Below are 57,671 nucleotides of genomic sequence, written 5' to 3'. Positions count from 1 at the left end.
ATGACCGGGGCGAACGCCGTGCTCCCGGACGCCGTCCCGCGCGGCAGCTTCGGGTCACGGGAGGGAACCCACTGTGCCGCAGCGCCTTTCGGCGCCGGCTGCACCGGAGTCGCAGTGACGTCCCAAGTGCCGGGGGACAGCCCGGGGATCCGCGTGGTGACCGAGACGCGGCCGCTGCCGGGGACCACCCGCTCGACCGTGGCGACCCGGGTGAAGGTCGTGACGCCGTCCGGACGGGGCTCTCCACGGAGCCGGCCCTGCAGGAGCACCCTCACGGCGTACGGCTCACCGTCCGGGGCGGCGTCGAACCAGTAGGTGACGCCGAGGGACTGCGGGTCGACGTCCGCCAGGCTCCGGCACGTGAACGACGTGACCTCCACCGACCCGGGGGTGTCGACCGTCACGGCCGGCCGAGAGGGGCGGACGGGCCGGGGGGCCGGCCGGTGCACCTGGGCGCCGCTCGCCGGGGCGCCGGGGCGATGGAAGGCGCTGCCGCCTGACGGCCGCTGCTGCGGCTTCTTCTTCGGCATCCCGCGTCCCTCAGGCGACGTACGAGAGCACGGTCATCATGCCTAGCTCCGCGTGGTAGATGTTGTGGCAGTGGACCGCCCACTGGCCGGGGTTGTCCGCCTGGAGGTCGACCGCCAGCGTCTCCATTGGCAGAACGTTCACGGTGTCCTTGCGGATCCCCGGCCCCTGCCTGCCGACCAGGGCGAACGTGTGGCCGTGCAGGTGCATCGGGTGGAACATCATCGTGGAGTTCCGCAGCACCAGGCGGACTCGTTCGTCCGAGGCCAGCTCCAGCGCCTCGTGGTCGCCGAACGCCGCGCCGTTGATCAGCCAGCGCCGGCCTCCGTCGTCCATCTGCAGGTCGAGCCGCAGCTCGCGGTCGGGCTCGCGGGGCTCGAGCGCCGCCGCGTCGGTGGGCCTCAGGTCCCCGTAGCCCAGCAGCTGCCCGTCCAGCTCGGCCGGCCGCACCGTGGGGTCCGGCGCCGTCCCGGAGGCGGTGCGCAGCACCGCCATCCCGTGCGGGTCCTCCTTGCCCTCGGGCACGGCCACGATCGGGAACGCGCCGTCGCCCGCGGTGACGACGACGTCGTACCGCTCCCCCATGCCGAGGATCAGGGTGTCGACCTCGACGGGCTGGACGGCGAACCCGTCGGTGTGCGTGACCGTGAGCCGGTGGCCGCCGACGGCGAACCGGTAGGCGGTGTCGCTGCCGGCGTTGACGATCCGGAAGCGGATGCGCCGGCCGGGCGCCGACTCGACGGTGAACGGCGCCTGCGGCAGCCGGCCGGCCACGAGGTGAGCCGGGTAGGCCACGTCACCGGTGTCCGTGCCGAGGGGCTGCCTCGTCGAGGGCATGGCGTCGCCCATGCTCATCCCCCCGTGGTCCATGCCCCCCATCTCCATGTCGCCCATCGGCATGCCCTCGCGGCGCATCCGGTCCAGGATCTGCTCGGGGTCGTCGCCCCAGCCGTGGGTCCAGTCGTCCAGGACCAGGACGACGTCCTGGTCGTACTCGCCCGGCTCGTCCGGGTCCTCGACGACCAGCGGCGCGTACAGCCCGGTGTCCAGCTGGACGCCGACGTGCGGGTGGAAGAAGAACGTGCCGGGGTGCGGGACGACGAACGCGTAGTCGAAGGTGCCGGCAGCCGCCACCGGGTCCTGGGTCAGCCCGGGCACGCCGTCCATGTCGTTGCGCAGCGCGAGCCCGTGCCAGTGCACCGTGGTCGGGTCCGGCAGCTCGTTGACCAGCCGGACGCGCAGCTCGTCCCCGGCGGTCACCCGGATCTCCGGCCCGGGCAGCGTGCCGTCGTAGGCCCAGGTCTGCACGACGCGCCCTCCCAGGTCCACCGCGGCTGGGCCGCAGCGCAGCGTCCTGGTCACCACGGTGCCCGTGGTCCGGCGCGCGGCCTCGGTCAGCTCGACCGCGGAGGCGCCGGGACCCACCGCCGCCGGGTCGGCGAGCAGCCGCGAGCCGGCCACGCCGCCACCGAGGCCGACGGCACCGAGGGCGCCGAGCTGCAGCACCCGGCGACGGCTGAGGCTGCGGGTGGCGAGACCGGACGAGGGCGTGGAGGGCACGACAAAACTCCCGAGGTGCGACGACGACGGCTTGCCGACCGATCGTGGGCGACGCCTACGAAGATCCTCGTACTCTTCCGTCAAGGTTCCGTGAAGGCGGCGCGCACCGGACCGACGAGTGCCGATAGTAGTGGCTCGACGCGACGGAAGGCGGAATCAGACCCTGATTTTGCAGCCGGCGATGACTTGACGCCCGTGTCGTGACGCGAAAGTGCCCTTGCTGCAAGGGAAGATCGTGGTTGTCGAAGCCGCGATCACCGAGCAGGAAGGGCACCTTCGAGGTGAACGATACCGGGCTGTTGTTCGAGGTCGAGGATGTCGTGCTGGCGCGTCCGGCGCGGCCGGTGCCGGTGCCCGTGGTGAGCGCCTCGGAGGCGGATCTGACGCCGGTGGCGGGGGTGGCGTTGTGGGGTCCGGTGCTGGACCGGCTGAATCTCGTGGCCGAGGCCGACCGGCGCGAGCTGCGCCCGATCGGCCCCGGCGGCTACACCGGGGGTGAATGTTACCGGGCGCTGGTGGAGATGCTGCTGGCCGGCGGGGACTTCCTGTCCGACCGGTACCTGCTGGCCGACCCCGCGACCGCCGCGCTGCGCGGCGCGAACGCGCTGCCGAGCGTCGCCACCTCGTGGCGGTTCCTGGCCGGGGCGGACCTGGGCCGGGTCGTCAAGGCCGCGGCGGTCAACCGGGCGATGCTGCGCCGGGCGTGGGCCTGCGGCGCCGCCCCCGACGGGAACCGGCTGACGATCGACCCGGACGCCACGAGGGTGGCGGTCTACGGGCCGGGCAAGGAAGGCAGCGCGTTCTCCCGGACCGGGCAGACGGCGCTGTCCCCGCGTCGGGGTGTGCGGGGAGACCGGGGACGTGCTGGCGCTGCGGGCCCGCGGCGGCGCCGCCAACGACGGCCGCGCGATGGGCAGCTTCATCGACGAGTGCGTCGGCGCCATCCCAACGGGCTGCCGGGGCTCCTATCGACTGTGGATCCGGGTGGACTCCGCCGGCTACCAGGACCAGGTGATCGCGGCCGCCGAACGCCACGACGCGGACTACTCGGTCACCGCCCGCGACTACCCGAACGTCGCCGCCGCGGTGCACGCGCTGGCCAGCGACGACGCCACGGTCTGGGCGCCGGCACTCGGCAACGAGACCGGCAAGGGCAGCCAGGTCGCCGAGACCAGCACGACGTTGCTCGGGCGCACCGTGCGGTTGATCGTGCGCCGCCAACCCAAGGCCGACGGCGAGCAGCTGGCGATCGACGACCTGGACGGCTGGCGGCTGCACGCCATCATCACCAACGTGCCGGGCGAGCGGATGACCGCAGCCGAGGTGGAGGCCCACCACCGGCTGCGCGGCGGGATCCCCGAGGACACCATCCGGGCGCTCAAGAACGACTTCGGGATGATCCACGCACCCGTCCAGTCGTTCTTCGGGAACTGGCTGTACTGGCAGGCCGCCGCGCTGGCCCACAACGTCGCCCTGTGGCTGCGGACCTTGGCCCTGCCCCGGGCGTACCGCCGCGCCCGCGGCAAACGACTGCGGCTGGCGTTCCTGAACGTCGCCGCCCGCCTCGTGCGCTCCGGGCGGCGCCTGCACCTGCGGTTCGCCGCCGCCTACCCCCACGTCGAAGCGTTCACCGACGCGCTCAAACGGATACGGGCCCTGCCCGCCTTCGGCTGACCACCACCGAACCACAAGATCACCGAGCACCCAATGCGATGACACGCGCCCTGATCACCCCCGGACGCCCTCATCAGCAGCAGACAGCAACCCAACGGAGTCAGCGACCGAGCCGACGCCTCAACCGCTGACCCCAACGGGCCCGGAATCGTCGAATCCGATCAAGACAAACCGGGCAGGGCGAACCCGGCTGAAAAATCAGGGTCTGACACTGCTGATCGCAGGCCTGCTCATCTTCAGCCTGCGCCGTCGCCTGGGCCGGCTCTAGACAGTCTGGTCTGGCAGGCGCCCTGGCCCACGAGCAGACCGTCGAGCCGCTGGACGGCGATCCCGCCCACTCCGGGAACAGCCTGCTGCGGGGCTCACTGGGCACGTAGGGCACCCTGGTCCGGTGAAGCTCTCCCAGTTCGTGCTCGGCGCGAACGTCGTCGCCCAGTCCGGCATCGTCGTGACCGGCGGGCTCGTCCGGCTCACCGGCTCCGGGCTGGGCTGCCCGACCTGGCCGCAGTGCGTCCCGGGCAGCTACACCCCGGTGGTCGAGCAGGCGGACGGCTGGCACCCCTACATCGAGTTCGGCAACCGGCTGCTGACCTTCGTCGTCGGTCTCACCGCACTGGCCGCGCTCGTCCTCGTCTGGCGGACCGGCCGCCGGCACCTGCGTCCCCTGGCCGCAGCCCCGTTGCTCGGGGTCGTCGCCCAGGCGGTCCTCGGCGGTGTCACCGTGCTGACCTCGCTGCACCCGGTGACCGTGGCGGCGCACTTCCTGGTGTCCATGGTCATCGTCGCGCTGTCGGTCTGGCTCTACGTCCGGGTGCACTCCCCCGACGGCCCCGCCCGGCTCGTCGTGGCACCGGTCGTCCACCGGCTCGCCATGCTGCTCGCGGCGGTCGGCGCCGCCGTCCTGGTCGTGGGCACGGTCGTCACCGGCAGCGGGCCGCACTCCGGGGACGCCGAGGCGCCGGCGCGCTTCGACCTCGACCCGCGCACGGTGAGCTGGGTGCACGCCGACCTCGTCCTGCTGTTCGTCGGCCTGCTCGTCGGCCTACTCGTCGCGCTGAGCGCGACCGGGGCGCCTCAACGGGTGCGAGAGCGCGCCCGCTGGGTGCTCCTGGTCACGCTCGCGCAGGCACTCGTCGGCTACGTGCAGTACGCCACCGGGCTGCCGGAGGTGCTGGTCGCCCTGCACATGCTCGGCGCCGTCCTGCTCGTCGTCACCCTCACCGCGCTGCTGGCCGCACTGCGGGAGCGGACCCCGCGGCCCGAGACGGACCCGGGGCTCACCAGGGGGACGGCACGAACGGATCCACCGCGATCGCGACGAACAGAAGCGTCAAGTACGTGATCGACGCGTGGAACAGCCGCATCGCGCGGACCTCGTCGGCCCGCTCGGCGCGGCGCGCCCGCGCCTGCAGGGCGTAGGCCTCGACCAGGAACCACGCACCGAGGACGACGGCGGCCACGGCGTACACCGCGCCGGTCGGGCCCAGCGGCACCAGCAGCAGGGTCACGGCGACCATCGCCCAGCTGTAGCGGACCACCTGGCGCGCCACGACGGTGGGCTCCTCGACCGCCCCGAGCATCGGCACGCCCGCGGCCTCGTAGTCCCGCCGGTACTTCATCGACAGCGGCCAGTAGTGCGGCGGCGTCCACAGGAAGATGACGAGGAACAGCAGCCACGGCGCCCAGGTCAGGCTCTCGGTCACCGCGGCCCACCCGATGAGCACGGGCATCGCCCCTGCGGCCCCGCCCCAGACGATGTTCTGCCGGGTCCGCCGCTTGAGCCCGATCGTGTAGAAGACGACGTAGAGCAGCACGGCAGCCGCGGTGAGCAGGGCGGCAAAGGTGTTGACGAGCACCGCGAACCACAGCACCGACACGACCGACAGGCCGACACCGAACCACAGCGCCTCCCGCGGCCGCACGACGCCGGTGACCAGCGGGCGGGAGCTGGTCCGGTGCATGAGCCGGTCGATGTCCCGGTCGAGGTAGGAGTTCAGGGTGTGCGCGCCGCCCGCGGCGAGCGTGCCGCCGACCAGGGTGGCGAGCACGAGCCCGACGGACGGGAACCCGCCGGCGGCCAGGATCATCGTCGGCACCGTCGTCACGAGCAGCAGCTCGATGATCCGCGGCTTGAGCAGACCGACGAACCCCAGGACTCGCTCTCTGGAGCTGAATCGCCCGGTGCCTGCCGCGCGGCGCCGCGGCGCCTGAGGGCCGGCGGCCGGGTCGGCGGTCACGACGTTGATCAGTCCCTCGGGTCGCAGGTGCACGAGAGCAGGAGTCTACGCCCGCCCCCAGCGGCCACCGCGGCGGCGTCGGGTCGCGCGACCGGCACGCATCGGTAGGCTCGAACGGACCGGTGATGACGCAGACGAAGGCCGTGCAGGGCACCGGTGCCGCGGCCGGAGATGGGGTCTGGTGAGCGCAGTCGGCAGCACGGGAACGGGCAACCTGGAGGCGAGCGCGCTGGAAACGAGCACGCTGGAGTGGACGGACCTGGACCGCCGGGCGGTCGACACCGTCCGGGTCCTGGCCGCGGACGCCGTCCAGAAGGCCGGCAACGGCCATCCCGGGACGGCGATGAGTCTGGCGCCTGCCGCCTACCTGCTCTTCCAGCGGGTGATGCGCCACGACCCCGCTGACCCCCACTGGCTCGGGCGCGACCGGTTCGTGCTCTCGGCGGGGCACACCAGCCTGACTCTCTACCTGCAGCTGTTCCTGTCCGGCTACGGCCTCACCGTCGAGGACATCGCCGCCCTGCGGACCTGGGGCTCCAAGACTCCGGGGCACCCGGAGTACCAGCACACCGACGGCGTCGAGATCACCACCGGTCCGCTGGGCCAGGGCCTGGCCTCGGCGGTCGGCATGGCGATGGCGGCCCGCCGGGAGCGGGGGCTGCTCGACCCGGACGCCGCCCCCGGGCAGAGCCCCTTCGACCACCGGGTCTTCGTCATCGCCTCCGACGGCGACATGCAGGAGGGAGTGTCCGCCGAGGCCTCCTCGCTCGCCGGCCACCAGCGGCTCGGCAACCTCGTCGTCCTCTACGACGACAACGAGATCTCGATCGAGGACGACACCGACATTGCCTTCACCGAGGACGTCCTGGCCCGGTACGCCGCCTACGGCTGGCACACCCAGCGGGTCGACTGGCGGACCGGCCACGAGTACGTCGAGGACGTCGAGGCGCTGCACGCCGCCCTGCAGGCGGCGGTCGCCGAGACCGACCGGCCCTCGATCATCTCGCTGCGCACGGTCATCGGCTGGCCGGCCCCGAACCTCAAGGACACCGGCAAGGCGCACGGCTCGGCCCTCGGCGAGGAGGAGGTACGGGCGGTCAAGGAGATCCTGGGCTTCGACCCGGACGCCACGTTCGTCGTCGAGGACGAGGTCCTCGACCACACCCGGCGGGTCGCCGACCGTGCCCGAGCCGCCCGGGACGCCTGGGACCAGCAGTACGCCGACTGGCGGGCGGCCAACCCCGAGCGCGCCGACCTGCTCGACCGGATGCGGGAGCGGAGGCTACCGGCCGGCTGGACCGATGCGCTGCCGACGTTCCCCGCGGGGAAGGACATGGCCACCCGCAAGGCCTCGGGCGCGGTCCTGTCCGCCCTGGCGCCGGTGCTGCCGGAGCTGTGGGGCGGCTCCGCCGACCTCGCCGACAGCAACAACACGACGATGGAGGGTGAGCCGTCCTTCGTCCCGGAGGAGCACGCGACGCAGATGTTCCCGGGCAACCGGTACGGCCGGGTCCTGCACTTCGGCGTCCGCGAGCACGCGATGGGTGCCATCCTCAACGGCATCACGCTGCACGGCGGGACGCGTGCCTACGGCGGCACCTTCCTGGTGTTCAGCGACTACATGCGCCCCGCCGTCCGGCTCGCGGCACTCATGCAGATCCCGACCATCTACGTGTGGACCCACGACTCGATCGGTCTCGGGGAGGACGGGCCCACCCACCAGCCGATCGAGCACCTGGCCGCCCTGCGGGCCGTCCCGGGCCTGGCCGTGGTGCGGCCCGCCGACGCGAACGAGACGGTGTGGGCCTGGCGCACGGTGCTCGAGCGCACCGACGGACCCGCCGGGCTGTGCCTGACCCGCCAGAACGTCCCCACGTTCGAGCGCGGCGACGGGCCCGCCCGGGGTGACACGCTGGCCGCCGCCGACGGCACTGCCCGCGGTGGCTACGTCCTGGCCGAGGCCACCGGCGGCACCCCCGAGGTGATCGTCGTGGCCACCGGGTCGGAGGTGCAGCTCGCGCTGCAGGCCCGTGACCGCCTGCAGGCCGACGGGGTGCCCACCAGGGTCGTCTCGATGCCCTGCCGCGAGTGGTTCGCCGAGCAGGACGGCGAGTACCGCGAGTCCGTGCTGCCGACGGCCGTGCGGGCCCGGGTCTCGGTCGAGGCAGCCGTGGCCCAGGGCTGGCGGGACGTCGTCGGTGACGCGGGCCGCAGCGTGTCCGTCGAGCACTTCGGCGCCTCGGCCGACTACCAGACCCTGTTCCGTGAGCTCGGCGTCACCGCGGACGCCGTGGTCGAGGCGGCCCGGCAGTCCCTCGCCGCCGCCCGCGGCGAGGACTCCCCCGGCGGGACGGCGTCCGCCCCGGCGGACGGCGGCGCCGCCGACCGACCCTGAAGACCCCCACCTGGAGGCAGCACCCATGAGCACCGCACTGGCCGACCTGAGCCGGGCCGGCGTCGCCGTCTGGCTCGACGACCTGTCCCGCGAGCTGATCGCCGGCGGCGACCTGCAGCGTCTCGTCGACGAGCGGCACGTCGTCGGCGTCACCTCGAACCCGACGATCTTCGCCTCGGCGCTCGCCGAGGGCGAGCAGTACAGCGACCAGGTCCGTGAGCTCGTCGCCCGCGGTGCGGGCGTCGAGGAGGTGGTCCACGAGATCACCACCACCGACGTCCGGGACGCGTGCGACCTGCTGCGGCCGGTGCACGAGCGCACCGGCGGTGTCGACGGCCGGGTCAGCCTGGAGGTGGACCCGCGACTGGCCCGGGACACCGACGCCACCGTCGAGGCGGCACGCACCCTGTGGAAGGCGGTGGACCGGCCGAACCTCTTCATCAAGATCCCGGCCACCGTGGAGGGACTTCCGGCGATCACGACCGCACTCAGCGAGGGGATCAGCGTCAACGTCACGCTGATCTTCAGTCTGGACCGCTACCGCGCCGTGATGCAGGCCTTCCTCACCGGGCTCGAGCAGGCCCGTGAGGCCGGGCGGGACCTGTCCACCATCCACTCGGTCGCCAGCTTCTTCGTCAGCCGGGTGGACTCCGAGGTCGACGGCCGGCTCGACGCGATGACCGTCCCCGAGGCCGCTGAGCTGCGCGGCCGCGCGGGACTCGCCAACGCCCGGCTCGCCTACCACGCCCACCGGGAGGTGTTCTCCACCCCGCGCTGGCAGGTGCTGGCCGAGGACGGCGCGCACCCGCAGCGGCCGCTGTGGGCCTCGACCGGGGTCAAGGACCCGGCCTACCCCGACACCCTCTACGTCACCGAGCTCGTCGCCCCGGGCACCGTCAACACGATGCCGCTGAAGACCCTCGAGGCGGTCGCGGACCACGGCGAGGTCGTCGGCGACACCGTGACCGGCACCGAGACGGAGTCCGCCCGGGTGTTCGACGCCCTCGCCCGGCTCGGGGTCTCCTACACCGACGTCACCGACCAGCTCGAGCGCGAGGGCGTCGAGAAGTTCGAGAAGTCGTGGGAGGAGCTGCTGGCCACTGTTCGGGAGGAGATGGACAAGGCCCGTGCGGAGATGGACAAGGCCCGCGCGGCGATGGACGACGCACCGCGGGCGCGGTCGTGACCGACCTGCACGTCACCGTCGCCGGACCGGCCCGGGACGCCGCTGACCGGCACGTCCCCCGCCTCGTCGCGGACGGCGTGGCCTCCGGCGTCCGCCGTCAGGACCCCGACCTGTGGGGCCCTGGGGCGCGCCAGGAGGCAGCGGTCCGGCTCGGCTGGGTGGCCGCCCACGAGCGGTCGCGCGAGCTCGTCGAGCCGATCACCCGGCTGCGCGAGGAGCTGCGCGCCGAGGGCGTCGACCGGGTCGTGCTGTGCGGGATGGGCGGCTCGTCCCTCGCCCCCGAGGTCATCACCGCGACTGCCGGCGTGCCGCTCACCGTCCTGGACTCCACCGACCCGGACCAGGTCCGTCGCGCTCTGGCGGAGCGCCCCGAGGCGACCGTCGTCGTCGTGTCGAGCAAGTCCGGGACGACCGTGGAGACCGACAGCCAGCGCCGGGCCGCCGAGGCCGCGCTCCGCCAGGCCGGGGTGGACCCGGCCCGGCGGCTGGTCGTCGTCACCGACCCCGGCTCCCGGCTCGAGCAGACCGCCCGGGACGGCGGCTACCGGGCCGTCTTCCTCGCCGACCCGGACGTCGGCGGCCGGTACAGCGCGCTGACCGCGTTCGGGCTGGTGCCCGCCGGGCTGGCCGGGGCCGACGTGGCCGCCCTGCTCGACGAGGCCGCCGCGGCGGACCCGCTGCTGTCCGCCGACACCCCGGACAACCCGGCGCTGCGCCTGGGGGCCGCCCTGGGCGGCACCGACCCGCTGCGCGACAAGGTGGTGCTCGTCGACGCCGGGGCGGGCCTGCCCGGCTTCGGGGACTGGGCCGAGCAGCTGCTCGCCGAGTCCACCGGCAAGCAGGGCACCGGACTGCTCCCGGTCGTCGTCGGACCCGGGGCGCCCGAGCTCGACGACCCGGCCGACGACCTGCTCGTCGTCCACCTGGAGCCGGGCGGAGGCGGCGGCCTCGCCGGTACCGGCGCTGGTCCCGCCCACGTCGGCACCGGCGGCCCGCTGGGCGCGCAGCTGCTGCTGTGGGAGTACGCCACGGCGGTGGCCGGCCGGCTGCTCGGGGTCAACCCGTTCGACCAGCCCGACGTCGAGTCCGCCAAGCAGGCCGCCCGCGGCCTGCTCGACTCCCGGCCCGCGCCGGCGCCGCCGGCGCTGACCGAGGACGGTGTCGAGGTGCGCGGCAGCGGCGGCCTGCTCGACGGGGTGGAGGACCTCGACGGCGCGCTGGCCGCCCTGCTGTCCCGGCTCGACACCGAGCGCGGCTACCTGGCGGTGATGGCGTACGTGGACCGCGAGGGCGGCACCGGCCTGGACGCCGTCCGGGACGCCCTGGCGGCCCGCACCGGGCGGCCGGTGACGTTCGGGTACGGGCCGCGGTTCCTGCACTCCACGGGCCAGTACCACAAGGGCGGCCCGGCGACCGGGTGCTACCTGCAGGTCACCTCCGGCGTGCCGGAGGACCTGCCCGTCCCCGGGCTGCCGTTCACCTTCGGCGAGCTGATCGCCGCCCAGGCCGCCGGGGACGCCGACGTGCTCGCCGCCGCCGGCCGCCCGGTGCTGCGCCTGCACGCCACCACCCCCGCGGCCCTCGACCGGGTCCGGACGCTGCTGGGCGGCGGGTGAGCCCGGCCCGGGTCGCCCCGGGCCGCAACCCGCTTCGCGACCCCCGGGACAAGCGGCTCCCCCGCATCGCCGGCCCGTCGAGCCTGGTCCTGTTCGGCGTCACCGGTGACCTGGCCCGCTCGAAGCTGCTGCCTGCCGTCTACGACCTCGCCAACCGCGGCCTGCTGCCCCCCGGGTTCGGCCTCGTCGGCTTCGCCCGCCGGCAGTGGGCGGACCAGGACTTCGCCGAGGTGGTCCACGACGCCGTGCGGGACAACGCCCGGACGCCGTTCTCCGAGAGCGTCTGGCAGCAGCTCTGCGAGGGCCTGCGGTTCGTGCCGGGCGAGCTGGACGACGACGAGTCCTACGAACGGCTGGCGCGCACCGTCGCCGAGCTGGACGCCGAGCGCGGCACCGGCGGCAACCACGCGTTCTACCTCTCCGTGCCGCCCCGGTACTTCGCCGAGGTCACCCGCCGGCTCGCGGCGTCCGGGCTGTCGACACCGGTGCGGGGCCAGTGGCGCCGGGTCGTGGTGGAGAAGCCCTTCGGTCACGACCTGGCCAGCGCCCGAGAGCTCAACGAGGTGGTCGAGTCGGTGTTCCCGCCGGACGCCGTGTTCCGAATCGACCACTACCTCGGCAAGGAGACGGTGCAGAACCTGCTGGCGCTGCGGTTCGCCAACCAGCTGTTCGAGCCGGTCTGGAACGCCCACTACGTCGACCACGTGCAGATCACGATGGCGGAGGACATCGGGATCGGCGGGCGGGCCGGCTACTACGACGGCATCGGCGCAGCCCGGGACGTCATCCAGAACCACCTGCTCCAGCTGCTGGCGCTCACCGCGATGGAGGAGCCGGTGTCGTTCGACGCCCAGGACCTGCGGGCGGAGAAGGAGAAGGTGCTCTCCGCCGTCCGGCTGCCCCCGGACCTGTCCCGCGGCACCGCCCGAGGCCGCTACGCGGCCGGCTGGCAGGGCGGTGAGCAGGTCCGCGGGTACCTGGAGGAGGACGGCGTCCCGGACGGGTCGAGGACCGAGACCTACGCCGCGCTGACCCTCACCGTCGACACCCGGCGCTGGGCCGGGGTGCCGTTCTACCTGCGGACCGGCAAGCGGCTCGGCCGCCGGGTGACGGAGATCGCTGTGGTCTTCAAGCGGGCCCCCCACCTGCCGTTCGAGCACACCGCCACCGAGGAGCTCGGGGAGAACGCGCTGGTCATCCGGGTGCAGCCGGACGAGGGGGTGACGATCCGGTTCGGCTCCAAGGTGCCCGGGACGGCGATGGAGGTCCGGGACGTGACGATGGACTTCGGCTACGGGCACTCGTTCACCGAGTCCTCACCGGAGGCCTACGAGCGGCTGCTCCTGGACGTGCTGCTCGGCGAGCCCCCACTGTTCCCTCGGCACCGGGAGGTCGAGCTGTCCTGGCAGATCCTCGACCCGGTGATCCGGCACTGGGAACGCCGCGGGGAGCCGGAGGACTACCCCGCCGGCAGCTGGGGACCGGCCTCCGCCGACCGGATGATGGCCCGTGACGGGCGTGCCTGGCGGCGCCCGTGATCGTCGACCTGCCGCAGACGACCACCGGCGCCGTCGCCCGGGCGCTGGTCGAGCTGCGCGACCGCGGCGGGGCGGTGGCGCTGGGCCGGGTGCTGACCCTCGTCGTCCCGACCGACGAGCACGGTGTCGAGGGCGCCGTGCGGGCCGCGAACGACGCCTCGCGGGAGCACCCGTGCCGGGTCATCGTGCTGTCCCGGGGAACCCGGCGCGGCTCGGACCGTCTCGACGGCCAGCTGCGGGTCGGCGGGGACGCCGGCGCCAGCGAGGTCGTCGTGCTGCGCACCTACGGCCAGGTGGGCGACCACCTCGACGCCCTCGTCGTCCCGCTGCTGCTGCCCGACGCCCCGGTCGTGGCCTGGTGGCCGGGCCCGCCCCCGGACCGGCCCGCGGCGGACCAGGTCGGGGCGATGGCCCAGCGGCGGATCACCGACGCCGCCACCGCCGCCCGACCCGGGGCCGCGCTGCGTCGCCTGGCCGCGGGCTACACCCCCGGTGACACCGACCTGGCCTGGACCCGGGTGACGCTGTGGCGGGCGCTGCTCGTCGCCGCGCTCGACCAGCCGCCGTTCGAGCCGGTGGAGCGGGTCACCGTCACCGGGGCCAGCGACAGCCCGAGCGCGGACCTGCTCGCCGCCTGGCTCGGCTCCCGGCTGCGCTGCCCGGTGCGCCGGGTCCGCACCGGGCGCGGCAACGGGCTGGAGGCGGTTCGCCTCGACCGCCCGACCGGCCCGGTCGCGATCGAGCGGGGCCAGGGGGACGTCGCCGTGCTGACCCACCCCGGCCGACCCGACCAGCGGGTCTCCCTGCCCCGCCGCAGTGACAGCGACTGCCTCGCCGAGGAGCTGCGCCGGCTGCACCCTGACGACGTCTACGGCCAGGTGCTGACCCGTGGCCTGGAGGAGGTCCTGTGAACCCGAGCCCGCCGACGGTCGTCGTGCACCCCGGCGCCGACGTGCTGGCCGCGGCAGCGGCCGCCCGGCTGGTCACCCGCCTCGTCGACGCCGTCACCTCCCAGGGGGAGGCGCACCTCGTGCTGACCGGCGGGAGCATGGGTACCCGGGTGCTCGCCGAGGTCGCCGGCTCACCGGCCCGGGACGCCGTCGACTGGCGCCGGGTGCACCTGTGGTGGGGCGACGAGCGGTACCTGCCGGCCGGGCACGCCGACCGCAACGAGACCCAGGCCCGTCGCGCCCTGCTCGACCGGCTCGACCTCGACCCGGCGCGGGTCCACCCGGTCCCCGCCTCCGACGACGAGCCCCGCGAGGACGTCGAGGCCGCGGCCGCCCGCTACGCCGAGGAGCTGCGGGCGGTCAGCCGGCCGGAGGACCCCGCCGACGTACCGGCGTTCGACGTCGTGCTCCTCGGGGTCGGGCCGGACGGGCACTGCGCCTCGCTGTTCCCTGAGCACCCGGCCGTGCACGAGACGCAGCGGACGGTCGTCGGCGTGCACGGGGCGCCGAAGCCCCCGCCGACGCGGGTGTCCCTGACCTTCCCCGCGCTGGACGCCGCGCAGGAGGTCTGGTTCGTCGTGTCCGGTGCCGACAAGGCACCCGCGGTGACGATGGCGCTCAGCGGTGCGGGGCGGGTGCAGGTGCCCGCGGCCGGTCCGCGCGGGCGGCGCCGGACGCTGTGGCTGCTCGACCGCGCCGCGGCCGGTGGGCTGCCCGGTGACCTCGCCGGCTGACCGGGCTGGCTGCTAACGCCGGCTGCTAGCGGACGATCCGCTTGGCGCGCAGCGCCTCGAGGGCCTCGGCGAGGATGGCCTCGCCGTCGGCGTCGCTGCGACGCTCCTTCACGTACGCGAGGTGGGTCTTGTAGGGCTCGTTGCGCGGCGGCGCCGGTGGGTTGTCCCGGTCCTGGCCGGCGGGGAAGCCGCAGCGCGGGCAGTCCCAGGTCTCGGGGACCTGCAGCCCCTCCTCCTCGGCGAAGCTGGGTCGCGTCTCGTGCTGGTTCGCGCACCAGTACGAGACGAAGAACCGCGGGGCGGCCTCGCCCCGCTCGGCCTCACCCATCGGGCCTGCTCCGACCCGGCTCCCCCGGATCGCGTTGCCACCAGCCACCGTTCCTCGCTCCCTGTCGTGCTCGTCGTGCTCGTCGTCCTCGTCGTGCTCGTGGTACCTGCCGTGCCCGGCGTCCTGGCCCCGGTCAGCCCTGCGGGAAGAACCGCTCGATGACGCCGAGCAGCACGATCACCACGGACCAGACGACGGCCACCCCGATGGTGAACCGGTTGAGGTTGCGCTCCGCGACACCGGAGCTCGCCGCCCCGGAGGACATCCCGCCACCGAACATGTCCGACAGACCGCCGCCGCGTCCCTTGTGCATGAGGATCAGCAGCACGAGGAACAGGCTGGTCAGGGCGAGCAGCACCTGGAGGGTGATGCGCAGAGCGGTCACAGCGGGCCTTTCGAGCCGTCGGTCGGTCCGGACGCCGGACAGGATACGTGCTCCGGCGTCACAGGCCGACCTGGTGATGCCGGTAGCGGCAGATCGCAGCGAACTCCTCGGCGTCCAGGCTCGCCCCACCGACCAGCGCCCCGTCGACGTCCGGCTGGGCCATGATCGACGCGACGTTCCCGGACTTCACCGACCCGCCGTACAGCACCCGCACGCCCTGGGCCACGGCGTCGCCGTGGCGTTCGGCCAGCCGCCCGCGCAACGCTGCGCAGACCTCCTGGGCGTCCTGCGGGGAGGCGACCTCACCGGTGCCGATCGCCCAGACCGGCTCGTAGGCCACGACGAGACCGACGAGCTGCTCCTCGGTCGCGCCCGCCGCGACCAGCGCGTCCAGGACGCCGTCGAGGGAACCAGTGCAGTGCTCGACGTGCCGCTGCTCCTGGCGGACGGCGAGGTCCTCACCGAGGCAGACGATCGGGGTCAGGCCGTGCCGGAGCGCGGCGTGCGCCTTGGCGCCGACGAGGGCGTCGTCCTCGTGGTGGTGCTGGCGGCGCTCGCTGTGCCCGACCACGACGTAGGTGCAGCCCAGCCGGGCCAGCATCCGGGCGGAGACGTCACCGGTGTAGGCGCCCTCGTCGTACGGGGAGCAGTCCTGCGCCCCGTACCGGACGGCGAGCCGGTCGCCGTCGACGAGCGTCTGCACCGAGCGCAGGTCCGTGAACGGCGGCAGCACGGCCACCTCGACCTCGGCGACGTCGTGCTTGGCGTCCTGCAGGGTCCAGGCGAGCTTCTGCACCAGGTGGGTCGCCTGGAGGTGGTCGAGGTTCATCTTCCAGTTCCCCGCCATCAGCGGGGTCCGGGTGACGGCCATCAGGCGAGCACCTCCAGCCCGGGCAGCGTCTTGCCCTCGAGGTACTCCAGGCTCGCACCGCCGCCGGTGGAGATGTGCCCGAAGTCGTCGTCGGAGAACCCGAGCAGCCGCACGGCGGCGGCGGAGTCCCCGCCGCCGACCACGCTGAACGCCTCGGAGCGGGCCAGCGCCTCGGCCAGCGCCCGGGTGCCCTCGGCGTACGGCGCCATCTCGAACGCGCCCATCGGCCCGTTCCAGAACACGGTGCGGGCCTCGCCGACGTGCCGGGCGAACTCGGACGCCGACCGGGGGCCGATGTCCAGGCCGATCCGGTCGGCCGGGATCGCGTCGGCCGGGACCACCTCGTGCTCGGCGTCCGCGCTGAACGCGGTCGCCGCGACGACGTCGGTGGGCAGCACGAACTCCACGCCGCGCTCGCTCGCCGTCTCGAGGTAGCCGCGCACGACGTCCACCTGGTCGGCCTCCAGCAGGCTCGAGCCGACCTCGTGGCCCTGCGCGGCGAGGAAGGTGAAGGCCATGCCGCCACCGACGAGGATCCGGTCGGCGGTACCGAGCAGGTTCTCGATGACACCGAGCTTGTCGGAGACCTTCGCGCCACCGAGGACGACGACGTAGGGCCGCTGCGGGTCCTCGGTCAGCCGCCGCAGCACCTCCACCTCGGCGAGCACGAGTCCGCCCGCGGCGTGCGGCAGCCGCTGTGCGACGTCGTAGACGCTGGCCTGCTTGCGGTGCACGACACCGAACCCGTCGGAGACGTAGACGTCGGCCAGGGCGGCGAGCTGGTCGGCGAACGCGCCGCGCTCGTCGTCGTCCTTGCTCGTCTCCCCCGGGTTGAACCGCAGGTTCTCCAGCAGCAGCAGCTCACCGTCGCGCAGGGCGGCGACGGCCGTGCGGGCCTGCTCCCCGACGGTGTCGCCGGCGAACCGGACGGTCGTGCCGGGCAGCAGCTCGGTCACCCGCTCGTGCACGGGCCGCAGCGAGTACCGCTCGTCCGGTGCACCCTTCGGCCGGCCGAGGTGGGCGACGACGACCACCCGTGCGCCGGCCCCGAGCAGTCGCTGCCAGGTCGGCAGCGACGCCCGGATCCGGCCGTCGTCGGTGATGGTCGTCCCGTCGAGCGGCACGTTGAGGTCGCTGCGCACGAGGACGCGCCGCCCGCGCAGGTCGCCGAGGTCGTCGATGGTCTTCACGCCCTGGGCCCCTGGGTCACAGGTCGCGTCCGACGAGCTGGACGAGGTCGACGAGCCGGCTGGAGTAGCCCCACTCGTTGTCGTACCAGCCGACGACCTTGACCTGGTCGCCCAGCACCTTGGTGAGGCCTGCGTCGAAGATGCACGAGTGCGGGTCGGTGACGATGTCGGACGACACGATCGGGTCCTCGGTGTACTTGAGGATCCCCTTGAGCGGCCCCTCCGCGGCTGCCTTGACGGCGGCGTTGACCTCCTCGACGGAGGTCTCGCGGCTCGCGGTGAAGGTGAGGTCGGTGGCCGACCCGGTCGGCACCGGCACACGCAGCGCGTAGCCGTCGAGCTTGCCCTTGAGCTGCGGCATCACCAGCCCGATGGCCTTGGCGGCGCCCGTCGACGTCGGCACGATGTTGATGGCGGCGGCGCGGGAACGGCGCAGGTCCTTGTGCGGGCCGTCCTGGAGGTTCTGGTCCTGGGTGTACGCGTGCACGGTCGTCATCAGGCCGCGCTCGATGCCGACGGAGTCGTACATCACCTTGGCCATCGGGGCCAGGCAGTTCGTCGTGCACGAGGCGTTGGAGATGACCGTGTGCCGCGCCGGGTCGTAGTCGCCGTCGTTGACGCCGAGGACGACGGTGACGTCCTCGTTCTTCGCCGGCGCGGAGATGATGACCTTCTTGGCGCCGGCGTCGACGTGCGCCCTGGCCTGGGTCGCGTCGGTGAACCGGCCGGTGGACTCGATGACGACGTCCGCGCCGAGCTCGCCCCACGGCAGCCTGGTCGGGTCGGTCTCGGCCATGGCCCTGAACGTCCTGCCACCGACGGAGATGTCGTCGTCGGTGTAGCTGACGTCGTCGAGGCGCCCGAGGATCGAGTCGTACTTCAGCAGGTGCGCGAGCGTCTTGTTGTCGGTGAGGTCGTTGACGCCGACGATCTCGATGTCCGCGCCGTTGGCGATCGCGGCACGCAGGAAGTTCCGGCCGATGCGGCCGAAGCCGTTGATACCTACTCGGGTGGTCACTACGGGTGCCCTCCTCGGCACGCGCCGGACGCACCGGCGCTGGTTGGTGTCACGTGCTCGGTACTGGTTTCGACCCTAGGGGATACCCGCAGGTCGACGCTCACCAGAGGTCCTCGGTCCCCCCTGGTGGGCCGTTGGTCACCCCTCGAGCATGTCCGGGGTGATGCTCGCGTCCGTGCCGGGGACGCCGAGCTCGGCGGCCCGGCGGTCGGCCATGGCGAGCAGCCGGCGGATCCGGCCGGCGACGGCGTCCTTGGTCATCGGCGGGTCGGCCAGCTGGCCGAGCTCCTCCAGCGACGCCTGCCGGTGCTGGAGCCGGAGCCGTCCGGCGGCCTGGAGGTGCTCGGGCACCTCGTCCCCGAGGATCTCCAGGGCCCGCTCCACCCGGGCGCCGGCGGCCACCGCGGCCCGCGCCGAGCGGCGCAGGTTCGCGTCGTCGAAGTTCGCCAGCCGGTTCGCGGTCGCCCGGACCTCCCGGCGCATCCGTCGCTCCTCCCAGGTCAGCACCGCGTCGTGGGCGCCGAGCCGGGTCAGCATCGCGCCGATCGCGTCGCCGTCCCGGATGACGACCCGGTCGACGCCCCGGACGTCGCGGGCCTTGGCCGGGATGCCGAGCCGCCGGGCGGCACCGACGAGCGCGAGGGCCGCCTCCGGGCCGGGGCAGGTGATCTCCAGGGCGGAGGAGCGACCAGGCTCGGTCAGCGAGCCGTGCGCGAGAAAGGCGCCGCGCCAGGCCGCCTCGGCGTCGCAGGTGGCCCCGGACACGACCTGCGGCGGCAGTCCGCGCACGGGCCGGCCGCGCGGGTCGAGCAGCCCGGTCTGGTGGGCCAGGGCCTCGCCCTCGCGCACGACCCGGACGACGTACCGGGAGCCACGGCGCAGCCCGCCGCCGGAGACCACGAGCATCTCGCTGGTCTTGCCGAACACCTCGGCGACGTCCTTGCGCAGCCTGCGCGCCGCCACCCCGGTGTCGAGCTCGGCCTCGACGACCACCCGGCCGGAGACGATGTGCAACCCGCCGGCGAACCGCAGCAGCGACGACACCTCCGCCTTGCGGCAGCAGGTCCGGGTGACATCGAGGCGGCTGAGCTCGTCCTTCACCTGTGCGGTCAGCGCCATGGCGGACATCCTGCCACCGCGCTCACGTGCCGACGTCCCCGAGCACCCCGTCGAAGACGTCCCGGAACGCGGCGGCCAGCCGCAGCGGGTCGTGCCGGGCGGTCCCGTCGCCGAGGCTGACCTGACGCAGCACCAGGCGGCCGCCGGCCGCGGCGACAGCGGCGGCCAGCGCGTCCACGTCGTCCACCGCGGTGGGGTCGGCGAGCACGACGTCCAGCCGCATCGCCGGTGCGTGCGCACGCAGCGCCTCCACGTGCTCCTGTGCGGTGAGCCCGGCGGTCTCCCCGGCGTCCGCCTCGAGGTTGAGCACGACGCAGCGCCGGGCCCGGGTCGTGGTCAGCGCGGCGGCCAGGTCGGGGACGAGCAGGTGCGGGGTGACGCTGGTGAACCACGAGCCGGGACCGAGGACCACCCAGTCGGCGTCGCGGACGGCGTCGAGGGCCTCGGGGCAGGACGGCGGCTCGGCCGGGGTGAGCCGCAGCCCGACCACCCGGCCGCGCGTGGTGGCGACGGCGACCTGCCCGCGCACGACGTGGACGTCGTCCGGGTGGTCGGGGTCCAGGCCGGTCACGTCCGCCTCGATGTCGAGCGGGACGAGCGCCATCGGCAGCACCCGCCCGCGGGCCCCGAGCAGCCGGGCCACCCAGTCCAGGCCGGCGACGGGGTCCCCCAGCAGGTCCCACAGGGCGACGATGAGCAGGTTGCCGACGGCGTGGTCGTCCAGGCCGCCGTCGCTGCGGAACCGGTGCTGCAGCACGTCCCGCCAGGTGCGCCCCCACTCCCCGTCGTCGCACAGCGCGGACAGCGCCATCCGCAGGTCCCCTGGCGGCAGCACGTCGAGCTCGCGGCGCAGCCGCCCACTGGAGCCACCGTCGTCGGCGACGGTGACGACGGCGGTGAGCCGGTCGGTGAGGTGGCGCAGCGCCTGCAGCGAGGCGGCCAGCCCGTGCCCGCCGCCGAGCGCGACGACGCGCGGCGACGGCCTCACTCGCGCCCCAGGTCACGGTGCACGGCGCGGGCTCGGACGCCGGTGGCCGCGAGGCGCCGCGCGATCTCCTCGCTGAGCGCCACGGACCGGTGCTTGCCGCCGGTGCACCCGATGGCGATGGTGACGTAGTGCCGGTTCTCCCGGCGGTACCCCGCCATCACCGGTTCGAGCGCGGCGACGTACCGGTCGACGAACTCCGCGGCGCCGGGCCGGCTCAGCACGAAGTCGGCGACCTTCTCGTCCTGCCCGGTGAACGGCTCGAGCTCGGGGATCCAGTGCGGGTTCGGCAGGAACCGGACGTCGACGACGTGGTCGGAGTCGACCGGCAGGCCGTACTTGAACCCGAACGACATGACCGTGACCCGCAGCCCGGAGGCCTGCGGCTCGGCGAACAGCTCCGAGATCTTCGCCCCGAGCTCGTGGACGTTGAGGGCGCTGGTGTCCACGACGACGTCGGCGGTGGCGTGCAGGTCCCCGAGCAGCTCCCGCTCGCGGGCGATGCCGTCGAGGATCCGGCCGTCCGCCTGCAGCGGGTGCGGTCGCCGGACGGACTCGAACCGGCGGACGAGGGTCTCGTCGTTGGCGTCGAGGAACAGCACCCGCAGGTCGATCGCCCGCCGGCGCAGTTCGGCGAGGGACTCGGTGAGGTCGGTGAAGAAGGTGCGCCCCCGGACGTCGACGACGACGGCGACCCGGGGAACCTTGCCGCCGGCCCGGGCGGCCAGCAGGGCCAGCGGCGCGAGCATCTGCGGCGGCAGGTTGTCCACCACGTACCAGCCGAGGTCCTCGAGCACGTTCGCGGCGGTCGTCCGACCGGCCCCGGACATCCCGGTGATGATGAGGATCTCCGGGCCGGTGACGTCGGGCAGCTGCTCACCCTGCTGCTCGGCGTGCTGCACGGGCGGCGGGTCGGGCGTCGGGCTCGTCACGGCGCCCATGATGGCAGCCGGTGGGCCGCTCAGCCCTCGAGCACCTCGCCGGTGGCGAGGTTGACCGCGGGAGCGGCCCCCGCCGGCTCCCGCAGCGCGTCGACGACGGCCTGCGCGGTGGCCGGTCCGATGCCGGGCACCGTGGCGATCTCCTCCGCGGTGGCGGCGCGCAGCCGCTTGAGCGAGCCGAACCGCTTGAGCAGCGCGGCACGCCGCGCCGGGCCCAGGCCGGGGACGTCGTCCAGCACGCTGCGGGTCATCGCCGAGCTGCGCCGTTGCCGGTGGTAGGTGATGGCGAACCGGTGGGCCTCGTCGCGCACCCGCTGCAGCAGGTAGAGGCCCTGGCTGGTGCGCGGCAGCACGACCGGGTGGTCCTCACCGGGCAGCCACACCTCCTCGAGCCGCTTGGCCAGGCCGCACAGGGCGACGTCGGTGACGCCGAGCTCCTCCAGCGCCCGGGCGGCCGCGGCGACCTGCGGCTGCCCGCCGTCGACGACGACGAGGCTGGGCGGGTAGGCGAACCGACGGCCCTGCTCGCCCTCCGCGACGAGCTCCCCGGACTCCACCCGCTCGTCGAGGTAGCGACGGAACCGGCGGCCGATCACCTCGTGCACGGCGGCGACGTCGTCCTGGCCGCCGGTCCCGCGGACGGCGAACCGCCGGTACTCGGACTTGCGGGGCAGGCCGTCCTCGAACACGACCATCGAGGCGACCACCTCGGTGCCCTGCAGGTTGGACACGTCGAAGCACTCGATCCGCAGCGGGGCGTCGGCGAGCCCGAGAGCGTCCTGGATCTCCTGCAGCGCCTGGCTGCGGGTGGTGAGGTCCCCGGCGCGCCGGGTCTTGTGCAGGGCGAGGGCCTGGGTGGCGTTGCGCTGCACGGTCTGGGCGAGGGCGCGCTTGTCGCCCCGCTGCGGCACCCGGACGTCGACGCGCCCGCCACGCAGGCCGGTCAGCCAGGCGGTCACCTCCGCCAGGTCCGGCGGCAGCTCGGGGACGAGGACCTCCCGCGGGACGGCGTCCGCGGCGTCCCCGTAGACCTGCTGGAGCAGGTGCTCGACGAGCTCGCCGGTGCTGAGGTCCTCCACCTTCTCCACCACCCAGCCGCGCTGGCCGCGGACCCGGCCGCCGCGCACGTGGAAGACCTGGACGGCGGCCTCGAGCTCGTCCTCGGCGAGGGCGAAGACGTCGGCGTCGGTGGCGTCCGGCAGGACGACGGCGTTCTTCTCGATCGCCCGGCGCAGGGCCTCGACGTCGTCGCGCAGCCGGGCGGCCCGCTCGAAGTCGAGGTCGGCGGCGGCCTGGCGCATCTCCCGCTCGAGCCGGTGGACGAAGCGGCCGGTCGACCCGGCCATGAAGTCGCAGAAGTCCTCGGCGAGGGCCCGGTGGTCCTCGGGGCTGATCGACCCGACACAGGGCGCGGAGCACTTGTCGATGTACCCGAGCAGGCACGGCCGGCCCACCTGGCCGGCGCGCTTGAACACCCCCGCCGAGCAGGTGCGGACCGGGAACACCCGCAGCAGCAGGTCGACGGTCTCCCGGATCGCCCACGCGTGCGCGTACGGGCCGAAGTAGCGGGTGCCGGGCCTCTTGCGTCCGCGCATCACCTGGACCCGGGGGAACTCCTCCCCCATCGTGACGGCCAGGTACGGGTAGGACTTGTCGTCCCGGTACCTGACGTTGAAGCGCGGGTCGAACTCCTTGATCCAGGAGTACTCGAGCTGGAGGGCCTCCACCTCGGTGGCCACGACGGTCCACTGGACGGCGGTCGCCGTGGTGACCATCTGCTGGGTGCGCGGGTGCAGCGAGGCCACGTCGGCGAAGTAGCTGTTGAGCCGTTGGCGCAGGCTCTTCGCCTTGCCGACGTAGATCACCCGCCCGGCGGCGTCGGTGAACCGGTACACGCCGGGCTCGTCGGGGATCTCGCCCGGCTTCGGGCGGTACGTCGACGGGTCGGCCACGGACCCAGCCTAAGGAGCGGGACGCGCCGGCTGCCGCCGGCCGGCGTCCCGCAGCCCGTCCGTGGGGGTTCTCAGGCCAGCTCGGGCTTGCCGAACAGCTCCGCGTAGGTGCTCGGCAGCTGCGAGAGCACCTGGTTGAGCTCACCGCCGCTGATGGCGTCGGCGACCGTGGTGAGCACCGCGCTGGCGTCCCACCGCGCCGTCTCCTCGGTCGCGTCGAGGCGTTGCGCCAGTCGGCGGAGGAACTCCTCGACGCCGTACCCCTCTGCGCTGTCGGCAGCGCTCAGCAGGGAGTCCTGGAGTTCCGCCGGGAGCTGGGACGCCAGGTCCTTGGCCTCACCGCCGGCGAGCCGCTCCCCGAGCAGGTCGAGCACCGTGCGGGTGACCCGCTCCGCCTCCGCCTGGTCGGCGTAGCTGCCTCGGTCGCGCACCTGGGCCAGGAACTCGTCGTACCGCATGACTTGCTCCCTGATCTCGTCGGTGTCCGGTTGACCCACTACCTGCCGGCAGCGCCGGTGCGAACGACGCGACGCGCCTCCGCGTTCCTGGGTAGCACGCCCGTGCAGGGCGTGCAAACGCCCGCCAGGGGCTCTGCACGGCTCAGCTCGCCGTGCGACCGGAGCGCCGTACCGGGGACCCGCCGGCCGTCACGGCACACGCAAGGCCGCTACGGGGTCGCGCCACGCGGCGGTCACCGCGGGAAGTGCCGCAGCCAGCACCATCGCGGCGACGGTCAGCAGCGCCACGGCAACGGGATACTGCCACCCGGGCCCCGACCCGGACAGCGCCACGACGGCCACCGAGCCTCCGACCGCGCCCAGCAGTGCGCCCGGGACGGCCGCGAGGAGGACGTGCAGGACGACCACGCCGGTGAGCTGGACCCTGGTGGCTCCGAGAGCGCGTCGACGACCGAAGTCCCGCCGACGGCCCTGGAGGCCGGCGAAGATGGTCAAGGTCGCCAGGAGCAGGCCGGCCGCGAGCGTCTGGAGCACTGTGGCGCGTCCGGTTCCCCCGAGCTCGCCCTGGACAGCAGCGCGAACCAGGGCGAGGTCCTGCGCCACCTCGACTCGTGCCGCAGCGTTGTCACCGTCACCAAGGACTGCCTGCACCGCTTCCGCAGTGACGAGCACGTCCTCCGGGTTCCGGACCTGCACGTGGATTCGCCGCAGCGGACCGGTCCATGACGGCTCGACGATGAGCACGAGCTCTCGCAGCGACGACAACGGCGGGGAGGCTGTGAACGTGCCGACGACGGGCAGCTGGACCCCACTGGTCAGGTCGACGGCACCTGAGGAGTCGACCAGGCCCAGCCGGTCGCGGCTCGCGTCGCCGACGACCGCCTGGGGGCGGAAGCCGGAGTCCGGGGGCAGCCGCAGGGCCGGCGAGGAGCCGACCACGTACCGAGCTGGAACCGGTTCGGCACCTGGTAGGCCGGACGGGCGAACGTCTTCTACCGGACCCAGCCCCACCACCCACGCCACAGTGCTCATCGACTCGAGGCGTCGCACCGTTACGGCGTCGAGTCCGGCGCCACCCTCGTCGTCCACCACCTGGATCACGGTCACGTCGGCGTCGTCGATCCTCTCGAGGACGGCGCGCTCGGCGCTCACCACGCGTCCCGCGGTCGCCAGGGTCGTCACCACCACGCCGGCGCTGATGAGCCCGATGGCGAGGCTGAGAACACGCTGGCTCGTGGCGATCCGCGCCGCGGCGCCGAGCAGCCGGACCAGCCCGGCACCGGACGGCTCAGGAGAGATCGAAGCGCGAGTCACACGCACGGATCACCCTGTCGTCATGCGTGGCGACAGCAACGGCGACACCACGATCGGCTTCGGCTCTCAGCTGGTGCATCACGGCCCGCGCCGACTCCTCGTCGAGATTGCCCGTCGGCTCGTCGGCGAGGATGACCGCAGGCTCGGGCAGCAGTGCCCGGCAGACTGCAACCCGCTGTGCCTGGCCACCCGAGATCTGCACAGGTCGGCGCCGGGTGTCCACCTGGACACCGAGGTCAGCCAACAGCGCCCGGGCACGGTCTGACGCCTGACGCCGTGACGCTCCGCTGTAGTCCGTGCTCTCGATCACGTTGTCGAGGACCGAGCGGCTGGCGTCCAGCGCGGCGTCTTGGAACACGAAGCCGATCAGCCGTCCGCGGATCCGCGACCGAGCTCGGTCCGGGAGCCTGGCGACGTCCGTACCGCCCACGACCACCTGCCCTCCGGTCGGCCGCAGCAACAGGCCGGCGATGAACAGGAGCGTCGACTTGCCCCGGCCGGACGGTCCGGTGATGGCCGTGATCCGACCCTCGGGAATGTCCAGGTCGATGTCCCGGAGAACCGGCGGACTGGAACCGTACGTGAAGTCCACCCCGCGCAGCGCGATCACTCCGGCCTCCCTGGTAGGACGACCTCTGTGCCCGCATCCACGCCGTCCACCACGGCCAGTCCGTTCGCCGTGGCGACGACCTCGACATCGATCTCGGTCCCGTCGATGGTGCGCACGAACCGTCGGCCGTCCGCACCGGTACGGACGGCGGCGACCGGCACCGCAGGCCCCGTGGACTCCGGCACGAGAAGGATCTCTGCGCGCCAGGTGCTCGCGGTGTCCCGCGGCACCTGGTCGCACGATCCGGCGCAGACGCCGGACCCGTCCGCTCCGACCAGACGCAGGCCCTGTCCGCCGTCCTCGGTCTCAACCACGTCAGCGGTCCGCGCCTGCCAAGTCTGCCCGTCCCCGGCTGTGACGGCAACCGCCGTCGACGGCGGGATGAGAGCGCTCTGCTCGTCGGTGACCGGGACGACGAAGTCGGGCGTGGGTGCCAGGACCTCGGCCAACAGGTCACCGGGTGCCACCGGTTGGGCGACGCTGGCCGCAATCCGCACCCGAGCCGGCAGCTCCGGAACAAAGACCAGCGCCCCGTACGGCACGACACCGGTAGCTTCCTGGCCCAGTGCCCGCTGCCACGCCCGGACCGCCTGCTCGGTCCCATCGGAGAACTCCCCCTCCTCGTCGTCGACATCGAAACCAGCCCCGTCCAGGAACTCCTGGAGCTGCTGGACGTCCGGCCCGCGCACCCCTCGCTGCAGGTCTCGGAAGGCGGGGACCTCTCCGGCCACCACCACGACGGGGAGGAGATCGAGCTGGAGCAGGACGTCCCCCGAGTCGGCGACGTCGTCGACCGTCCCCGCGCCGGTGACGACACCGGGTCGGACCGCCAGCACGGTCCTCACCGGTCGCCACCGCGCCGTCGCGGAGAGAGTCAGTGACCGACCGACCGTCTCCACTTCCACCGGGACCGTCACGGGTTGCGCGGCGACCAGCGGATCCCTGGGCGGCTGCAGAGCCGTGCGACCTGCCCACCACCCCAGGCCGAGCAACGCGACAGCCGCCGTCACCACCACGACGCCGTGCAGGACTCGGCGGTTCCTCGGGGTCACAGGTCCTCGAGCTGGGGCTGAGGACATGCCCCCTCAACGGCCGCCAGGTTCTCCACGTTCGCGTACGGGGACCACGGCGCGGGCCCGCCCTGAAGGCTTTGCCGATACTGCTGGGCGTACAGCTCCAAGGACGGCGGAGGTTCTACGGTGATTCCCTGCTCCTTCAGGCACTGCACCGCCTTCAGGTTCAAGGCATAGAGGCCTTCGATCTCCTGCTCCGTGGGCGGGGCTGGAGTCGGGAAGTCACCCACTCGCTCCTTGCACACCGCTTCGCTCGCCTGAAACGCCTTCTCCTTGCCTTGAGACACATCCACCTCGAAGCCGTCCTCGGTTGAGGTTACCGTCCAGCCCTGCTCCTGCAGACAGGACATGAAGCGGTCGAGATGCTCCATGGCACTCTGGTGCTCCGCGGCTCGGTCAGGCTGCTGCGAAGCGGTGGTCGTCGCACGAGGCTCAGCGGAGGCACTGTTCGTAGACAACCCCCTACCTGGCGGGGTGGTGCCACACGCAGTCAGTGCGACCAGCAACGCGAGCGGCAGGGCTATGGCGCCGTAACCACGTCCGAACTGGCACATCAGTTGCGGCAGTATGCGTACGTACCGCCGTTGTCCATCCCGCCCGGGCCGTTGTTGTAGGCTCGCCAGTACCCGCCAGGCCCGGTGTTCTCGCGGACGTACCAACCATCACCGTAGTAGTACGTATAGGAGGAATCGCCTGGGCCGCGGAGGCCCAGGTACCCGTAAGCCCTCGCCCGGGCAGTCTCCGTCTGGAAGATCTCTGGACAGTACAGCGTTCCACTTTCCTCCACCGCCCATGCAGGGCTCGAGGTGGAGGTCACAGCTGCAGCTGTGACAAGCGCGATGAGCGGCTTTCGCATCGTAGACCCCCGACGCCAACCTCTTGGGGAGGTAACCCCCTCCTCGGACTCGAAGAGTGCTCAGAACGCTACTCGGGAAGGCTTCGCCCGACAAGAGACGGCCCTCACTTCCTCATTGTCCCATTGTCTCCACCGCACCGTCCCTTCCGAGAACCCGACACGCGCGTAGCCGCGAGACACCGGGGTAGTCCGGTGGAGCAGGCCCTTTGCGCGGCTCAACCCGCCGTGCGACCGGAGCGCCGCACCGGAGTTCCCCGTGCCCTCCGCTTCGTTGACGCCTCCCTCGCCGGCGGGTGGGCCGTCGCCGGACCGGCTGGTACCCGACCGCTCGGTACCCGATCACCCAGGACCGGGGCGAGGAACTGGCCCGTGTAGCTAGCCGGGTCGGCCGCGACGTCCTCGGGAGTTCCCTCGGCGACCACCGTGCCGCCGCCGGAGCCTCCCTCGGGGCCCATGTCGACGATCCAGTCCGCGTTCTTGATCACATCGAGGTTGTGCTCGATGACGATGACCGTGTTGCCCTTGTCGACCAGGCCCTGCAGCACCGCGAGCAGCTTGCGGATGTCCTCGAAGTGCAGTCCGGTCGTCGGCTCGTCGAGCACGTAGACGGTTCGGCCGGTGGAGCGCTTCTGCAGCTCGCTGGCGAGCTTGACCCGCTGCGCCTCGCCGCCGGACAGGGTCGGCGCGGGCTGGCCGAGCCGCACGTAACCGAGTCCGACGTCCACGAGGGTGCGCAGGTGCCGGGCGATCGCCGGCACCGCGGCGAAGAACTCCGCGGCCTCCTCGATCGGCATGTCGAGGACCTCGGCGATCGTCCTGCCCTTGAAGTGCACCTCCAGCGTCTCCCGGTTGTACCGGGCACCGTGGCACACCTCGCAGGGCACGTAGACGTCCGGCAGGAAGTTCATCTCGATCTTGATCGTGCCGTCGCCCTGGCAGGCCTCGCAGCGGCCCCCCTTGACGTTGAACGAGAACCGGCCGGGCATGTACCCGCGGACCTTCGCCTCGGTGGTCTCGGCGAACAACCGGCGGACATGGTCGAAGACGCCGGTGTACGTCGCCGGGTTGGACCGGGGGGTGCGCCCGATCGGGCTCTGGTCGACGTGCACGACCTTGTCGAGCTGGTCCAGGCCACGGACCGTCTTGTGCCGGCCGGGCACCTGCCGGGCGCCGTTGAGCTGGTTGGCCAGCACCTTGTAGAGGACGTCGTTGACGAGCGTGGACTTGCCCGACCCGGAGACCCCGGTCACGGCGACGAACGTGCCGAGCGGAAAGGTGACGTCGATCCCGCGCAGGTTGTTCTCCCGGGCCCCGACGACGGTCAGCTCACGCCCGGGTGAACGGGGACGCCGCTGGGCGGGCAGCGGGATCTCCCGGCGTCCGGAGAGGTACTGGCCGGTCATCGAGTCCGGGTGGTCGAGCAGCCCGTCGACCGGCCCGGAGTGCACGACCTGGCCGCCGTGCTCCCCGGCACCGGGGCCGATGTCGACGACCCAGTCCGCCGTGCGGATGGTGTCCTCGTCGTGCTCGACGACGATGAGGGTGTTGCCGAGGTCCCGCAACCGGGTCAGCGTCTCGATGAGCCGCCGGTTGTCCCGCTGGTGCAGGCCGATGCTCGGCTCGTCGAGCACGTACAGGACGCCGACCAGACCCGAGCCGATCTGGGTGGCCAGGCGGATGCGCTGGGCCTCCCCGCCGGACAGCGTGCCCGCGGCCCGGTCCAGGGAGAGGTAGTCGAGCCCGACGTCGAGGAGGAACCCGAGCCGGGCACTGATCTCCTTGAGCACCCGCTCGGCGATCTGCCTCTCCCGCGCCGACAGCTCCAGGTCGCCGAGGAAGCGGGCGGCCTCCGCGATCGGCAGCGCCGCGGCCTGCGCGATCGACCTGCCGCCGACCCGGACCGCGAGCACCTCGGGCTTGAGCCGGGCGCCGCCGCACGCCGGGCACGGCACCTCGCGCATGTAGCCCTCGTACCGTTCCCGGGACCAGTCGGACTCGGTCTCGGCGTGCCGGCGCTTGATGAACGGCACGACGCCCTCGAACCCGGTCGTGTACGAGCGCTCGCGGCCGAACCGGTTGCGGTACCGGACGTGCACCTTGTAGTCCTGGCCGTGCAGCAGGGCCTGGGTGGCGCGCTTGGGCAGCGCCCGCCACGGGGTGTCCATGGTGAACCCGAGCTGGTCGGCCAGCCCGGACATCAACCGCGTGTAGTAGTCCCCCGACCCCGACCCGCTGCCCCACGGGGCGATGGCGCCCTCGGCCAGGGACAGGTCGGGGTCCGGGACGACGAGGTCGGGGTCGACCTCGAGACGGGTGCCGATGCCGTGGCACTCGGGGCAGGCACCGTAGGGCGCGTTGAACGAGAACGACCGGGGCTCGATCTCGTCGAGCGCCAGCGGGTGGTCGTTGGGGCACGCCATCCGCTCGGAGAACCGGCGCTCCCGCCCCGGGTCGTCGGTGGCGGCGTCGACGAGCTCGGCGACGAGCAGGCCGCCGGACAGGCCGAGCGCGGTCTCCACCGAGTCGGTCAGCCGGCGCTTGGCCGACGGCTTGACGACGAGCCGGTCCACGACGACGTCGATGGTGTGCTTGAGGTTCTTCTCCAGCGCCGGCGGCTCGGCCAGCGAGACGACCTCGCCGTCCACCCGGGCCCGGGCAAAACCCTTGCCCTGCAGCTCGCGGAACAGGTCGGCGTACTCGCCCTTGCGGCCGCGGACCACCGGGGCCAGCACCTGGAACCGGGTGCCCTCGGGCAGCTCGAGCAGCCGGTCGACGATCTGCTGCGGGGTCTGCCGGCCGATCGGCTCGTCGCAGACCGGGCAGTGCGGCCGTCCGACCCGGGCCCACAGCAGCCGCAGGTAGTCGTAGACCTCGGTGATCGTGCCGACGGTGGAGCGCGGGTTGCGGCTGGTGGACTTCTGGTCGATGGACACCGCCGGTGACAGGCCCTCGATGAAGTCGACGTCCGGCTTGTCCATCTGGCCGAGGAACTGGCGGGCGTAGGCGGACAGTGACTCCACGTAGCGCCGCTGCCCCTCGGCGAAGATCGTGTCGAAGGCCAGCGACGACTTGCCCGAGCCGGACAGCCCCGTGAACACGATGAGCGCGTCACGGGGCAGGTCGAGGGACACGTCCTTGAGGTTGTGCTCGCGCGCACCCCGGACGATCAGCCGGTCAGCCACTCGCCCCATGGTAGGTGGCGCGGGCTACCGTGCCCGCCATGGACCTGTCCCGGCTCGACGACCCCGCCACCTACGACGAGGCGGTCGGGCTGCTGGCCGCTCTCACCGACGACCTGCTCGACGACGTCCGCACCCTGGACGCCGCCGGCCTGGCCGCGCCGTCCCTGCTGCCCGGCTGGACCCGGGCGCACGTCCTCGCGCACGTGGCCCGCAACGCCGACGCCCTGGTCAACCTGCTCACCTGGGCCCGGACCGGGCAGGCCCGGCCGATGTACGCCGACCGCGAGCAGCGGGACGCCGAGATCGAGGCCGGCACCCGGCTCGCCCCGGCCGACCTCGAGGCGGACGTCGAGTCCAGCGCCGAGCGGTTCCTCGCCGCGGCGGCCGAGCTGCCGGTGGACCGCCGGGACGTCGAGGTCCGGCCCGGACCGGCGGCCCAGGGGCACCCGATACCGGCGGCGGACGTGCTGTGGAACCGGATCCGCGAGGTCGCCTACCACCACGTCGACCTCGGCACCGGGCGACGGTTCGCCGACCTCCCCGGGCCCGTGGTGGCCCGGGGGCTGGTGGAGGCGGTGCAGCGGACCGGGGTGGACCCCCGGGCGGTCGGGGTCCACGGCGACCCGGCCGCCCTGCTCGGCTGGCTGACCGGCCGTGAGGACGGCGCGGCCCTGACCTCCCCAGGCCCGCTGCCCCCCGTCCCGAGCTGGGGCTGACTCAGCACTCCGGGAAGTCGGTGGTCCACCCCGGCCCCTGGCTGCCGGCGGCGTACTCCTCCAGCGGCACCTCACCGGCCTCCCACGCCTCGAGCACCGGGGTGACGATCCGCCAGAGCTCCTCGGCGACGTCCCCGCGGACCGACAGCAACGGGTCGGCGTCCAGGACGCCGGCGAGCACCTCCCCGTAGGCGGGCAGCTCCGGGGCGCCGAACTCGGTGCTGAGCTCGACCCGCTCCAGCTCGCGCGGGTCCCCGGGGCCGTTGACGTCGAGCTCGAGGTGCAGGCAGTCCGGGCCGAACCCGATCCGCAGCCGGGCCGGGGTCGAGGTCCCGTGCAGGCCGGTCGGCAGGTGCGGCACCGGCTTGAACGTGATGACGGCCTCCTTGCGCGGGTTGCCGAGGGCCTTGCCGGAGCGCAGCCGGAAGGGCACGCCCTTCCACCGCCAGTTGTCGATGAAGCAGGTGACCTCGGCGAGGGTCTCGGTGCCGCGGGCGGGGTCGACGCCGGGCTCGTCGACGTAGGCGGGCAGGTCGCGGTCCCCGACCCGGCCGGCGGTGTAGCGGGCTCGCCGGCTGTGCCGGGTGACGTCCTCCCCGGCCCGGGTCGCCCGCAGCACCTCCGCCTTGCGGTCCCGGACGTCACGGGCCTGCATCGTGGCCGGCGGGTCCATGGCGAGCACGGCGAGGACCTGCAGCAGGTGGCTCTGCACCATGTCCCGCAGGGCCCCGGCGCCGTCGTAGTAGCGCGCCCGGTCCTCCAGGGCCAGGGACTCGTCGTAGACGATGTCCACCCGGTCGATGTGGGTGGCGTTCCACAGCGGCTCGAACAGCCGGTTGGCGAACCGGAACCCCAGGACGTTGAGCACCGTGTGCTTGCCGAGGAAGTGGTCGACCCGGTGCACCTGGTCCTCCGGCACGATGCGGGCGACGAGGTCGTTGAGGCGCCGGGCCGAGGCACTGTCGGTGCCGAACGGCTTCTCCAGCACCAGCCGGGTACCGGGTGGGACGCCGATCTCCAGCAGGGCCTCGCACGCCCGTTCGGTGACCGCCGGTGGCAGGGCGAAGTAGATCGCCACGGGCTGCTCGCACAGCGCGAGCAGCCCGCGCAGGTCCTCGGCGCGGGTGACGTCGGCCTGCCGGTACACCGACTCCCGCTCGAGCCGGCGCAGCGTCGCCGCGCCGGGGGCGTCCGGCGGGGCGGCCGTCCGCTCCTGCGGCGCGACCTCGATGCTCGGGGCGGCCGCGAAGGACTCCCGCAGCCGGGCCCGCCAGCGGTCGTCGTCCCAGTCGTCGACCCCGGAGCCGACGAGCTGGACGTCGTGCGCCCGTCCGCTGGCCAGCAGCCGGGCCAGGCCCGGCAGCAGGAGCCGGCCGGCGAGGTCCCCGCTGGCGCCCAGGACCAGCAGGCTGCGGACGGGTTCGGCGTGCGGGGCCCTCGCCCCGGGTCGGTGGTCGCGGACGTCGGCGTCGGTCTCGGAGATCGCGGTCACCCGCTCAGCCTGCCGCGGCGGCGCTCTGGACGCACGGGCAGGATGGGGGGATGGCTCTGCGGATCGAGGACTACGCGTTCATCGGCGACGGCCACACCGGCGCCCTGGTGGGGATCGACGGCAGCATCGACTGGCTGTGCCTGCCGCGGTTCGACAGCCCGTCGGTGTTCGCGGCGCTGCTCGGTGACAGCGGGCACGGCCGCTGGCTGCTGTCCCCCGTCGGCGACGACGTCTCGGCGTCCCGGCGCTACGTCGGGGCCTCCTTCGTGCTGGAGACCACCTGGCGGACGCCGGACGGCGTCGTCCGGGTGGTGGACGCCATGCCGGTCGCTGACGGACGCGCCGACGTCGTCCGCAGCGTCGAGGGCCTCGAGGGCGAGGTGACGCTGCGCAACGAGCTCGTCCTGCGGTTCGGCTACGGCCGGTACCTGCCCTGGGTGCGCCGGGTGGAGGACGACGGGCACGGCGAGGGGCTGCTCGCCACCGCCGGCCCGGACGCCGTGCTGCTGCGGGGCGGGCCGCTGCCCTCGCGCGCCGACCACCGGCACGTCGGCGAGGTCACCGTTCGCGCCGGCGAGCGGGTCGACTACGTGCTGACGTGGTTCCCGTCCCACCGGCCGGCGCCGGAGCGCTTGGACCCGGTGTCCCGGGTCGAGGAGACGGTGCGGCGCTGGGAGGAGTGGGCCGCCCAGAGCAGCTGCGAGGGGCCGTACGAGGAGGCGGTAACCCGGTCCCTGCTGGTGCTGCGGGGCCTCACCCACGCGGACACCGGCGGCATCGTCGCGGCCGCGACGACCTCGCTGCCGGAGGAGCTCGGCGGGCAGCGGAACTGGGACTACCGGTACTCGTGGCTGCGGGACGCCGCGCTGACGATCGAGGCGTTGCTGTCGCACGGCTACCACGACGAGGTGTGCCAGTGGCGGGACTGGCTGCTGCGGGCGATCGCCGGCTCCCCGGAGCAGGTGCAGATCATGTACGGCATCGCCGGGGAGCGGGAGCTCGCCGAGGCCGAGCTCGACTGGCTGCCGGGCTACGAGTCCTCCCGCCCGGTGCGGGTCGGCAACGGCGCCTACGACCAGTACCAGGCCGACGTCCTCGGGGAGGTCATGGTGGCCCTCGACCGGGCCCGCCGGGAGGGGCTCACCGAGAGCGAGTTCTCCTGGCCGCTGCAGCGCGAGCTGCTGCGGTACGTCGGTGAGCGCTGGGAGGACCCGGACCACGGGATCTGGGAGATCCGCGGCCCGCTGCGGCACTTCACCCACTCCCAGGTGATGGTCTGGGCCGCCCTCGACCGGGGGGTTCGCGCCGTCCGGGAGCACGGGCTGGACGGCGACGCCGAGCGCTGGGAGGATCTGCGCGAGCGGGTCCGGGACCGGATCGAGACGGAGGGCTTCGACCGGCAGCGCGGCACCTACACCCAGTACTACGGGGGGAAGACCGTCGACGCGTCGCTGCTGCAGCTGCCCCAGGTCGGGTTCTGCCGCCCGGACGACGACCGGATGCTCGGCACGGTCGCGGCCATCGAGGAGGACCTCATGGTCGACGGGCTGCTGCTGCGGTACCGGACCGAGACCGGCGTGGACGGGCTGCCACCAGGGGAGAACCCGTTCCTGGCCTGCTCGTTCTGGCTGGTCGAGCAGTACGCGCTCAGCGGCCGGATCGAGGACGCCCGGGCGCTGATGGATCGGCTGCTGGGGCTGCGCAACGACCTGGGCCTGCTGTCCGAGGAGTACGCCCCCGCGCTCGGCCGCCAGCTCGGCAACGTGCCGCAGGCGCTGTCGCACCTGGCCCTGGTGCGGGCCGCGGACGCCCTCGACCAGGCGGGCCGGCACACGATGCAGCGGTGAGCGCGCTGGTCTAGCGTCGGGGCCATGCCCGCGGACGAGGTCATCGAGACGGGTTCGCTGACGATCCGGCGGACCAGCGTGTCGGAGATGGACAACAACTGCTACCTGCTGACGTGCCGCAGCACCGGCGAGCAGCTGCTCGTCGACGCCGCGGACGATGCCGAGGCGCTGCTGGCGCTGGTCCGGGAGGGCTCCCCGACCGGACGGCTCGACACCGTGGTCACCACGCACGGGCACTGGGACCACCACCGGGCCCTCGCCGAGGTCGTCGCCGCGACGGGCGCACGCACCGCCGCCGGCGAGGACGACGCCCCGGACCTGCCGGTGCCGGTGGACGTCCTGCTCCGGCACGGGGACGTCGTCCGGGTCGGGGAGGTGGACCTGGACGTCATCCACCTGCGTGGGCACACCCCGGGATCGGTCGCTCTGGTGCACCGGGGCCGGGACGGGTCCACGCACCTGTTCAGCGGGGACAGCCTGTTCCCGGGCGGGGTCGGGAACACCGGCGGTGACGCCGTCCGGTTCACCTCGCTGATGGACGACGTCGAGCGGCGGGTGTTCGACGTCCTGCCTGACGACACCGTCGTCCACCCGGGGCACGGGGCGGCGACCACGCTCGGCACCGAGCGGCCGCACCTGAGCGAGTGGCGCGAGCGGGGCTGGTGAGACTGCCGCTCACCCCTCGTCGGGCGGCTCCCCGCCGACGTTCTCGGGGGCCAGCTCGTCCCGCTGCCGGGCCGGCGCCTCGGCATCGACCGCCCGGGTACGGGCCAGGCTGGCGACGGTGGCGACCGCCAGCGTGGCGAGGATGACGCCCAGGGACAGCCAGATCGGCACCTCGGGGACGGAGCGCACGGGCTGCCCGCCGTTGATGAACGGCAGCGTGTTCTCGTGCAGGGCCTGCAGCATGAGCTTCACGCCGATGAAGCCCAGGATCACCGCCAGCCCCTTGGACAGGTAGACCAGCCGGTCGAGCAGCCCGCCGAGCAGGAAGTACAGCTGCCGCAGACCCATGAGCGCGAACACGTTCGCCGTGAACACGATGAACGGATCCTGGGTGAGCCCGAAGATCGCCGGGATCGAGTCGAGCGCGAACAGCAGGTCGGTGGTGGCGATCGCGACGAGGACGACGACCATCGGCGTGAACAGGCGCCGCCCGTCGACGACGGTTCGGATCTTGGCGCCGTCGTACTCCGAGTGCATCGGCAGCACCGTGCGAAGCCGCCGGATCACGACGTTCTCCTGGAACTCGTCCTCCTCCGCCTCGGAGTGCCGGGCGAGGGTGACCGCGGTGTAGATGAGGAAGCCGCCGAAGATCCAGAACAGCCACGCGAACTGGTTGATGGCGGCGGCGCCGACGAGGATGAAGATCCCGCGCAGCACCAGCGCCATGATGATGCCGATCATCAGCACCTGCTGCTGGTTGCGCCGGGGCACGGCGAACCTCGCCATGATGATCACGAAGACGAAGAGGTTGTCGACCGACAGGCTGTACTCGGTGAGCCAGCCTGCGTAGAACTCGCCGGCGGCCTGGCCGCCGCCGAACGCCAGCATCACCAGGCCGAAGAGCAGGGCCAGGACGACGTACACGCTCACCCACACGGTGGACTCCCGCATGGACGGCTCGTGCGGCCGCCGGGCGACGATCAGCAGGTCGGCGAGCAGCAGCAGACTGATCCCGGCGAAGGTGGCGACCTCGAACCAGACGGGCAGGGTCACCGGCTCAGCGGTCCCGGGCCGGCGGCTTCGGGGCGTCTTCGTGCTCGCCGCCGAGCACCCGCCCGGCGTGGGCCCGCTCCTCGGGGTGGCTGCGGACCCGCAGCAGGCTCGCCACGGTGGTGACGGCCAGGACGCCGAGGATGACGACGAGGGAGACCTCCGTCGGCACGTGCGGAATCGCCTCGTTCACGTCCTCGTGCAGGAACGTGAGGATGAGCTTGACGCCGATGAAGCCGAGGATGACGGACAGGCCGGTCGACAGGTAGACGAGCCGGTCGAGCAGCCCGTGGATGAGGAAGTACAGGGCGCGCAGGCCGAGCAGGGCGAACGCGTTGGCGGCGAACACGATGAACGGGTCCTGGGTGATGCCGAACACCGCCGGGATGGAGTCCAGGGCGAACAGCACGTCGGTGCTGGCGATCGCCACGAACACGATGAACAGCGGCGTGATCACACGACGCCCGTTCTGCCGCACGACGAGCTTGGTGCCCTGGTAGTCGTCGGTCGCCGGAAGGTGGTTCTGCACCCACCGCAGCACGGGGTTGTCCCCCGCCTCGGGGTCCTCGTCGCGGTTCCGGTACAGCTGGACCGCGGTGTAGATGAGGAACAGACCGAAGATCACGAACACCCAGGAGAAGGCGCTGAGGGCCGCCGCGCCGAGGGCGATGAAGATGACGCGCAGCACGAGGGCTGCGGCGATGCCGAACAGCAGGACCCGCTGCTGCAGCACGTCCGGCACCGAGAACTTCGCCATGATGATCACGAAGACGAAGAGGTTGTCGACCGACAGGCTCTTCTCGACGACGTAGCCGGTGAAGTACTCGGTGCCCTGCTGCGACCCCGCGACGACCCAGAAGAAGATCCCGAAGAGAATGGCGACGGCGATGTAGAACGTCGACCAGATCGCCGCCTCCCGCATGCCGACGTGGTGCGGACGCCGTGCAGCGACGACGAAGTCGAGGACGAGCAGGGCGATGACGACGGCGACGGTGGACAGCCACCAGGTCATGGACATCAGGACATCGGTCTCCGGAGCTCGGTCGGGCACGCGGCGCCGCGCGCGGACAGCAACCGGAGGTCTCTCCCGCCCATGGGACGGACCGTGCCCCCGGGCGCCGTGGCAGACACCGGGATGACGAGGGCACTGCGATGGGGATACTCCCCTCCGAGTGCTGCCACTCTACCCGAGATGCCGGGATGCGCCCCTCGGGCCGCTCACCGTCAGGCGTGACCAGCCCGCTGCATGCCCCGCAGCTCCTTCTTGAGGTCGGCGATCTCGTCCCGCAGTCGCGCGGCCAGCTCGAACTGCAGCTCGCCTGCGGCGGTGTGCATCTGGTCGGTGAGCTGGCCGATGAGGTCCGCCAGGTCCGCGGCGGGCAGCTCGGCGAGCCGCGCCGGCCGGTCGCCGCCGCGCCGGGAGCTCATTCCCGGCACGGGAGTCTTGCCGCGGGACTGCTGACGCCCCGCGCCGCCGAGCAGGGCCGCGGTGTCCACGTCCTCCCGGGCGAGCAGGTCGGTGATGTCGGCGATCCGCTTGCGCAGGGGGGTGGGGTCGATCCCGTGCTCGCGGTTGTAGGCGATCTGCTTCTCCCGGCGCCGGTTCGTCTCGTCGATCGCGAACTGCATCGACGGCGTCACGGTGTCGGCGTACATGTGCACCTGCCCGGAGACGTTGCGGGCGGCCCGGCCGATGGTCTGGATCAGGGAACGCTCCGAGCGCAGGAAGCCCTCCTTGTCGGCGTCCAGGATGCTGACCAGCGACACCTCGGGCAGATCGAGTCCCTCGCGCAGCAGGTTGATCCCGACCAGGACGTCGTACTCCCCCGTCCGCAGCTCGCGCAGCAGCTCGACCCGGCGCAGCGTGTCGACCTCGGAGTGCAGGTACCGGACCCGGACGCCCTGGTCGAGCAGGTAGTCGGTGAGGTCCTCGGCCATCTTCTTCGTGAGCGTCGTGACGAGCACCCGCTCGTCCTTGTCGGCGCGGGTCCGGATCTCGTGCAGCAGGTCGTCGATCTGACCCTTCGTCGGCTTGAGGACGATCTGCGGGTCGATGAGGCCGGTCGGCCGGATGATCTGCTCCACCACGCCGTTCCCGCGGGACAGCTCGTACGGCCCGGGGGTCGCGGACAGGTACACGGTCTGCCCGGTCCGCTCGAGGAACTCCTCCCACTTCAACGGCCGGTTGTCCATCGCGCTCGGCAGCCGGAAGCCGTGCTCGACGAGGGTCCGCTTGCGCGACATGTCCCCCTCGTACATGGCACCGATCTGCGGCACGGTGACGTGCGACTCGTCGATGACGAGCAGGAAGTCGTCCGGGAAGTAGTCGAGCAGGGTGTTGGGCGCCGTCCCGGGGCCGCGGCCGTCGATGTGCCGGGAGTAGTTCTCGATCCCGGAGCAGGAGCCGACCTGCCGCATCATCTCGATGTCGTACGTGGTCCGCATCCGCAGCCGCTGGGCCTCGAGCAGCTTGCCCTGCCGCTCAAGCTCGGCGAGCCGCTGCTCGAGCTCGGCCTCGATGCCGGCGATGGCGCGTTCCATCCGCTCGGGGCCGGCGACGTAGTGCGAGGCGGGGAACACGTACATCTCCTGCTCCTCACGCACCACCTCCCCGGTCAGCGGGTTCAGGGTGTACAGCCGGTCCACCTCGTCGCCGAAGAACTCGATCCGGACGGCGAGCTCCTCGTACACCGGGATGATCTCCACGGTGTCACCGCGGACGCGGAACGTGCCACGGGTGAACGCGAGGTCGTTGCGGGTGTACTGCATCTGCACGAAGCGGCGGAGCAGCTCGTCGCGGTCCACCTCCTGCCCGACGTGCAGGCGCGCCATCCGGTCGACGTACTCCTGGGGGGTGCCCAGGCCGTAGATGCAGGAGACCGAGGCGACCACGACGACGTCCCGGCGGGTCAGCAGCGAGTTCGTCGCGGAGTGCCGCAGCCGCTCCACCTCGTCGTTGATCGAGGAGTCCTTCTCGATGTAGGTGTCCGTCTGCGGGACGTAGGCCTCCGGCTGGTAGTAGTCGTAGTAGGAGACGAAGTACTCGACCGCGTTGTGCGGCAGGAGCTCCCGGAACTCGTTCGCCAGCTGGGCCGCGAGCGTCTTGTTCGGCGCCATGACGAGGGTGGGCCGCTGGACCTTCTCGATCAGCCACGCCGTGGTCGCGGACTTGCCGGTGCCGGTCGCGCCCAGCAGCACGACGTCCTGCTCCCCGGCCTGGATCCGGCGGGTGAGCTCGGCGATCGCGGCGGGCTGGTCCCCGGACGGCTGGAACTCCGAGACGACGGTGAAGGGTGCCACCCGTCGCTGCAGGTCGGTGCTGGGGCGCATGGGTCAACGGTAAGCCGCCGCACCGGGGAGCCGCGCCAGCAGCACCCGCGCCGGCAGTCCGGGGTCCGCCGAGGCGTGCACCCCCTCGGCCACCGGGGGGAACCCTGCCGCGCGAAGGGCCGCGGCGAGCGCCGCGTCGTCCGGTGAGCCCGCGGCCACGCCGCCGCGGACCACGACGGTCAGCGGGGCGGCGGCGTCCACCCGGACCTCCGCGTCCGGCAGCACCGCTCGCACCGCGTGCGCGACCCGGGCCGCCACCCGGGCACCGGCTCCCGCGTCCGGCCGTTGGCCCGTCCCGCCGTCGGCCCACCCGGGCGCCGGGCGTCCGAGGCGGACGTTCTCCTCGTACGGCACCAGCCGTGCGCGCCACAGGTCGTCCACCGCCGCAGCGAGGTCGGCCGGCGTCCCGGAGTTGTCCAGCCACACGTCCGCGGCCGCCCGGCGCTCGTCGTCACTCGCCTGGGCCCGCACCCGTGACCACGCGTCCTCGGCGGTCATCCCCCGGTGCGCCACCAGCCGGCGCACCCGCTCGGCAGCGGGAGCGTGCACGACGACGACGAGGTGGTAGCCGGCGCCCATCCCCTTCTCGACGAGCAGCGGGACGTCGTGGACGACGACGGCGTCCGCGGGCGCCGCCGCCACCTGTTGTGCGGTGAGGGCGGCGATCCGGGGGTGGGTGATGCGCTCGAGGGCGGCCCGGCGGTCGGCGTCGGCGAAGACCACCCGCGCCAGGGCCGCTCGGTCGAGCCCGCCGTCGCCGTCCAGCACCTCGGGGCCGAACTCGGCGACCACCGCCGCCAGCCCCTCGGACCCGGGCGCGAGGACCTCCCGGGCCAGGGCGTCGGCGTCCACGACGACGGCACCCAGCTCGCTGAGCCGTCGGGCGACGGAGGACTTGCCGGCCCCGGTCCCCCCGGTCAGTCCCACTCGCAGCACGCCGGCCAGGGTAGGCCCGGCGGCTCAGCGGACGCCGCGGGGCCGGAGCTGGACGCTGATCCGCGGCCCGACCGGTGACGCCGTCTTGGGGACCGCGTGCTCCCAGGTCCGCTGGCACGACCCGCCCATGACGAGCAGGTCCCCGTGGCCGAGGGCGAAGCCGTGGGTGGCGCCACCGCCCCCGGTGGGGCGCAGCAGCAGCCGCCGCGGCGCCCCGAAGGAGATGATGGCCACCACCGTGTCGCTGGTGCGGCCGCGGCCGATCCGGTCCCCGTGCCAGGCCACGCTGTCCCGGCCGTCGCGGTAGTAGCACAGGCCGGCGGTGCGCAGCGGCTCCCCCAGCTCGGCGGCGTAGTGCGCCGACAGCCGGTCCCGCGCCTCGGCCAGCACCGGGGCCGGCAGCGCGGCGCCCTCGCCGTACCAGCACAGCAGCCGCGGCACCTCGACGACCCGGTCGTACATCCGGCGCTGCTCCTCCCGCCACGGCACACCAGTGACGAGGTCCACGAACACGTCGTCGGAGCCGGACACCCAGCCGGGCAGGACGTCGACCCAGGCACCACGCCCGAGCTCGGTGCGGCGCAGGGCGCGCAGGTCACCGAGCGCGGGCCCCTCCGAGCTGGCGAGGCCGTCGAGCAACGAGGTCTGCAGCAGGGCCGGCATGACGTGAGCGTACGCCACAGTCGAACATGCGTTCTAGAGCCGGGTGGCGGGATTGCATGATCACCAGCGTAAGAGGTTTCACGTCAAGGTCTTGGGTCGTGTTGATCTTGTTGGTGGTGTGTGGGGTCCCCGCCGGGGGGGTGGCCGGGGTCGGGTTCCTCGTCTCTACGTAGCTGGCAAGTGGGCTTGGGGTCCCAACAGCGTTCAAGCGAGCTTGTGAGGTTCCCTGGCGGCCTGGCGGGGCTGCTCATGGTGATCATCGAGGTGGAAGGGTTTCCCCTCTACGAAGGTGCGAGCTCGCCCCGCCGGGGTCGGCGGGTGTGCTGGTCAGGCGGCCATGGGGGCCTCGGTGGTGGGGCCGGCGGCGATCCGGGGGTCCCAGCGCTGCCCGGTGGTGGTGACGGCGTAGATCCAGCGCAGCAGGGTCGTGGCGCAGGCCACGTGGGCCTGTGCGCGGGTGAGCCGGTTGTGCTGGCGGCTGGTCAGGTGGGCGTGGCGGGCGGCCAGGACCGGGTTGTGCCGGATCACCGTCCAGGTGGCACGCCAGGCGGCCAGCCGCAGCCCGGGGCGGCCGCGTTTGGAGGTGCGGGTGCGGCCGCGGAAGGTGGCCGAGGTGTTCTCCACCGGGTTCAGCCCGGCGTGCTTGACCAGGGACCGTGCGCTGTCGAAGCGGGTCGGGTCACCGGCCTCGGCGAGGATCTGCGCGGCAGCCGGCAGGGACAGCCCGGGGATCGAGGCCAGCGGGTCACTCAGGCCCAGGGCGTCCACGGCGGTGAGCATCTCCTGCTCGACGGTCTGCTGCTGGGCGCGGGCGGCGCGCAGGTCATCCACCGCCCAGGCGGCGCGTTTGAGCGCCCCGGCGCGCTGGCGGGCCACCGCGCCGGTGGTGTCGTTGAGGGCGGCGAACACGCCCTCGACGATCCGGCGGCGGATCTTGCGCCCACCCCAACGAGGCAGCTCACGGCGCACCGCGTCGGTGAACCGGGCCAGGCCCATCCGCCGCAGCCGGGCCGGGTCACCGTTGCAGCGGTCCAGCACCACCGCCACCGACGCCTGCCAGGTCATCGACTCGAACGGCTTGCTCGCCGCCGTCAGGACCGTGGGCCAGCCCACCGCGAGCAGGTCACGCAGCTGCAGCACCGCCCGGGTCGACCGGGTGATCAGCTCACCACGACGGCGACCGAGGTGCCGCAGCACCGCCCACTGCTCCTCCACACGTTCGGGGACGTAGCAGCGCAGCTCACCGGCCAACCGGGCGATCAGCACCGCATCCTTGTAGTCGGACTTGTCCCGGGTGTAGTCCTCCTCCTCCCGGGCCCGGGCCGCGGCCAGCGGCTGCACACACACCACCAGCAGGTCCCGCTCGAAGGCGGCGTCCTGCACCGCCATCCACCGTGACCCGGTCGGCTCACACGCCAACGTCACCGCCGTGAACCCGGCCCGCGCAGCCTGCTGCACCGCCCAGTCCAGGACCGGCCCCAGCTCCCACGCCTTGCCCTTGAACACCCGCCGGGCCAGCACCCGGCAGTCCCGGTCAGTGACCACCACCATCTGGGTGTCCTCCCCCAGATCAACCCCCACCACCGCAGCCGACGCCGGCACCGCCGCACGCAGCCGGGCCCGCCGCTCGTTACGCCGCCGATCACCCCGAGTCAAACCCGTACCATTACCCATGGACGTCCTCCTGTTCATCGCGTTGGGACACCAAGCCCGAGACGTGTACACAGGAGGACGTTCTATGCGAACCCCCTCCCAGAACGCCATTACTACGAAGGGGTTGAGCGCGGGCAGCCCGGGGTGGCGGGATTGCATGATCACCAAGGGGGTTGGGCGCGGGGCCGTGGAGCGTGGCAGCATGCCGGCGTGGAGGTCGGCGCGGAGGTCGGCGTGGAGGTCGGCGACGTGGTGACCGCGGCGCAGGCGGATGCCGTGGCCGGCCATGTCGCCAGCGCCCTGCACGCCGCCGGAGTGCGCCGCGGGGACCGGGTCGCGCTCGTCGTCCCCGGGTCGCCCGCCCTGGTCGCCGTGGCCCTCGCGGCGCTACGGGCCGGGGTCGTGCCGGTGGTGCTCGACCCCGGGACGCCGGCGGACGAGCTGGCCGAGGTGCTGGCGGACGCCGACCCGGCCCTCGTCGTCCGGGACGGGGACGACCTGGCCGGGCTCGTCCGCGCCGGCGAGCACCCGGCCGTGCCGTCGACCGCGTCGCCCCTTCCGCTGTCCCCCGTCCCCCTCGCCCGCCCGATGCACTACACCTCCGGGACCACCGGCCGGCGCAAGGGCGTGTGGAGCGGGCTCCTGACGCAGGACGACGCCCGGCGGCTGTGGGGCGAGGAGATCGAGCAGTGGGGGCTCGGCCCGGCCGACGTGCACCTGGTCGTCTCCCCGCTGCACCACTCGGCGCCGCTGCGGTTCGCCCTCGCCACGCTGTACGCCGGAGGGTCGGTGGTGGTCCCCGGCCGGTTCACCGTGGACGGCTTCCTGCAGGCGTGCCGGCAGCACCGGCCCACCACCCTGTTCACCGCGCCCGCCCAGCTGCAACGGCTGCACGAGCGCGCCGTCACCGACCCCGGCCCGGTGCGCGAGGCGCTGCGCGGCTTCCGGCTCGTCGCGCACGCCGGGGCCCCGTGCCCGGACCCGGTGCGGCGCTGGCTGATCGACGTCGTCGGCACCGAGCCGGTGTGGGAGTTCTACGGTGCCACCGAGGGTCAGTTCACCGCCTGCCCGGCGGCGCAGTGGCTGGAGCGACCGGGCACCGTGGGGCGGGCCCGCGCCGGACGGACCCTGTCGGTCGACGCGGACGGCACCATCTGGTGCGCGGTGCCGCCCTGGGCCCGGTTCAGCTACTGGGGCGACCCCGAGCGGACGGCGCAGGCGTGGCGGCACACCCCGGCTGGTCCCGCGTTCACGGTCGGGGACCACGGCCGCCTGGACGCCGACGGGTTCCTCTACCTCACCGGACGACGGGAGGATCTCGTCATCACCGGCGGGGTCAACGTCTACCCGCTCGAGGTGGAGCGGGTGCTGTCCCGGTGTCCCGGCGTCCGGGAGGTGGTCGTCGTCGGCGTGCCGGACGAGCGGTGGGGTCAGCGGCTGGAGGCGGTCGTCGTCCCGACGGACCGGTCCCCCGCCACGGCCGGCGACGTGACGGCGTTCGCCCGTGAGCACCTGCCCCCCGCGCGACGTCCCAAGGACGTCCACGTCCTCGACGAGCGGGACCTGCCCCGGACCTCCAGCGGGAAGGTCCGCCGTCTGGAGCTCGCGGACCGGCTGACCGGTGCGGCGCCGCCGCCCCGGTGACCGAGCCGGGACGGTGACAGAGCCCGAGACGGCGACGGGGCCCGGCACCTCGCGGTACCGGGCCCCGTCGGGACAGCGGAGGGATCAGCCGTTGCCGGTCAGCTTCTCCCGCAGCGCAGCGAGCGCCTCGTCGGAGGCCAGCGTGCCCTCGTTGGCGGGGGCCGCCGGAGTCGGCCCGGCGCTCGGGGCCGGCGCGGGCGCCGAGCCCTCGGAGGAGTACGAGGTCTTCGTCTCGTTCTGCGCCTCGGCCTCGGCGTTGGCGGCGGCCTCGACCTGCTTCTTGTGGGCCTCCCAGCGGGCGTGGGCCTCGGCGTACTGCCGCTCCCACTCCTCGCGCTGGGTCTCGTACCCCTCGAGCCACTCGTTGGTCTCCGGGTCAAAGCCCTCGGGGTACTTGTAGTTGCCGGCCTCGTCGTACTCCTGCGCCATGCCGTACAGCGACGGGTCGAAGTCCTCGGAGGTCAGGTCGACGCCCTCGTTGGCCTGCTTGAGCGACAGCGAGATCCGGCGACGCTCGAGGTCGATGTCGATGACCTTGACGAAGATCTCGTCGTTCACCTGGACGACCTGCTCGGGGACCTCCACGTGCCGCACCGCCAGCTCGGAGATGTGCACGAGACCCTCGATGCCGTCCTCGACCCGGACGAACGCGCCGAACGGGACGAGCTTGGTGACCTTGCCCGGGACGACCTGGCCGATGGCGTGGGTCCGGGCGAACTGCTGCCACGGGTCCTCCATCGTCGCCTTGAGGGACAGGGAGACCCGCTCACGGTCCATGTCGACGTCGAGGACCTCGACGGTGACCTCCTGGCCCACCTCCACGACCTCGCTCGGGTGGTCGATGTGCTTCCAGGACAGCTCGGACACGTGCACGAGACCGTCGACGCCGCCGAGGTCGACGAACGCCCCGAAGTTGACGATCGACGACACGACGCCGGTGCGGACCTGGCCCTTCTGCAGGGTCTGCAGGAAGTTCTGCCGGACCGCGGACTGGGTCTGCTCGAGCCAGGCCCGGCGGGACAGCACGACGTTGTTGCGGTTCTTGTCCAGCTCGATGATCTTCGCCTCGAGCTCCTGGCCGACGTACGGCTGCAGGTCCCGGACCCGCCGCATCTCGACCAGCGACGCCGGCAGGAAGCCCCGCAGGCCGATGTCGAGGATGAGGCCGCCCTTGACGACCTCGATGACGGTGCCGGTGACGACGCCGTCCTCTTCCTTGATCTTCTCGATCGTGCCCCAGGCCCGCTCGTACTGCGCGCGCTTCTTGGACAGGATGAGACGCCCCTCCTTGTCCTCCTTCTGGAGGACGAGGGCCTCGACCTCGTCGCCGACCTGGACCACCTCGGAGGGGTCCACGTCGTGCTTGATCGACAGCTCGCGGGAGGGGATCACGCCCTCGGTCTTGTACCCGATGTCGAGCAGGACCTCGTCACGGTCGACCTTGACGATCTGGCCGGAGACGATGTCCCCGTCGTTGAAGTACTTGATGGTCGCGTCGATGGCGGCGAGGAAGTCTTCGCTCGAGCCGATGTCGTTGACGGCGACCTGCGGGGTGGTCGACTGCTCGGTGGTGGCGGTCATGTAGTAGGGGCTCCGATACGGACTGGTTGGAAGGGGCAGGGACGGTGCGGGAGGAGGTGCGCAGGAGTAACCCGCGCACACGACACGCGCTCAGCCAGCCTACTGCCGGACCAGGGGCCGGTCAAAAGCCCACACTGGTCCGGTGAGCACTCCCCCGACCGACCTGCCCGCCGCCGCCCGCCTCGCCCGGGCCGGGTACCTGCCGGTGGACCCGGACGCCGCGGGCCGGGGCACCCGCCGCTGGTGGGACGAGCAGTCCGGCGCCTACCTCGCCGAGCACGGCGCGTTCCTCGGGGACGCCCGCCTGCGCTGGGGCCCGGAGGGGCTGGACGAGGACGACGCAGGCCTGCTCGGCGACGTCACCGGCCGCCGGCTGCTCGAGGTCGGCTGCGGAGCGGCTCAGGGCGCCCGCTGGGCGGCGGCCCGTGGTGCGCTGGTGCTCGGTGTCGACGTGTCCGCGGGGATGCTGGCGCGCAGCCGGGAGCTGGACGCCCGGGCCGGCGTCGGGGTGCCGGTGGTGCAGGCGGACGCCGGGCGGCTGCCGCTGGCGGACGGGTCCGTCGACGTGGCGTTCTCCGCCTACGGCGCGCTGCCGTTCGTCGCGGACGCCGCCGGCGTGCTCGCCGAGGTGCACCGGGTGCTGCGCCCGGCCGGGCGCTGGGTGTTCTCGGTGACCCATCCCGTCCGGTGGGCGTTCCCCGACGACCCCGGGCCCGGGGGACTGACCGCCGTCCGCTCGTACTTCGACCGGACGCCGTACGCCGAGGTGGCCGCGGACGGCACCGTGCTGTACGCCGAGTACCACCGGACGCTCGGGGACTGGGTACGGCTCGTGGTCGGGGCCGGGTTCGACCTCGTCGACCTCGTCGAGCCGCCGTGGCCGCCCGGGCACGAGCACGTCTGGGGTGGCTGGAGCCCGACCCGCGGCCGGCTGCTGCCGGGCACGGCCGTCCTGGTCACCGACCGGCGCTGACCCCCCGGGGTCACTGGCCACCCCGGGAACCTGACGACCCGGGAGTCAGTGACCCGCCTCGTGCCAGGAGGTGCCGATGCCGACGGACACCTCGAGCGGCACGGACAGGTCGGCGGCGCCCGCCATCTGGCGGCGGACCAGGGCCTCGAGGCGATCCCGCTCGCCGGGTGCGACCTCCAGGACGAGCTCGTCGTGCACCTGCAGCAGCATCCGCGAACGCAGCCCCTCCTCGCGCAGCGCCCGGTCGACGCCGAGCATGGCGACCTTGATGACGTCGGCGGCCGAGCCCTGGATCGGCGCGTTGAGCGCCATCCGCTCGGCCATCTCCCGGCGCTGCCGGTTGTCGCTGACGAGGTCGGGCAGGTAGCGGCGACGGCCGAGGATCGTCTCGGTGTAACCGGTGCGCCGGGCCTCCTCGACGACCCCGCGCAGGTAGTCCCGCACTCCGCCGAAGCGGGCGAAGTAGTCCTCCATGAGCCCCCGGGCCTCCTCGACCGGGACGGTGAGCTGGCGGGACAGCCCGAAGGCGGACAGCCCGTAGGCCAGCCCGTAGGACATCGCCTTGATCTTCGCGCGCATCTGCGGGGTGACCTCCTCCGGCGCCACCCCGAAAACCCGGGACCCGACGAAGCGGTGCAGGTCCTCACCGGAGCGGAACGCCTCGATCAGCCCCTCGTCACCGGACAGGTGGGCCATGATCCGCATCTCGATCTGGCTGTAGTCGGCGGTGAGCAGGCACTCGAAGCCCTCGCCGACGACGAAGGCCTCCCGGATCCGGCGCCCCTCCTCGGTGCGGATCGGGATGTTCTGCAGGTTGGGGTCCGTGGAGCTGAGCCGTCCGGTCGCCGCGATCGTCTGCTGGTACGTGGTGTGGATCCGGCCGTCGTCCGCGACGGTCTTGAGCAGCCCCTCGACCGTCTGCCGGAGCCGGCTGGCGTCCCGGTGGCGCAGCAGGTGCAGGAGGAAGGGGTGCTCGGTGCGGACGTAGAGGTCCTGCAGGGCCTCCGCGTCCGTCGTCCAGCCGGTCTTGGTGCGCTTCGTGCGGGGCATCCCGAGCTGGTCGAACAGCACCTCCTGCAGCTGCTTGGGCGAGCCCAGGTTCACCTCGCGGCCGATGACCGCGTACGCCTCCTGAGCGGCACCGGCGACGACGACGGCGAACTCCTGCTCGAGGGCGCGCAGCCGCTCGACGTCCACGGCGATACCGGTGCGCTCCATCTCGGCGAGCACGGCGACGAGCGGCAGCTCGAGCTCGGTGAGCAGGCGCCGGCCCCCGCGCTCGTCGAGCTCGCGGCCCAGGACGGCGGACAGCTCGAGCACCGCGGCCGCCCGCACGCAGGCGGCGTCTCCCTCGTCCGGCCGGTCCCCGGTGTCGAGGGTGAGCTGGCCGGAATCCTCCTGCTCCTCGGCGCGCAGCTCGCGCTTGAGGTGCCGGACGGCGAGGTCGGCCAGGTCGTAGCTGCGCTGGTCCGGCCGGCACAGGTAGGCGGTCAGGGCGGTGTCGTCGACGAGCCCGGCGAGGGGCAGCCCGCGGCCGGCGAGGGCGTGCAGGGGTCCCTTGGCGTCGTGGAGCACCTTGGGCCGCTGCGGGTCGGCGAGCCACTCGGCCAGTGCCCGTTCGGCGTCCGGGTCGACGTCGGTGAGGTCGACGAAGGCGGCCGCGCCGTCGCCGGCGGCCAGGGCGAGCCCGGTCGCGTCGCCGTGCCCGGCTCCCCACGTCCCGAGCACGCAGAGACCGGTGCGGTCGGTGGCGTACCGGGCCAGCCACTCGCCGAGCTCGGCGCCGGCCGGCCGGGCGACGTCGACGGCGAACCCGGCCTCGGCCTCTGGCTCGGGAGCGGACAGCGTGGCGAACAGCCGGTCGCGGAGCACCCGGAACTCCAGGCCGTCGAACACCTGGTGCACCTCGTCGCGGTCCCAGGCCCGCACGGCGAGGTCGTCGACGGTCACCGGCAGGTCGAGGTCGCAGACCAGCGCGTTGAGCCGCCGGTTGCGCAGCACGAGGTCGAGGTGGTCGCGCAGGCTCTGCCCCGCCTTGCCCTTGATCTCGTCGACGTGGGCGATGACGCCGTCCAGGTCGCCGTAGGTGGTGAGCCACTTGGCGGCCGTCTTCGGGCCGACGCCGGGCACGCCCGCCAGGTTGTCACTGCTCTCGCCGACGAGGGCGGCGAGGTCGGGGTACAGCGCCGGCGGCACGCCGTAGCGCTCCTGGACCGCGGCGGGGGTCATCCGCCACAGCTCGGAGACACCGCGGACCGGGTACAGGACCGTCGTGCCCTCGTCGACGAGCTGAAAGGCGTCCCGGTCCCCGGTGGAGATGAGCACCTCCATGCCCTGGCGGCGCGCCTGGGTGGCCAGGGTGCCGATGACGTCGTCGGCCTCGTACCCCTCCTTGGTGACGACCGGGATCCGCAGTGCGGCGAGCACCTCCTGGATCAGGGCGACCTGGCCGGCGAACTCCTGCGGCGAGCTGGCCCGGGTCGCCTTGTAGTCGGTGAACTCGGTACTCCGGAAGGTGTCGCGGGAGACGTCGAAGGCGACGGCAACGTGGGTGGGCCGCTCGTCCCGCAGCACGTTGATGAGCATGGAGGTGAACCCGTAGACGGCGTTCGTCACCTGCCCGGTGGACGTGGAGAAGTTCTCCACCGGCAGGGCGTAGAAGGCCCGGTAGGCCATCGAGTGCCCGTCGACCAGCAGCAGCCGGGGGGGCGCCCCGGGGGTCCTCGCCTCGCTCACGGCTGTCACCCTAGGGCTCATGAGCGACACAGCCGGGTCCGCGGTCGGACCCCTGGCCCAGCGCCTCGGCATCGAGCTGGTCGAGGCCACCCCCGAGCGGGTGCGGGGCACGATGCCGGTCTCCGGCAACACCCAGCCCTACGGCCTGCTGCACGGCGGCGCCTCCGTCGTGCTCGCCGAGACGCTGGGGTCCGTCGGCGCGGCGCTGACCGCCGGGGAGGGCCGGGTCGCGGTGGGCGTCGACATCAACGCCACCCACCACCGGGCCGTGCGAGACGGCGTGGTGACCGGGACGGCGACGCGGCTGTCGGCCGGCCGGACGAGCGCCTGCTTCGAGGTGGTCGTCACCGACGAGCAGGACCGGCGGGTCTGCACCAGCCGGATCACCTGCGCCCTGCGGGACGCCCCGCCCGTCTGAGTCGCACCCGCCTGACCCGCGCCCGCCTGACCGGGACCACTCAGCCGGCGGCGGCCGTCACCGGGCGCTGCGCGGCCTCCCGTCGGCGACGGGCCAGGACGAGCTCAGCACCCGTGCGGCGGCGGCCGACGCCCTCCCCGGCGAGGCGCCGGCGCAGCGTCGCCAGCGGCACCACCCGCTGGACGGCGAGCGGGGTGAACCCGAGCCGGGCGAGAAAGCGCTGGGCGTCCCGGGCGCCGGGAGGGGTCGAGCAGACGATGTCGCCGGCGCCGAAGTGCTCGGCGGCGTTCGCGGCGACGGCGAGGAGCTGGCGGGCCACCCCGCGCCGGCGCCAGCGCGGGTCGACGTAGAGCTGGTCGACGTGCACGGCCTCCTGGCCGGTGAGGGGAACCGTCTCCCCCAGCCGCAGCACGACGACGCCCACCGGGTCGCCGCCGCAGCGGGCGAGGTACACCGAGACGTCGGGCCGGCTCAGCGCCGAGCGCATCCGGGACCGGTACGCCGCGGAGTCCTCCCGCGATGGCTGCTGGTCCGGGTCCCGGGCCTGCCGGACCAGGGTGAGCAGCAGGTCGACGTCCTCGGGGACGGCTCGACCGACCTCCACGGTGCTGCGGGGCATGTCCTCGCCTCCTCCTCCTCCTCCTCCAGCGCGCCCCTAGGATGCCCGGCGCCGACCCCGGAGGGTACGTCGGCCCCTGCCCCGGACGGAAGAGCCGCCCGGCGCGACGACGGAGGTGACCGTGATCGGGCTCGGCACCGTGATCAACGTGGCGGCCGTGCTCGTCGGGTCCACCCTCGGCCTGCTCCTCGGCCACCGGCTGCCGCAGCAGACCCGGGACGTCGTCACCGACGGCCTCGGCCTGGTCACGCTGCTCGTCGCCGCGCTGAACGCGGCCGCGGTCCTGGACGCCGGGCTCGCCGCCCAGGTCGGCGACTCCGCCCCTGTGCTCATCGTGCTCGGGGCTGTCCTCATCGGCGGCATCGTCGGCTCGCTGGTCCGCGTCGAGGACCGGTTGCGGGCACTTGGGGCCGTTCTGCAGCGCCGGTTCGGGGGTCGGCCCCGCGCGGCCGGCGGCCACCTCCCCGGCGACGCCGACACCGCCGAGCGCCGGGAGCGGTTCGTCCAGGGCTTCCTCACCGCGTCGCTGCTGTTCGTCGTCGGTCCGCTGACCATCCTCGGCTCGCTGTCCGACGGCCTCGGGCTCGGGATCGACCAGCTGGCGCTGAAGTCCGTCCTCGACGGCTTCGCCTCGGTGGCGTTCGCGGCGTCCCTCGGCGTCGGGGTGATGGCCTCGGCGCTCACCGTCGCCGTCGTCCAGGGCGGGCTGACCCTCGTCGGCTTCCTGCTCGGCGACGTCCTGCCGGACGCGCACGTCTCGGCCCTCACCGCGACGGGGGGCCTGCTGCTGGTCGGCGTCGCGATCCGGCTGCTGCGACTGCGTGACGTGCCGGTCGGCGACCTGCTGCCGGCGCTGCTCGTCGCCCCGCTGCTCGTCGAGGTCGTCGCCCGAGCGGGGTGACCCGGTCGACAGTCGACAGTCGCCGGTCGACAGTCGCCGGTCGGCGGTCGGCGGTCGGCGGTCGGCGGCGTGGCCCTGCTCGCAGAATGCTGGCTTCGCCCCCGCCTGGCCGGCGTGTCGCGCCGCCAACCCAGCACTCTGTGAGTACGGCGCGTCGTGCAGGGTGGCGGGATTGCATGATCACGAAGGGGGTGAGCGATGGGGTGAGTGAGGGGGTTACGGGACAAGTCGGTCAACACGGTGTTTCGGCGGCGGGCTCTGTGTCCGCGTCTGTGTAACGAGACGGTGACAGTCAGGTCCTGACGTCACGTTCACCGCGTCGACACCCTTCCGCAGCGTCGCAGTGTGGCTATGCTCACGCCCGCCCCTGCGGGGTCCGTCGACCGAGCAGAGTCGGCCTCGGCGTCTCGCACCACCGACCGGAGGTACCGGAGTGCACCACGCCCTCCACCGATCCGCCGTGCTCCGGCTCCGCCTGCTCGTCACGGCACTGATCGGCCTGGCCGTCGCCGTCGGGACGCTGCTGGCGGGGACGGCGACCGCGTCCGCAGCCGCCCCCGAACCCTCGGCCGGCGCCCCCACCCACCTCGCCGCCGGTACCGGGGACGGCGACGGGGAGCTGATCCGGGTCCGCGTCCGGACCGAGGACGGCGAGGACCTCGCCGGCGTCGACGTCCGGGTCGAGCAGGAGGGCGCCGAGATCGGGGCCGGCACCACCGACGACTCGGGGATCGCGGAGATCCCGGTGCCGGAGGCCGGCGACTACGAGGTGTTTGTCGACGAGGAGTCCCTCGCCACGGTGGCCGAGGGCCTGGCACCACGCCAGAACCCGATCGCCACGACCGTCAACGTCGGCAGTCCCCGCACGGTGGCCTTCCGGGTCGGCGAGGGCGGGGAGGCCACGGCGGCGGCCGGCGGCGACCAGCTGCAACGGGTCGCCCAGCTCACCGTCAGCGGGCTGCGGTTCGGCCTCATCATCGCCCTGGCCGCGATCGGGCTGTCGCTCATCTTCGGCACCACGGGGCTGACGAACTTCGCCCACGGCGAGCTCGTCACCTTCGGGGCGCTCACCGCCTACTTCTTCAACGCGGTGCTGGGCATCCACCTCATCTGGGCCACGGTGCTCACCGTGATCGCCGCCGGGATCTTCGGGTACCTCAACGACCGGCTGCTGTGGGGCCCGCTGCGCAACCGCGGCACCGGACTGATCGCCATGATGATCGTGTCCATCGGCCTGGCGATCCTGCTGCGCTACTTCTTCCTCTACCTGGCCGGCGGGCAGACGAAGAGCTACACCGACTACCGGGGCCAGGCCGGTGTCGCGTTCGGCCCGGTGACCCTGCGGCCGATCGACTGGATCAGCATGGGGATCGCGCTCGTCGTCATCATCGCCGTCGGCGTGGCACTGCTGCGCACCCGGCTGGGCAAGGCCACCCGCGCCGTCGCGGACAACCCGGCACTGGCCGCCTCCTCGGGCATCGACGTCGACCGGGTCATCCGGACCGTGTGGGTGGGTGGCACGGCCCTGGCCGGGCTGTCCGGCGTCCTGCTCGGGCTCGCCCAGCAGGTCAGCTTCATGATGGGCCTGCAGATCCTGCTGCTCGTCTTCGCCGCCGTCGTCCTCGGCGGGCTCGGCACCGCGTTCGGCGCCCTGTTCGGGGCGATCATCGTCGGGGTGTTCATCGAGGTGAGCACCCTGGTCATCCCGACCGAGCTGAAGAACGTGGGCGCCCTCGCCGTCCTCATCCTCGTCCTGCTGTTCCGGCCCCAGGGCATCCTGGGCCGGGCCGAGCGAGTCGGCTGAGCGGGCTCAGCAGGCGCTGCGAAAGGGAGTCCTGAACCGTGGACTGGGCAAACATCCTCACCAACGCCGCCCGCTCGATGATCGGGCTGGAGACGATCATCTACGGACTGGCCGCGATCGGCCTCAACGTGCACTTCGGCTACGCCGGGCTGCTGAACTTCGGGCAGGCCGCGTTCGTGGCGCTCGGCGCCTACGGCCTGGCGATCACGGTCACCATCGTCGGGCTGCCGTTCTGGCTGGGGCTCGTCGTGGGCCTCGTCGCGGCCGCGATCCTGGCCCTGCTGCTCGGTATCCCGACGCTGCGGCTGCGGGCGGACTACCTGGCGATCGCGACCATCGCCACCGCCGAGATCGTGCGCATCACGGTCCGCTCGAGCAGCCTGCGTGAGTACACCGGTGGCTCCACCGGGCTGACCGGGTTCTCCGACGGCTTCTACGACCTCAACCCGCTGTCCCCGGGCACCTACGGGTTCGGGCCGTGGCGGTTCAGTGAGCGGCTCAGCTGGATCCTCATCGTCGGCTGGGCACTGGTGGTCATCAGCTCCCTCGTGGTGTGGGCGCTCATGCGCAGCCCGTGGGGACGCGTCCTCAAGGGCATCCGGGAGGACGAGGACGCGGTGCGCAGCCTCGGCAAGAACGTCTTCGCCTACAAGCTCCAGGCGCTCGTCATCGGCGGCATCATCGGCGCCCTCGCCGGGTTCGTCTTCGCCCTCGGCCGGGCCGCCGTGCAACCGGACCTGTACGGCACCGAGTTCACGTTCTTCGCCTACACGGTGCTGCTGCTCGGTGGTGCCGCCCGCGTGCTCGGGCCGATCGTCGGCGCCGCCATCTTCTGGGTGGTGCTGTCGCTGACCGACAACATCCTCAACCAGGCCGTCTCGGCCGGGTACATCCCCAGTGTGATCATGACCGGTACCCAGGTGGGCCAGGTCCGGTTCATGCTCGTGGGGCTGGCGCTCATGCTGCTCATGATCTTCCGCCCACAGGGGATCTTCGGCGACAAGAGGGAGCTCGCGATCGATGCCCGCTGACCAGACGACGTCCCGCAAGGAGGCCGCGACCCGGGCCCTGGCCGACGTGCCTCGGGTCCCCGGCGCGCCCAAGCCGGACCCGATCCTCGTCGCCGACCACGTCCTGCGCGCCTTCGGCGGGCTCACCGCCGTGGACGTCGAGCACGTCGAGATCCAGCGCGGCGCCATCACCGCCCTCATCGGGCCGAACGGGGCGGGCAAGACGACGTTCTTCAACCTGCTCACCGGCTTCGACCGGCCGAACCGCGGGGACTGGACGTTCAACGGGCGCAAGCTCGCCGGCGTCCCGGCTCACAAGGTGGCCCGGGGCGGGATGGTCCGCACCTTCCAGCTGACCAAGGCGCTGTCCCGGCTGACCGTGATGGAGAACATGCGCCTCGGCGCCACCGGCCAGAGCGGCGAGCGGCTGTGGGCGGCGATGTTCGCCCCGCTGTGGCGCTCCCAGGAGGAGTCGATCACCCGGCGGGCCGAGGAGATCCTTGCCCGGTTCAGCCTGGACACCAAGCGCGACGACTTCGCCGGGAGCCTGTCCGGCGGTCAGCGCAAGCTCCTGGAGATGGCCCGGGCGCTGATGAGCGACCCCGAGATGGTCATGCTGGACGAGCCGATGGCCGGAGTGAACCCGGCTCTCACCCAGTCCCTGCTCGGTCACGTCAAGGACCTGCGCGAGCAGGGCATGACCGTGCTCTTCGTCGAGCACGACATGGACATGGTCCGGGACATCTCCGACTGGGTGATCGTCATGGCCCAGGGCAAGGTGGTCGCCGAGGGCCCGCCGGACGCCGTGATGTCCGACCAGGCCGTCATCGACGCCTACCTCGGCAGCCACCACGACGCCCCCCTCACCGAGGAGGAGGAGCAGCAGGTGCTGGCCGAGGCGGAGGCGAGGATCGAGGCAGCCCGCACCGACCGCACGAACCGTCAGGAGCAGCCGTGAGCGCACCCCAGGACAGCACCTCCGTGGACCGCAGCGAGCACCTCGCCGCCGCGCAGGGCGCACTGCTGCGCGCCGACGACCTCGTCGCCGGGTACCTGCCGGGCGTCAACATCCTCAACGGCGCGGACCTGTACTGCCGCGAGGGCGAGCTCGTCGGCGTCATCGGGCCCAACGGCGCCGGCAAGTCGACGCTGCTCAAGGCGCTGTTCGGGCTGGTGAAGATCGGCTCGGGCACGGTGACCCTGCGCGGCGAGGACATCACGAACCTCAAGGCGAACAAGCTCGTCGCCAAGGGCGTCGGCTTCGTCCCGCAGACGAACAACGTGTTCCCCTCGCTGACCATCCAGGAGAACCTCGAGATGGGTCTGTACCAGAAGCCGAAGCGGTTCAAGGAGCGCTTCGACTTCGTCACCTCGTTGTTCCCCACCCTGGGCGACCGACGCAACCAGCGTGCCGGGTCACTGTCCGGCGGCGAGCGGCAGATGGTCGCGATGAGTCGGGCCCTGATGATGGAGCCGTCCGTGCTGCTGCTCGACGAGCCGTCCGCCGGCCTGTCCCCGATCATGCAGGACGAGGTCTTCATCCGCACCAAGCAGATCAACCGGGCCGGTGTCTCGATCGTCATGGTGGAGCAGAACGCCCGGCGCTGCCTGCAGATCGCCGACCGCGGCTACGTGATGGACCAGGGCCGCAACGCCTACACCGGCACCGGCCGGGACCTCGCGAACGACCCGAAGGTGATCGAGCTGTACCTCGGCACCCTCGCCACGGCCTGACGGCTGCAGACGCGGGAGGGGCCCGGCCGACCGGCCGGGCCCCTCCTCGTCGTGCGGACGACGTCAGCTCGGGTCAGATCTGCCCGAACCGGAAGTCGATCGCGCTGTAGGTGTTGTCCTCCGCGTACTCGTAGATGCCGATGGTGGCCTCGGTCGGGTCGCCGTTCTCGTCGAACTCGATCGGGCCGCTGACACCGTCGTAGTCGATGTCCTCGCCGGCCTCGAGCAGCTCCGCGCACTCCGCGAACGTGGTGCACTTCTCGCCGCCGCTGGTGACGTCCACCATCTTGCTGGCGATGGACGGGCCGCTGTCGTCACCGGCCGCGATCGCCGCGAGCGCGGTGATGATCGTGGCGTCGTAGGACTCCGGCCCGTAGCTGAACACGGTGAGCGTGGAGTCAACCTCGAGCAGCCGGTTGCGGAACTCGTCGGTGACCTCGGCCCCGGGCAGGGTGCCCTTGACCCCGGTCAGCGTGCCGGGGTCGAAGTCGTTGCTGTAGTCGGCGGTGTTGCCGTCGACGAGGTACAGCGGGACGTCCTGCGGCCCGATCCCCTGGGCGATGAGCTCGGGGACGATCTTCTTCGTCTCGTCGAAGCCGACGAGCACGATCGCCTCGGGGTTCGCCGCCGCCATCTGGCCCACCTCGGCGGAGAAGTTCGCCGCCTGCGGGTTGTAGATGATCTTGTCGACGACGGTGCCGCCGCCGTCCTGGACCGACATCTCGATGTTGTCGGCCAGACCAGTGCCGTACGGGTCGTCGAGGGCCATGATGCCGACGTCGAGGTACCCGTCCTCGATGAGCAGCTCGCCCATCACCCGGCCCTGGAGCACGTCGGAGGGCGCGGTGCGGAAGTAGAGGTTGTCGTCGTCGTAGGTGGTGAAGTCCGGGGAGGTGTTCGCCGGCGAGATCTGCAGGACGCCGGCACCGGTGATCCGGTCGATGACGGTGAAGGACACCCCGGACGACGCGGCGCCGACGATGACGTCGACGTCCTGGCTGAGCAGCCGCTCGACGGACTGCGAGGCGATGTCCGTCGAGGTGTCGCCGGAGTCCGAGTCGAACTTCTGCACGTCCTGGCCGAGGACGCCGCCGGCCTCGTTGATCTCCTGGACGGCGAGCTCGACGCCGGCGAACTCCGGTGGGCCGAGGAACGAGAGGTTTCCGGTCTGCGGGAGCAGCGTGCCGATGGTGAGGGT

General features: G+C 72.9%; 47 protein-coding genes and 1 pseudogene (2 of these 48 cut by a window edge). 19 read left to right on the top strand and 29 right to left on the bottom strand.

Annotated features, from left to right (window positions below; translation table 11 throughout):
* Together HJG43_06755 and HJG43_06750 are read right to left on the bottom strand one after the other, a co-directional pair.
* Positions 1-530, bottom strand: partial view of a diacylglyceryl transferase gene (locus tag HJG43_06755; protein UER54293.1) — the 5' portion only. 703 nt of this gene lie to the left of the window's left edge; only the first 530 of its 1,233 coding nucleotides appear in the window; its start codon is at positions 528-530; the stop codon falls past the left edge of the window.
* Positions 531-540: 10 nt separating this feature from the next.
* The gene (locus tag HJG43_06750) at positions 541-2,088 is read right to left on the bottom strand and encodes a multicopper oxidase family protein (GenBank protein ID UER54292.1); all 1,548 of its coding nucleotides are present in this window, start codon (positions 2,086-2,088) and stop codon (positions 541-543) included.
* Positions 2,089-2,444: 356 nt separating this feature from the next.
* Between HJG43_06750 and HJG43_06745 the strand changes: the two are divergent.
* Both HJG43_06745 and HJG43_06740 read left to right on the top strand, forming a co-directional pair.
* Positions 2,445-3,762, top strand: a pseudogene (locus tag HJG43_06745) (IS1380 family transposase).
* A gap of 391 nt (positions 3,763-4,153) precedes the next feature.
* A complete protein-coding gene (locus HJG43_06740) occupies positions 4,154-5,104 on the top strand; it encodes a heme A synthase (GenBank protein UER54291.1) in 951 nt (316 codons plus the stop codon).
* Here the strand turns inward: HJG43_06740 and HJG43_06735 are convergent.
* Complete coding sequence (locus tag HJG43_06735) at positions 5,040-5,999, bottom strand: protoheme IX farnesyltransferase (protein UER55779.1); 960 nt, start codon at positions 5,997-5,999, stop codon at positions 5,040-5,042. The two genes, HJG43_06740 and HJG43_06735, sit on opposite strands and share 65 nt — an antisense overlap.
* 178 nt (positions 6,000-6,177) lie before the next feature.
* On the opposite strand from HJG43_06735, the gene HJG43_06730 reads away from it, so the two are divergent.
* Genes HJG43_06730 through pgl form a run of 6 tightly spaced genes read left to right on the top strand, consistent with a single transcriptional unit; the run spans position 6,178 to position 14,418 of the window.
* Positions 6,178-8,394, top strand: coding sequence for a transketolase (locus tag HJG43_06730; protein ID UER55778.1), 2,217 nt, complete (start codon positions 6,178-6,180; stop codon positions 8,392-8,394).
* A gap of 25 nt (positions 8,395-8,419) precedes the next feature.
* Positions 8,420-9,580 (top strand): transaldolase, encoded by a 1,161-nt coding sequence (gene tal / locus HJG43_06725; GenBank protein ID UER54290.1) that lies wholly within the window; start codon positions 8,420-8,422, stop codon positions 9,578-9,580.
* Positions 9,577-11,196: a glucose-6-phosphate isomerase gene (locus HJG43_06720; GenBank protein ID UER54289.1), complete on the top strand. Its 1,620-nt coding sequence runs from the start codon at positions 9,577-9,579 to the stop codon at positions 11,194-11,196. The genes tal and HJG43_06720 overlap by 4 nt, the downstream gene beginning before the upstream one ends.
* A complete protein-coding gene (locus HJG43_06715) occupies positions 11,193-12,734 on the top strand; it encodes a glucose-6-phosphate dehydrogenase (protein ID UER54288.1) in 1,542 nt (513 codons plus the stop codon). Before HJG43_06720 ends, HJG43_06715 begins: the two co-directional genes overlap by 4 nt.
* A complete protein-coding gene (gene opcA / locus HJG43_06710; GenBank protein ID UER54287.1) occupies positions 12,731-13,645 on the top strand; it encodes a glucose-6-phosphate dehydrogenase assembly protein OpcA in 915 nt (304 codons plus the stop codon). The genes HJG43_06715 and opcA overlap by 4 nt, the downstream gene beginning before the upstream one ends.
* Positions 13,642-14,418 (top strand): 6-phosphogluconolactonase, encoded by a 777-nt coding sequence (gene pgl, locus HJG43_06705; GenBank protein ID UER54286.1) that lies wholly within the window; start codon positions 13,642-13,644, stop codon positions 14,416-14,418. Before opcA ends, pgl begins: the two co-directional genes overlap by 4 nt.
* Before the next feature lie 25 nt (positions 14,419-14,443).
* On the opposite strand, the gene HJG43_06700 is transcribed toward pgl, so the two are convergent.
* The 15 genes from HJG43_06700 to uvrA form a co-directional block, all read right to left on the bottom strand.
* A complete protein-coding gene (locus tag HJG43_06700) occupies positions 14,444-14,794 on the bottom strand; it encodes an RNA polymerase-binding protein RbpA (protein UER54285.1) in 351 nt (116 codons plus the stop codon).
* Between the two features lie 85 nt (positions 14,795-14,879).
* Positions 14,880-15,131, bottom strand: coding sequence for a preprotein translocase subunit SecG (gene secG / locus HJG43_06695; GenBank protein ID UER54284.1), 252 nt, complete (start codon positions 15,129-15,131; stop codon positions 14,880-14,882).
* A gap of 58 nt (positions 15,132-15,189) precedes the next feature.
* Positions 15,190-16,002, bottom strand: coding sequence for a triose-phosphate isomerase (locus HJG43_06690; GenBank protein ID UER54283.1), 813 nt, complete (start codon positions 16,000-16,002; stop codon positions 15,190-15,192).
* The gene (locus HJG43_06685) at positions 16,002-17,192 is read right to left on the bottom strand and encodes a phosphoglycerate kinase (protein ID UER54282.1); all 1,191 of its coding nucleotides are present in this window, start codon (positions 17,190-17,192) and stop codon (positions 16,002-16,004) included. Before HJG43_06685 ends, HJG43_06690 begins: the two co-directional genes overlap by 1 nt.
* Positions 17,193-17,208: 16 nt before the next feature.
* Complete coding sequence (gene gap / locus HJG43_06680; GenBank protein UER54281.1) at positions 17,209-18,210, bottom strand: type I glyceraldehyde-3-phosphate dehydrogenase; 1,002 nt, start codon at positions 18,208-18,210, stop codon at positions 17,209-17,211.
* 138 nt (positions 18,211-18,348) lie between these two features.
* Positions 18,349-19,329, bottom strand: a complete 981-nt coding sequence (gene whiA, locus HJG43_06675) for a DNA-binding protein WhiA (GenBank protein ID UER54280.1) — start codon at positions 19,327-19,329, stop codon at positions 18,349-18,351.
* A 22-nt stretch (positions 19,330-19,351) separates the two neighbouring features.
* Complete coding sequence (gene yvcK, locus HJG43_06670) at positions 19,352-20,317, bottom strand: uridine diphosphate-N-acetylglucosamine-binding protein YvcK (protein UER54279.1); 966 nt, start codon at positions 20,315-20,317, stop codon at positions 19,352-19,354.
* A complete protein-coding gene (gene rapZ / locus HJG43_06665) occupies positions 20,314-21,255 on the bottom strand; it encodes an RNase adapter RapZ (protein UER54278.1) in 942 nt (313 codons plus the stop codon). The genes yvcK and rapZ overlap by 4 nt, the downstream gene beginning before the upstream one ends.
* Before the next feature lie 20 nt (positions 21,256-21,275).
* Positions 21,276-23,207, bottom strand: a complete 1,932-nt coding sequence (gene uvrC, locus HJG43_06660; protein ID UER54277.1) for an excinuclease ABC subunit UvrC — start codon at positions 23,205-23,207, stop codon at positions 21,276-21,278.
* A gap of 71 nt (positions 23,208-23,278) precedes the next feature.
* Entirely contained in the window at positions 23,279-23,665 is a 387-nt protein-coding gene (locus HJG43_06655; protein ID UER54276.1) for a DUF2267 domain-containing protein, read from the bottom strand.
* Between the two features lie 189 nt (positions 23,666-23,854).
* Complete coding sequence (locus tag HJG43_06650) at positions 23,855-24,979, bottom strand: hypothetical protein (protein ID UER54275.1); 1,125 nt, start codon at positions 24,977-24,979, stop codon at positions 23,855-23,857.
* Positions 24,954-25,589 carry an ATP-binding cassette domain-containing protein gene (locus HJG43_06645; protein UER54274.1) on the bottom strand — a complete coding sequence of 212 codons (636 nt, stop codon included), beginning with the start codon at positions 25,587-25,589 and terminating at the stop codon, positions 24,954-24,956. The genes HJG43_06650 and HJG43_06645 overlap by 26 nt, the downstream gene beginning before the upstream one ends.
* Positions 25,586-26,434 (bottom strand): peptidoglycan-binding protein, encoded by an 849-nt coding sequence (locus HJG43_06640; GenBank protein UER54273.1) that lies wholly within the window; start codon positions 26,432-26,434, stop codon positions 25,586-25,588. The genes HJG43_06645 and HJG43_06640 overlap by 4 nt, the downstream gene beginning before the upstream one ends.
* 203 nt (positions 26,435-26,637) lie before the next feature.
* Complete coding sequence (locus HJG43_06635; protein ID UER54272.1) at positions 26,638-27,033, bottom strand: hypothetical protein; 396 nt, start codon at positions 27,031-27,033, stop codon at positions 26,638-26,640.
* Between the two features lie 700 nt (positions 27,034-27,733).
* Positions 27,734-30,709 (bottom strand): excinuclease ABC subunit UvrA, encoded by a 2,976-nt coding sequence (gene uvrA, locus HJG43_06630; protein ID UER54271.1) that lies wholly within the window; start codon positions 30,707-30,709, stop codon positions 27,734-27,736.
* Between the two features lie 29 nt (positions 30,710-30,738).
* On the opposite strand from uvrA, the gene HJG43_06625 reads away from it, so the two are divergent.
* The gene (locus HJG43_06625; GenBank protein UER54270.1) at positions 30,739-31,416 is read left to right on the top strand and encodes a maleylpyruvate isomerase family mycothiol-dependent enzyme; all 678 of its coding nucleotides are present in this window, start codon (positions 30,739-30,741) and stop codon (positions 31,414-31,416) included.
* A gap of 1 nt (position 31,417) precedes the next feature.
* On the opposite strand, the gene HJG43_06620 is transcribed toward HJG43_06625, so the two are convergent.
* Positions 31,418-32,899: a glucose-6-phosphate dehydrogenase gene (locus tag HJG43_06620; GenBank protein UER55777.1), complete on the bottom strand. Its 1,482-nt coding sequence runs from the start codon at positions 32,897-32,899 to the stop codon at positions 31,418-31,420.
* Between the two features lie 59 nt (positions 32,900-32,958).
* Between HJG43_06620 and HJG43_06615 the strand changes: the two genes are divergently transcribed.
* Together HJG43_06615 and HJG43_06610 are read left to right on the top strand one after the other, a co-directional pair.
* Positions 32,959-34,755, top strand: a complete 1,797-nt coding sequence (locus tag HJG43_06615; protein UER54269.1) for a glycoside hydrolase family 15 protein — start codon at positions 32,959-32,961, stop codon at positions 34,753-34,755.
* Positions 34,756-34,779: 24 nt separating this feature from the next.
* Entirely contained in the window at positions 34,780-35,421 is a 642-nt protein-coding gene (locus HJG43_06610) for an MBL fold metallo-hydrolase (GenBank protein ID UER54268.1), read from the top strand.
* 9 nt (positions 35,422-35,430) lie between these two features.
* On the opposite strand, the gene HJG43_06605 is transcribed toward HJG43_06610, so the two are convergent.
* From HJG43_06605 to HJG43_06580, 6 genes are all read right to left on the bottom strand, one after another.
* Positions 35,431-36,474, bottom strand: a complete 1,044-nt coding sequence (locus HJG43_06605; protein ID UER54267.1) for a TerC family protein — start codon at positions 36,472-36,474, stop codon at positions 35,431-35,433.
* 4 nt (positions 36,475-36,478) lie between these two features.
* Entirely contained in the window at positions 36,479-37,489 is a 1,011-nt protein-coding gene (locus tag HJG43_06600) for a TerC family protein (protein UER54266.1), read from the bottom strand.
* A 206-nt stretch (positions 37,490-37,695) separates the two neighbouring features.
* A complete protein-coding gene (gene uvrB / locus HJG43_06595; protein ID UER54265.1) occupies positions 37,696-39,801 on the bottom strand; it encodes an excinuclease ABC subunit UvrB in 2,106 nt (701 codons plus the stop codon).
* Between the two features lie 3 nt (positions 39,802-39,804).
* Positions 39,805-40,737 carry a dephospho-CoA kinase gene (locus HJG43_06590; protein ID UER54264.1) on the bottom strand — a complete coding sequence of 311 codons (933 nt, stop codon included), beginning with the start codon at positions 40,735-40,737 and terminating at the stop codon, positions 39,805-39,807.
* A 24-nt stretch (positions 40,738-40,761) separates the two neighbouring features.
* A complete protein-coding gene (locus HJG43_06585) occupies positions 40,762-41,400 on the bottom strand; it encodes an alpha-ketoglutarate-dependent dioxygenase AlkB (GenBank protein UER54263.1) in 639 nt (212 codons plus the stop codon).
* 327 nt (positions 41,401-41,727) lie between these two features.
* Positions 41,728-43,074 carry an IS110 family transposase gene (locus tag HJG43_06580; protein ID UER54262.1) on the bottom strand — a complete coding sequence of 449 codons (1,347 nt, stop codon included), beginning with the start codon at positions 43,072-43,074 and terminating at the stop codon, positions 41,728-41,730.
* Between the two features lie 228 nt (positions 43,075-43,302).
* Here HJG43_06580 and HJG43_06575 point away from each other — a divergent pair, with 228 nt between their 5' ends.
* On the top strand, positions 43,303-44,697 hold the full coding sequence (locus HJG43_06575) for an AMP-binding protein (GenBank protein UER55776.1): 1,395 nt from the start codon (positions 43,303-43,305) through the stop codon (positions 44,695-44,697).
* A gap of 84 nt (positions 44,698-44,781) precedes the next feature.
* Here HJG43_06575 and rpsA read toward each other — a convergent pair whose 3' ends face one another.
* Positions 44,782-46,278, bottom strand: a complete 1,497-nt coding sequence (gene rpsA, locus HJG43_06570) for a 30S ribosomal protein S1 (protein ID UER54261.1) — start codon at positions 46,276-46,278, stop codon at positions 44,782-44,784.
* A gap of 163 nt (positions 46,279-46,441) precedes the next feature.
* Here rpsA and HJG43_06565 point away from each other — a divergent pair, with 163 nt between their 5' ends.
* Positions 46,442-47,251 (top strand): class I SAM-dependent methyltransferase, encoded by an 810-nt coding sequence (locus HJG43_06565; protein ID UER55775.1) that lies wholly within the window; start codon positions 46,442-46,444, stop codon positions 47,249-47,251.
* Between the two features lie 45 nt (positions 47,252-47,296).
* On the opposite strand, the gene polA is transcribed toward HJG43_06565, so the two are convergent.
* The gene (gene polA, locus HJG43_06560; GenBank protein UER54260.1) at positions 47,297-50,008 is read right to left on the bottom strand and encodes a DNA polymerase I; all 2,712 of its coding nucleotides are present in this window, start codon (positions 50,006-50,008) and stop codon (positions 47,297-47,299) included.
* On the opposite strand from polA, the gene HJG43_06555 reads away from it, so the two are divergent.
* The gene (locus tag HJG43_06555; protein ID UER54259.1) at positions 50,007-50,405 is read left to right on the top strand and encodes a hotdog fold thioesterase; all 399 of its coding nucleotides are present in this window, start codon (positions 50,007-50,009) and stop codon (positions 50,403-50,405) included. The two genes, polA and HJG43_06555, sit on opposite strands and share 2 nt — an antisense overlap.
* Before the next feature lie 40 nt (positions 50,406-50,445).
* Here HJG43_06555 and HJG43_06550 read toward each other — a convergent pair whose 3' ends face one another.
* Positions 50,446-51,024 carry a GNAT family N-acetyltransferase gene (locus HJG43_06550; GenBank protein ID UER54258.1) on the bottom strand — a complete coding sequence of 193 codons (579 nt, stop codon included), beginning with the start codon at positions 51,022-51,024 and terminating at the stop codon, positions 50,446-50,448.
* A gap of 121 nt (positions 51,025-51,145) precedes the next feature.
* Here HJG43_06550 and HJG43_06545 point away from each other — a divergent pair, with 121 nt between their 5' ends.
* The 5 genes from HJG43_06545 (at position 51,146) to HJG43_06525 (ending at position 56,473) form a co-directional block, all read left to right on the top strand.
* Positions 51,146-51,925 carry a DUF554 domain-containing protein gene (locus HJG43_06545; protein ID UER54257.1) on the top strand — a complete coding sequence of 260 codons (780 nt, stop codon included), beginning with the start codon at positions 51,146-51,148 and terminating at the stop codon, positions 51,923-51,925.
* Between the two features lie 433 nt (positions 51,926-52,358).
* Positions 52,359-53,729 (top strand): branched-chain amino acid ABC transporter permease, encoded by a 1,371-nt coding sequence (locus HJG43_06540; GenBank protein ID UER54256.1) that lies wholly within the window; start codon positions 52,359-52,361, stop codon positions 53,727-53,729.
* Between the two features lie 38 nt (positions 53,730-53,767).
* A complete protein-coding gene (locus HJG43_06535; protein ID UER54255.1) occupies positions 53,768-54,760 on the top strand; it encodes a branched-chain amino acid ABC transporter permease in 993 nt (330 codons plus the stop codon).
* Positions 54,750-55,697 carry an ABC transporter ATP-binding protein gene (locus HJG43_06530; protein UER54254.1) on the top strand — a complete coding sequence of 316 codons (948 nt, stop codon included), beginning with the start codon at positions 54,750-54,752 and terminating at the stop codon, positions 55,695-55,697. Before HJG43_06535 ends, HJG43_06530 begins: the two co-directional genes overlap by 11 nt.
* 23 nt (positions 55,698-55,720) lie before the next feature.
* Positions 55,721-56,473: an ABC transporter ATP-binding protein gene (locus tag HJG43_06525; GenBank protein ID UER55774.1), complete on the top strand. Its 753-nt coding sequence runs from the start codon at positions 55,721-55,723 to the stop codon at positions 56,471-56,473.
* Between the two features lie 73 nt (positions 56,474-56,546).
* Here HJG43_06525 and HJG43_06520 read toward each other — a convergent pair whose 3' ends face one another.
* Positions 56,547-57,671: the 3' portion of an ABC transporter substrate-binding protein gene (locus tag HJG43_06520; protein UER54253.1), read on the bottom strand. The gene runs 183 nt beyond the window's last position; 1,125 of the gene's 1,308 nt are visible here — the last part of the coding sequence; its start codon lies beyond the right edge, outside the window; the stop codon is at positions 56,547-56,549.

This window comes from Kineosporiaceae bacterium SCSIO 59966 (genome assembly GCA_020881835.1).
Lineage (GTDB): Bacteria > Actinomycetota > Actinomycetes > Actinomycetales > SCSIO-59966 > SCSIO-59966.
Note: the sequence above shows the minus strand (reverse complement) of the source record. Positions and strands in the feature narration are given on the sequence as shown.

Excerpts from the sequence above, each read along its gene's own strand:
- tal (UER54290.1), top strand. The coding sequence starts at position 8,420 with ATGAGCACCGCACTGGCCGACCTGAGCCGGGCCGGCGTCGCCGTCTGG.
- HJG43_06690 (UER54283.1), bottom strand. The coding sequence starts at position 16,002 with ATGGCCGTCACCCGGACCCCGCTGATGGCGGGGAACTGGAAGATGAAC.
- whiA (UER54280.1), bottom strand. The coding sequence starts at position 19,329 with ATGGCGCTGACCGCACAGGTGAAGGACGAGCTCAGCCGCCTCGATGTC.
- rapZ (UER54278.1), bottom strand. The coding sequence starts at position 21,255 with ATGGGCGCCGTGACGAGCCCGACGCCCGACCCGCCGCCCGTGCAGCAC.
- HJG43_06655 (UER54276.1), bottom strand. The coding sequence starts at position 23,665 with ATGCGGTACGACGAGTTCCTGGCCCAGGTGCGCGACCGAGGCAGCTAC.
- HJG43_06635 (UER54272.1), bottom strand. The coding sequence starts at position 27,033 with ATGGAGCATCTCGACCGCTTCATGTCCTGTCTGCAGGAGCAGGGCTGG.
- uvrA (UER54271.1), bottom strand. The coding sequence starts at position 30,709 with ATGGGGCGAGTGGCTGACCGGCTGATCGTCCGGGGTGCGCGCGAGCAC.
- HJG43_06625 (UER54270.1), top strand. The coding sequence starts at position 30,739 with ATGGACCTGTCCCGGCTCGACGACCCCGCCACCTACGACGAGGCGGTC.
- HJG43_06615 (UER54269.1), top strand. The coding sequence starts at position 32,959 with ATGGCTCTGCGGATCGAGGACTACGCGTTCATCGGCGACGGCCACACC.
- HJG43_06610 (UER54268.1), top strand. The coding sequence starts at position 34,780 with ATGCCCGCGGACGAGGTCATCGAGACGGGTTCGCTGACGATCCGGCGG.
- HJG43_06600 (UER54266.1), bottom strand. The coding sequence starts at position 37,489 with ATGTCCATGACCTGGTGGCTGTCCACCGTCGCCGTCGTCATCGCCCTG.
- uvrB (UER54265.1), bottom strand. The coding sequence starts at position 39,801 with ATGCGCCCCAGCACCGACCTGCAGCGACGGGTGGCACCCTTCACCGTC.
- HJG43_06585 (UER54263.1), bottom strand. The coding sequence starts at position 41,400 with ATGCCGGCCCTGCTGCAGACCTCGTTGCTCGACGGCCTCGCCAGCTCG.
- HJG43_06580 (UER54262.1), bottom strand. The coding sequence starts at position 43,074 with ATGGGTAATGGTACGGGTTTGACTCGGGGTGATCGGCGGCGTAACGAG.
- rpsA (UER54261.1), bottom strand. The coding sequence starts at position 46,278 with ATGACCGCCACCACCGAGCAGTCGACCACCCCGCAGGTCGCCGTCAAC.
- HJG43_06555 (UER54259.1), top strand. The coding sequence starts at position 50,007 with ATGAGCGACACAGCCGGGTCCGCGGTCGGACCCCTGGCCCAGCGCCTC.
- polA (UER54260.1), bottom strand. The coding sequence starts at position 50,008 with ATGAGCCCTAGGGTGACAGCCGTGAGCGAGGCGAGGACCCCCGGGGCG.
- HJG43_06550 (UER54258.1), bottom strand. The coding sequence starts at position 51,024 with ATGCCCCGCAGCACCGTGGAGGTCGGTCGAGCCGTCCCCGAGGACGTC.
- HJG43_06530 (UER54254.1), top strand. The coding sequence starts at position 54,750 with ATGCCCGCTGACCAGACGACGTCCCGCAAGGAGGCCGCGACCCGGGCC.